We start from the raw sequence: 48,111 nt of genomic DNA, 5'->3' as shown, positions 1-48,111 counted from the left end.
CTGGGAGTCAAACCGCATCCAAACGGACACCCTGCCGCGGCCCCCAGCCTTGTGAAACAACCTTTAGGGCCCGTCTTCAAACCCTCGCCTGCGGGGCGGCGCCGGGGGTTTGAAGACGGGCCCTAGCGGCCCTTGCGGGCGGACAGCGCCGTCGCGGCCGTGGAGGCCGCCGCGACCACGCCGGTGACGGCGAACACGGACGGCCAGGCGCCGATCCTCTTGGCCAGCGGGTGCGAGCCGCCGAAGGCCGCCACGTACAGGCCGGTCAGCGCCGCCGCGGCGCCCGGGCCCGCGCTCCGGCGCCACTGCGCGGCCGCACCGGCGCCGGCCACCGCCAGCACGGCGCCGCCCAGCTCGCGCCGGCCGCTCCAGCGGGCGACGCCGTAGCCGCCGACCAGACCGCTCGCCGCGGTCAGCGCGGCGGGCGCGGCGGCCGCGAGCACGTTCGGGACCTTCGCCATCGTCGACTCCACTCCTCGGGGCTGTGTCGGCTTCCGACCATAACCCGACCGGTCCGGCGGGCCGCCGCGGCCTCCGCCCGCTGCCGGAGACCTGGTGCCGGACGACCGCTGCCGGACGACGGCTGCCGGAGGCCCGGGGCCGGAGGCCCGGGGCCGGACGCCTCCCGCCGGGCCCGCTACCGGAAGGCCTCCGCCGGGGACTGCCCCGGGACGGTCAGGGCCAGCCGCCGCGCCGCCTCCGCAGGGTCGAGCACCCGCTCCAGCCGCAGGTCGCCCGGGACCTCCTGGATGAACCGCCCGGCCGACCAGGAGCGCTCGTACGGCAGCGGCTCCAGCACCAGGGTGCGCACGCCGTCCAGCACCGGGACGTCGCTCGGGGTGCCCTCGTTCCAGAGCCAGGAGCCGTCCGGGGCGACCAGGTTGAAGGCGCCGGTCGCGATCACCCGGCGGCCGTCCAGGAACGCCGTACGGGCCAGCGCCACCACCTCCGGGTCCTGCCGGGGGCCGGGCAGGTGGCCGCCGCCGATCAGCACGTCGGCGAGCAGGGTGTGCAGCTGGAAGGTGTCGCTCAGGCCGCTCATCCGCAGCAGGTAGCCGGTGCCGGTGGGGCGGTCGAGCACCAGCAGCGGCTCGTCGTCGAGCATCAGCGCGAGGTGGGCGAGGCCCCGCAGGTCGTGCCGCTCGCCGCGGTACCGGCCGATCAGTTCCACCAGCGCCTCGGTGACGCCCGAGGCGCGGGCCTCGGTCCGGACCGGGGCGTGCGCGTACACCGCCCACGCCGCCTGCTGCCACAGGTGCAGCGTCCACCAGCCGATCACGGCCAGGTGGGCGTGCCACTCGTCCAGCAGCGCCGGATCGGCGATCCGCTCGTGCGCCTCGGCCGGATCGTCCTCCTCCGGGTCCGGCAGCGGGCCGCCGCCGGTCTCCTCCCAGCGCCGCACCAGCAGCTCCGCGCCGGTCAGCGCCCCGCGCAGGCCGGCCAGCACCGGACCGGCGCAGGCGACCGGGTCGGCGCCGTGCTCCACGCAGGCGCCCACCACCATGGCCAGGTGGGAGCGGGGGAACGGCGGGGCGTCCGGCAGCAGCGCGGCCAGCCGGGGGCCGGCCGCCACCCGCTGGTCCGGGTCGGCCGAGCCGAACAGGCCGCCGACCAGCCCGAGAGCGGGGCCGAAGCGCTCGTCGTCCCCGGTGGCGATCACCGCCTCCAGTTCGGCCACGGCTTCCAGGAGGGTGGGCTGCTGACGGTGCGACGGCATCTGCTCGGTGGACATTCGCCGCAGCATAGGCGGCCGAGCCGGTCCGGTCGAAACGCCCCCGCGCCCCGGCCGGGTGACGGATACTCGCGCGGTGACCGCGTCCCGTGTTTCCCCTGTTGCTCCCGGGGCCGCCGAGGCCCCGGCGGACCTCGAACCGGCGCTGAAGGTGGCGCCGCTCGAGCTCTTCCTCGACCTCGTCTTCGTCTTCGCCATCACCCAGCTCACCGGCAGCCTGGCCCACCACCTCGGCCCCGGCGGCTTCGCCCAGGTCCTGGTGATGCTGGCCCTGATCTGGTGGATGTACGACGCCTTCATCTGGCTCACCAACGCCATGCCGCCGCGCACCCACCGCCGACGGGCCCCGCTGATGCTGGCGATGGGCGCCTTCCTGGTGATCTCGCTGTCCGTCCCGCACGCCTTCGAGGGCGGTGGCACCGCCTTCGGCTGGGCGTACCTGGTGACGGTCGTCCTGCACACCGGGATGTTCGTGGCCGCCGGCGTCACGCCCGCCGCGGTGCTGCGGATGGGCGCCAGCAACGTGGTCGTCGGCACCGTGGTGGTGACCGGCGGCTACCTCGGCGGCACCGTCCAGCTCGGCCTGTGGACGGCCGCCTTCGCGATGCAGTTCGTCACCCCCTGGGTCGCCGGGCTGCCCGAGTTCCGGCTGCGCGCCGACCACTTCGTGGAGCGGCACGGGCTGATCGTGATCATCGCCTTCGGCGAATCGGTGATCGCGATAGGCGTCGGCGCCGGCACCGCCGAACTCGGGCCCGCGCTGATCGCCGTGGCGCTGCTCAGCCTGGCCGTCTGCGTCGGGCTCTGGTGGGCGTACTTCGGGCACGACGACGACGCCCGCGCCGAGCACCGGATGGCCGCGCTGCCCTCCGCCGAGCGCAACCGCGCGGCCGTCGCCGTCTACTACCTCGGCCACCTCGGGCTGCTGCTCGGCGTGGTGCTGTTCGCCGCCGGGGTCAAGTCCGCGGTCGGCCACCCCGACGCGGCGATCGGCGGGCCGCAGGCCGGGGCGCTGGCCGGCGGGATCACCCTCTACCTGCTGGTCAACACCGCGCTGCGCGGCTTCTTCGGCCTGCGCCCGCACCTGCCCCGACTGCTCGGCGCCGCCCTGGTCGCCGCCACCGTGCCGCTGGGCACCCGGGTGTCGGCGCTCGCCCAGGTCGGCGCGGTGGCGGTGGTGCTGGTCGCGGTCTTCGGGTACGAGGCCTGTCGGTACCCGGTGGCAGACTCCGACCGTGACTGACAGCGCGACCGACCCCGCGATCACCGACGGCAGCTACCTCGTCCGCAACGTCGGCAGCGGCCTGCTGCTGCAGGTCGCCGACGCCTCCCGGCGCAGCGGCGCCCGGATCGTCCTGGGCGCCGACGACGGCAGCGACGCCCAGCTCTGGCACCTCGCCGCCGTCCACCCCGGCGGCGCGCTCTTCCACCTGGAGAACGCCGGCAGCGGCAAGCGCCTCGACGTCACCGGCGCCTCCCCGGACGACGGCGTCCCCGTCCAGCAGTGGGGCGCCAACGCCTTCGGCGCCCAGGAGTGGCTGCTGGAGGCCCACGTCGACGCCCCGGGCACCTACACCGTCACCAGCTTCATCAGCGGCAAGCCCCTCACGGCCCCGGAGGACCCGGCCGCCCCGGACGCCGTGGTGCGGCAGTGGGAGGACGTCGACCGGCCCACCCAGTGGTGGCGCTTCGAGCGCCGCGGGTGACCGCCCGGGTGCCGGGGGTGGGGTGGTCAGGTGGAGAGGTTGGTGCGGGCGGCGGTGAGTTCGGCTTCGGTGACGCCGTGGTGGCGGAGGTAGGCGGGGACGGTGTCGTGGTGGGTGTGGATCCAGGCGAGGGCGGAGGCGAGGTGTTCGGCGCCGACCGGGCGGGAGACGCGTTCGGTGCCGGTCTCGTCGAGGTACGGAACGGGACCCCTGTCCAGGCCGAGGCCGCGGTTGGAGAGCAGGAAGTCGGCGGTGATGTCGGCCTCGGAGGCGCCCAGCAGGGACTGCAGGACGGCGATGGTGAGGCCGGTGCGGTCCTTGCCGACGGCGCAGTGGACGACGACGGCCAGCGACTCCGGTGCGGCGAGGCGGCGTAGCACGGCGGCGAGCGAGGGGCCGGCCGTCTCGGCCATGAAGGGGTAGAGCGAGGCCTGGTCCTCCGGCCAGGGCCGGTCGACGTCGCCGCGGTCGGCGGGCAGGGTCGGCAGGTGGAGGGCCTCGTGGTCGAGGCCGTGCCGCTGGTCCGGCCAGACGTCCAGCTCGAAGGGGCTGCGCAGGTCGATCACCGTGCGCAGGCCGAGGGCCTTGAGCCGCCGGGCGCCCTCCTCGGTGAGCGTGTGGAAGGACCCGGAGCGGTAGAGCACGCCCCGGCGGAGGGCGCCGATCCCGCCCGCGTCACGGAAGTTGCGCACACCGGGGATGTCGATGAAGGCGTCGTCGGTCATGGCCCCACGGTACGGGCGGGGGCGGGCTCGGGGAAGGAAACCGGAGGGGGCCGTTCGGTGGCGGGGCGACGCTGTCCGAAACCGGCCCCCGAAGCGGTGCGGGTCGGCCGTCAGCGTCCGCCGGAGACCTCCAGGAACGCCCCGGTGGTGTACGAGGCGGCCGGGGAGAGCAGGAAGAGGATCGCCTCGGCGACCTCCTCCGGCTGCCCGCCGCGGCGCATCGGCAGGCCGGGGGCGACCCGGTCGACCCGCCCGGGCTCGCCGCCGAGCGCGTGGATGTCGGTGTGGATCAGCCCGGGCCGCACCGCGTTGACCCGGATCCCCTCCGCCGCGACCTCCAGTGCGAGGCCGCGGGTCATCGAGTCCAGCGCGCCCTTGGCGGCCGCGTAGTCGACGTACTCGTTGGGCGAGCCGATCCGGGAAGCGGCCGAGGAGACGTTGACGATGGCGCCTCCGCGCCCGCCGTACCGGGTGGACATCCGGCGGACGGCCTGGGCCGCGCACAGGAACGGGCCGGTGATGTTGGCGGCCCAGATCCTGGTCAGCCGGTCCTCGTCGATCTCCTCCAGGCGGCACTGCTTCTCCAGCGTGCCGGCGTTGTTCACCAGGCCGGTGAGCGGGCCGAGTTCGGCGTCCACGGTGGCGAACAGCCGCTCCACCCCGGCCGTGCGGCTGACGTCGGCGCGCACGGCGAGGGCGGTGCCGCCCTCGGCCCGGATCGCGTCCACGACGGCGGCCGCCGATGCCTCGTCCGTACGGTAGTTGACGCAGACCCGGTGGCCGCGGCGGGCCGCCAGCAGGGCGGTGGCGGCACCGATGCCGCGGCCGGCGCCGGTGACGATCAGGACCTCGTCGGTGGGGGTGGTCGACATGGGCCGTACGCTACCCGGGGATCGGGGCGCTCACGCCGGGGCGCCCGATCCGGCCGGCACCCCCGCCGCCCGCCCGCTGCCCGCCCACCGTGCCGTCGCCCACGGTGCCGCCGCCTATCGTGCCGTCGCCTACGGTGCCGCCGCCTATCGTGCCGCCGCCGCCCGCAGTGCGGCGATCTTCGGGGCCCGGCTCTTCGGTGAGTCGAGGCTGAAGCCGCGGGCGTCGCCGAGGTCCTCGCGGACGAACGCCTCGGTGCGGGCCACCGCCGCCCGCAGCGCGTCGTCGAGCGGGACGAAGGGCAGCAGGACGATCTCGGCCCGCTCGGTGTCGTACTCCCAGAGTCCGACGATCCGGCCGCGGTCGAGCACCACGTGGGTCTGCGGGTCGGCCTCGGTGCCGAAGGCGCGCCCGGCCCGGCCGGCGGGCAGCGGGCGGGCGGCGTCGGCGGGGTCGAGCAGCCGGGGCAGGTCGCGGTGCAGCAGGTGGATGCCGTCGATGCCGGCCAGCAGGGTGTAGTGCGGCTCCCTGGGTACCTCGAACTCGGTGAAATCCTCGACGAGTTCGGGCGGGAGCAGGAACTCGGAGCCGGGCGCGAGCGGCACCGGGCCGGCCTCGGCGACGGCCCGGCGGGCGGTGGCGGCGGTGAAGCCGGAGAACCAGCGGAAGTGCTTGAGGGTGGCCGGGCCGGCCCAGGAGAAGTAGCGGCGGGCGAGGTCGACGGCGTTCCCCGCGGCGGGCTGGTCCCAGCCGACGTAGCCGTAACGCTGCTGGTCCAGACGGCCGTTGACGGGCACCCGGCGGATCCGGCCGCGCGACTGCATCAGCCCGAGGGCGAGCGGCAGGGTGGTGGCGAGGCCGCGCTTCTTGCCCGCCTCGCCGAGCGGGCGGACCGCGTCGCCGACCGACTCCCGGATCGTGGTCGGGTCCAGCGGTTCGTCCTCGGACAGCACCCGCTCGATGGCCAGGCAGAGCTTCTCCACCTCGTCCCGGCCGACCCCCAGGTGCTTCTCCGCGGCGACCAGTTCGCCCAACGGCGCGGCCGCGCCGACCGCCAGCCCGAGCGCGAAGTCGGCGGCCGGCAGCACGTAGGTGCAGCCCCGCGCGGACGGCAGCTCGTGCACCTCCAGCCGGGCCGCCGCCGCGTCCACCGCCGCCCGGCCGAGCCCGGCCCTTGCGAACAGGCCCAGGTACGGCGCCGCCCCGCCCACCGAGCGGGCCCAGCCGGTGGCGGCGAGCACCTCGGCGGCGGACGCCCCGGTGTGCGGGCGGTCCAGCCACTGCCGGTGCGACCACCAGGCCCGCAGTCTCTCGACACCGACGGCTGCCACCGCTTCCACGTGGGGATCGTGCTCCATGGGCCCAGTATCGGCGGCCGGGTGGGCCCGGCACCGGAATTCGCTCGCCCGGCGCGGCCCGTTCCGGAGAGGATGCGGGCTCACGCCCCGACGCCTCCGGGAGGAGACCGCCCGTGCCCGCCCCCGCCCCGGTCCTCGGCACCGCCCCCGGCACCGTCCTGCTCTCCGGCATCGTCGGCTCCACCGCGTACGGCTTCGCCCACGCCGGCTCCGACCTCGACCGGCTGGGCCTGTTCGCCACCCCCACCGAGGAGTTGCACGGCCTGCGGCGCCCGGCCGAGTCGCACGTCAGCACCGAGCCGGACCTCACCCTGCACGAGGCCGCCAAGTGGTGCCGGCTCGCGCTGACCTGCAACCCGACCGCCTCCGAACTGGTGTGGCTGCCGGACGACCTGTACGAGACCCGCACCCCGCTCGGCGAGGAACTGATCGGCATCCGCGCCGCCTTCCTCAGTGCGCCGGCCGTGCGGAAGGCCTATCTCGGGTACGCCGACCAGCAGTTCCGCAAGCTGCTGACCCGCGACACCAGCGACCCGGCCACCCGCCGCCGGGCCGCCAAGCACGCCCGGCACCTGGTCCGGCTGGTCGAGCAGGCCGTCCGGCTGCACGAGACCGGCCGCAACCTGATCCGGCTGCCCGACCCCGAACGGATCCGCGAACTCGGCGAACGCATCGCCGATCGGCCCGCCGTCGCCGAATCCCTGCTCGCCGGGGCCGCCGACCGCCTGGCCGGCCCCGGAGTCCTGCCCGCGGCCCCCGACCCGCGCCCCGCCGAGGCCTGGCTGCGTCGCGTCCGCGCCGCCCACTACACCCCGCCTCAAGGAGCGCTCCACGGACCCGGCGCGCCCGCGCAATCCACTGGCGGAGCCCTGGGCCCCACCGGGTAGGATCGCCGTGGCCCTTCCCGCCAGGCACCACTCGGGACCCGGGGCCGCGGGGCACTAGCTCAATTGGCAGAGCTGCGGACTTTTAATCCGTAGGTTCAGGGTTCGAGCCCCTGGTGCCCCACCGGTCGAGGCCGGATCAGCCGCAGGCTGGTCCGGCCTCCGCCGTTCGCGCCTCCGGTACGCGGGTGCGCCTGGTGCGGGGTTCCCGGTCAGGGCTTGGCGGCGAACCGGTGCAGCGCCGCCTTCAGGGCCGTCACGAAGGCCTCGCGGTCCTCTGCGGCGAGGAGGTCCAGCGACAGGTACGGGTTGAGGTCCTCCAACTCGACCAGCAGCAAACGGCCGTCCCGGGTGCGGCAGGCGTCGACGCGCTGGACGCCGTGCTCGATCGCGTTCCAGTCCACGAAGCGCTGCGCGAAGGCCAGGTCGTCCCCGGTGGGCCGGTACGGCTCCAGCTCCCACCGCCGCTCCGGGTCGGGCGCGTGGAGGGCGTACTGGAAGGCGTCGTCGACGAAGTAGAAGGAGACCTCGTAGCGGAAGTCGACGCGCGGCTGGACGAGGACGTCGCCGTAGTCGAGGTCGGCCAGGCGGTCCCGGGTGGTGAAGCGCAGGCCGAGCGAGTCAGCCCCGGCCTTGGGCTTGACCACGTACGCCTCCGCCTCCGGCAGCCGGTCCGCCCCGGCGCGGTCGTCGGCGGTCGGGATCACCGGGTAGCCCGCGGCGCTGAGGTCGACGAGGTACTGCTTGCCCGCCATGTCGGCCTTGCCGGTGAGCTGGTTGTAGACGCGCACGCCCTTCCGCACGGCCAGGGCGCGGAACTCCTCGTACGCGGCGGGGTAGTTCAGCACCGGGCCGCTGTTCCGGACGACGACCAGGTCGAAGGAGTCCATCAGCGCGGCCGCGTCCAGCGGGTGGCAGAGCGCGATGTCGAAGTCCTCGCGGAGCCTGGAGGTGAGGAAGACGTCCTCGTCGCCGTACCGACGGCCGCGGGCCTCGTAGGCCAGGTCGGTGACGAACAGGACGCGGGGCTGGACGGACGACATCGCTCTCCCGGGGTTCGACTGCCGCCCAACCTACCCGCCGCACCGGACCCCGCGTGCCGGGCCGGGGCGGCCGCCGGCCCGGACGGTCACGCGGCGGAGGCCGCCGGGACCTGCCGGTCGCGCGCTCCCGCGAGGTGGTGGAAGGCGCAGGCGGCCGAGGCGAGGGTCGTGTGGTGGTGCCAGCCGGGGTAGGACCGGCCCTCGAAGTCCCCGAGCCCGAAGTCGTCCGCGGGCGCGCCCGGGGTGGACGCGGGGTCGTGCCGGGAGGAGAGGGACAGCAGGCGCTGCACGCGCTCCTGGGCCAGGTTGGTGATCCAGACGCCGGTGATCCGGCGGCTCGCGGCGTCGTACGGGGCGAACAGCCGGTGGACCGCCCGCGCGGTGGGCAAGCCCGGCAGCCGCACCAGGCAGGTCAGCACGCGGACGCCCCGCTCCGGGCCCTCCCCGGCCGGCCGCAGCGTGAGGACGGTGCTGCCGGACCGCTCCAGCAGCGCGCCCGCCCCGAGCGGGTCGCCGGGCCGGTACGGCGCCAGCGGCAGCGCGGCGGGAACGGCGACGACGTAGTCGTGCCCGCGGCGGGCCAGTTCCCGCAGCAGGCGTCCCGCGTCCCGCTCGTGGCTCACGTCGGTGACCACGGGCAGCGGGGCCGTGCGGCTCGCCTCCGCAAGGGAGTCGACCAAGTCGAGGACCTGCGCGGTGAGCGGGCGGTCACGGTGGTGGGCCGGGATGCGGGTGCGGGTCCGGAGGTCCTCGTCCTCGCTCCACCGGCCGGGCAGCAGCAGCCGCCAGTCGACCGGCACCCGGGTGTCCGGGCCGGACAGGAACGCGCCCACGCCCGCCTGGCAGTTGATCGTGCGGCCCAGGGCGGGGACGAAGCGGCGGTGCACGCCGGCCGAGTGCTCACCGCGCTTGGGCACGGCGGTGAGCGCGACGGTCCACGCGTCGGCCTCGGCCCGCCGCTCCGCCCAGGTCAGCAGTGCGGTGCGCACCGGTCGCCAGTCCCAGGGGCTCGCGTTCACGAACTGCTGCAGGGACAGCGCCGCCGCGGGGCTGCCGGTGGCGGCGGCCAGGTGGCGGATGGACTTCTTGCCCGGTGCGGACAGCAGCCCTTCCAGGTAGACCCGCGCCCAGCGGCGCTGATCGGCCCGGGGCAGCGCGGCGAACAGCTCCTGGGCGAAGGACGCGAGGGCGTCGTCGCCCCGGCGGCCGGGCAGCGGTGTCACGACGTGCGTGGCCATGGTGGTGCTCCTCCCGGTGACGGCAAGAAAAATACATAACGCTCTCTTTTTTTTCCAGCCCAGGGGAGGAGGAGAGAGGTCGGGGGTGCCGGGGAGGGAGGTGCGGCGGGGCGCCGGGGGAGGAGGAGGGAGAGGTCGGGGGTGCCGGGGAGGGAGGTGGGGCGGGGTGCCGGGGGAGGAGGCGGGAGAGGTGGGGCTGGGGTGCCGGGGAGGGAGGTGCGGCGGGGCGCCCTTGGTGAGCGCCGGGGGAGGGAGGTGGGGCGGGTCGGTGTCGGGTCGCGACGGAAACGGAATGCGTTTGTGGCAAGTGCCCCTTCAACAGCGGGCGATCGGATGCCAAGCTGGCCGGTGATCCGCCGGTGGCCCGGCCGTCGCGAGAAGGGGAGCATGACCAAACAGGACAGAGCGCAGCGCACCCGTGCGGCGCTCATCGAGACGGCCGCGGGCGAGTTCGCGCGCGAAGGGTACGCCGGTGCGGCGCTGAGCCGGATCAGCAAGGCCGCCGGGACCTCGGTCGGCGCCGTGACGTTCCACTTCGATTCCAAGGCCGACCTGGCGTCCGCCGTGGTGGACCGGGCGGTCGAGGCCGGCCGCGCGGTGGTCGACCGGGCGGCCGCCACCGAGGGGCCGCCCCTGCGGCGGCTCACCGCCGTCGTCCTGGGGCTGGCGCGGGCGGCCGACGCCGACGTGGCCGTACGGTGCGCGGCGCGGCTGGAGCGGGACGACGCCGTCGGGGACGCCGGACGCTGGCGGGAGACCTGGTGGCCCGTCGTGCGACGGCTGGCGCAGGAGGCGCACCAGGGCGGTGACCTGCCCGGCGCGGTGTCGCCGGGCGGCACCGCGGATCTCGCCGCGCTGTTCATCCGGAGCATAGGGATGCACGTCGAGGGCTCGGACGACCCGGGCCGCGCCGACGGGGGGTCCGGGGCCGCCCACCTGGCGCGGCTGTGGCAGATCACGCAGCCGGGCATGGCCGACCGGGGACCCGGGGAGGACTGAGTCCGCCCCGGGTCTCAGTCCGCCAGGAGCGGTCGTGTGAGGGGCCCGGGCCCCGGGTCGACGCCGGCCCCGGCCCACACCGCGTCGCTGCGGTACCAGTGGTCCTCGGCGAACAGCCGGAACTGGCGCTCCGTCACCCGCCCCGCGGTGCCGCGCAGGGCTGCCAGGCACTCCGGCAGGGTCCAGGACCGTTCCGGCAGGTCCAGCAGGCCGCTCCGGGCGAGCGCGGTGATCAGGTCCCGGAGGGTGACGGGGGCGGGGTGCCCCACGTCGTACACGCCGCTCAGGTGGGCGTCCGGGCCGGGGGTCGTGGCGATCCCGGCGGTCAGCCGGGCGAGGTCCGCGACGTGGACGAGGGAGAGCAGGGCCCGCCCGGAGTCCCAGTGGGCCGGGACGCGCCGGACGGCGTCCTGGAGCGCGGGGACCACCCAGCGGTCGCCGGGGCCGAGGATCAGCCCGGGTCTGAGCACCGTGCCGCCGACGGCCAGCACCGGCTCCTCGGCGGCCAGTCGGCTGCGGCTGACCGCCGAGACCGGGTCGGGCGCCGACTCCCCGGCCGCGAGTCCGCGGTGGGGGCCGGCGCCGTAGACGGCGGCCGTCGACAGGAGCACGATCCGGGGCGTTCCGGCGCGCCGTGCCTCGGCGACCGCGGCGTGGGTGCCGCGGACGTTGACGGCGTGGCAGCGCTCCTCGTCCGGCCCGATGTAGGAGGCGAACTGCAGGAGCACCTCGCTGTCGTCGCACAGGCCGTGCAGGGATCCGGGGTCGGCGAGGTCGGCCCGGACCCATTCCACCGGGCCGTCGGCGGTCCGCGCCGGCACCTGGCGGGCCACCGCCCGGACCCGGGCGCCCGATCCGGTCAGTTCGCGCAGGACGGCGGAGCCGACGAAGCCGGTGGCGCCGAGCAGGGTGATCCTCACCGCTCGTGCGTCCCGCCCGCCCCGGTCCGCGGCTCGACGCGCAGCGACCCGCGGACCTCGTCGACGGCGATCCCGGGCAGCAGGTAGTGCCACAGCAGGACGATCCGCTGCGGCAGGTCGGCGCGGTCCGTCGAGATCTGGGAGAAGAGCTGGGTGCCCGAGAAGCAGCTCACGAGCAGCCAGGACAGATCGCCCACGTCGACGGCAGGCCGCAGCTCGCCGCGCTCCCGCGCGGCGGTGAACTGTTCCCGGAAGACCTCGACCCACTGCTGGTAGGCCTGGTCGTCCCGGAGCCCGAACTCGCCCTGCTCCACGGCGAGTCGCACGCCCCCGCGGAGCACGGGGTTGGTCTGCAGCTGCTCGGCCAGGTACAGCGTGATGTCGATCAGCCGCTGGAGGCCGTCGGTGCCCCCGGGCAGTTCCAGGTCGTCGCCCTGGCCGATCATCACCGCCCGGGCGAGCCCCTCCTTCGAGCCGAAGTGGAAGTAGACGGCTCCCTGGGTGACCTTCGCCCGTCGGGTGATCTTCGTGACGGAGGCGCCGCTGAAGCCGTACTCGTCGAACACCTCCGCTGCGGCGCGCAGGATGTTCTCCCTTGTCCGCAATGCCCGTTTCTGCAGCGTTCGTTCGCCCTGGTCCCCCGGTTCGCGCACCATGCCGGCCACCTCTCGACAAAAAAACGATCGTTCTTTATCTTACCGGCAGCGCGACAAACACCGCAGTCCTGACCAGGACCACAGCCGTCCGCCACCACCCGTGGACGGCCCTTTTCCGCGTCGACGCTTCCCGGGGGAGACCAACCCATGCTTGTCCTCACTGCGCAGCACCTGGCCACGGCCACCGCCATCCCGCGCCAGTACGTGCACAAGGCGGCCCAGAGCGAAGTCCTGCTCACCGGCTGGAACGCCCTCGGCGACGACTCCTTCCGGATCGCCGCGCAGTGGCCGCGCGCCCACAGCTACTACGGGGTCTCGGACGGCCGGCACGACCCGATGCTCCTGGTCGAGACCGTCCGTCAGGCCGTGCCGCTGGTCAGCCACCTGGGCTACGACGTCCCGTTCGGGCACCGCCAGATCTGGGAGCACCTCAGCTGGACGGTCGACGCCGACGCCCTGTCCTGCGCCATGGTCCCGGCCGAGATCGAGCTGCGGGTGCGGTGCGGCGAGGTGACGCGGCGCGCGGGACGGCTCGCCGCGCTGCGGATGGACATCGAGCTCACCCGTGACGGCGCGCCCCTGGGCACCGCGAGCACCCGCTTCACCAACCAGGCGCCGAAGCTCTACGCCCGCCTGCGCGGCAGGTACGCGGACCTGGAGCGGGCGATCGCCGGGTGCGTCCCGCTGGCGCCGCCGGCCTCCGCGCGGCGGGTGGGCCGGACCGGCTTCGCGGACGTGGTCCTCTCGCCCAGCGACCGGGCCCACCGGTTCCAGCTGCGCGTCGACCTCGGGCACCCGGTGCTCTTCGACCACCCGGTCGACCACGCGCCGGGCATGCTCCTGCTGGAGGCGGCCCGCCAGGCCGCCCACGAGGCGCTGCACCCGCACCCGGTGCGCGTCACGGGCATGGAGAGCGCCTTCCACCGGTACGTCGAGCTCGACGCGCCGTGCTGGGTCGAGTCCGAGGTGCTGGGCGTCCGACCGGAGGGCACCGCCGTCCGGGTCACCGCCTCGCAGCACGGCCACGAGGTGTTCACCGCGACCGTCACCGCGACCGTCACCGCGGCCGGCTCCGCGGCCGGCTCCGCGGCCGGCTCCGTGACCGGCACCGCGGCCGGCACCGCGGCAGCCACCCCCACGGGCGGCGAGGCGTAGGGCGGCAGGGGGCGGTCCGACCCGACCGCCCCCCTGCGCCTTCCGGCGGGTCAGCTCCAGTAGGTCAGGGGCTGCTCGGTGCCGCGCACTCCGATGAAGAAGCTCACCGCGGCGCGGTCGCGCCCCTTGGACGGACGCACCGCGTGGATGCGGGACGCGTGGGAGAGGATCAGCATGCCGGCGGACGGCTTGAGCGCCACGGTGGGCTCGGGGATCAGCTCGCGGTTGAGGCCGTAGCTGTCGGCGGTGATGCGCAGCGCGTCGTACTCGGCGTGCTCGTAGCCGCGGGACCACAGCTCCAGCTCGCCGCCCTCCTCCGCGGTCTGGAGGTAGAGGTTGGCGGTCATCTGGGTCAGCAGCTCGGGCTTGCCGTCGACCCGGGCGGCGCGGCGCAGGTCCTCCAGCTCCCAGGACAGGAAGTCCTGGTGCGGGATGGCGCCGTTGCCCTCCTGGAAGACCCGGGCCTGGCCGACGAAGAGCGGGTTGCCGTCCAGGTGCTCCATGTTGGCGCCGCCCGGCCACCCCTCCTGGAGCTCCAGGCGCAGGCGGTCGATCGGGGAGAGGTAGGGGGACCAGGCGGAGCGCAGCGACTGCACGGCGTCGACCGCCTCGGAGAAGTAGCGCTTCTCGCGCTCCTCGCTCGACAGGCCCTCGTAGGTGTTCAGGCCCCACTTGTGGACGCCGGGGACGTTCGCGTACTCGCCGTAGAGGCGGTCGTGCATCAGCTGCTCGGTGGCCCGCTCGCAGAGGTCCTGCGGGCAGTAGTCCCGGACGACGATGGCGATGGCCTCGCCGTGGGCCAGGTCGAGGAGGTCCGCCCGGTTGATCCGGTCGGCCTCGATGACGCGGGGGTTCGCCAGCTCGCCGAAGGGCGAAATGACGGGGTCGGCGGCAGTGAGCATGTGCGGGTCCTTTTCCGTGGGATTCCGGCGGGTCCTCGGCCGGGGAAAACCGGTGGAGAACGGTCGGCCGGTGATCGGTCGACGAGATCGTAGGACAGGTCGGAATGCCGCCGCACGGCCCGGAAATCCGCGTGCATACCGGGCTTCCGCGGCGCTTTGGCGGTCCTTTGGATTCGCCCCCGCGCACCCGCCGCCGAACCGCCGCCGAACCGCCGCCGGACCGTCGGCGGGCCGGTGTCCGGTGGTCCGCCGGGGCGGGGGGAGGGGAGTTGCCAAAGTCGCGGCGGGGTCCCGGTCCCGGTCGGCCGGATTTCCCTTGCGGCGCCTCGGCCGGGCGTCCGGCGGGCCGCCGGAGCCGGTGGATCCGGACCCCGTGACGAGGTACGTTCACGGTGTTGGGAACCGTCCGGGGAGGACGACGTTTTCCGAGCTCGACGAGGGGTCCGATGTCATCCGAACAGCACCGCCCGGAAATGCCGGACGCGTCGTATCTGGAATTCCGGGTACTCGGCCATTTCGAGGTCGTGGCCCGCGGCGGGACCGCCTGCACGCCGCGGCCGCTGAAGCAGCGGGCGCTGCTCGCGCTGCTGGTGTCCAAGCACGGCCAGTGCCTCTCGGTCAGCGAGCTGGTGCACCTGCTCTGGGACGGCAGGGCCCCGGCCACCGCCCGCGCCGCGCTCCAGGTGTACGTCTCCAAGCTGCGCAAGCACCTGGGGGAGACCGGGTGCGACGGGGGAAGCCTCTCCACCAGCCTGCCCGGCTACGTCCTGCACCTCGGCGAGAACGCCCTCGACCTGCGCGAATTCCGTCGGCTCACCCGGGACCAGGGCGCCGCCCACCCGGAGGACCGGGCCGCCCTGGAGCAGGAGTCCCGGCACCTGCGGCAGGCGCTCGCGCTGTGGCGCGGGCCGGCCCTGGCCGACCTGCGGGACGTCACCGCGCTGGGCGAGCTGGGCGTGGTGCTCGACGAGGCCCGGATGGCGGCCGGCGAACGGAAGCTGGAGATCGACCTCCTGCTCGGCCGGGAACTCTCGGCGCTCAGCGAATTGCGCGCGCTCGCGCTCCGGTACCCCGAGCGGGAAAAGATCCAGGGCCTCCTGATGGCCGCGCTCTACCGGAACGGCCGGGCGGCCGAGGCGCTCGCCGCCTACAACGGTCTGCGCCGGGCCCTGGTCGACCGGCTCGGTATGGATCCGGGCCACCGGCTCAACCGGTTGCACCGCGCGATCCTCAATCGCGAGAAATGGCTCGAAGAGCGCAAGGACGGCCTCTTCGCCCCTGCGGTCTGAACGCCCGGTAAAAGCATGAGAGGTGATTGGCAGCAAGGCCCGTCGGATTTCCGGCGGGCCTTGTTCGGCATTCCCGGGAAGAATTCCCCGGAAACCCGCTAAAGCGCCGCCAAAGCGGCTCCGTCGATCCGCTGAAAAACCGCCCCGGAAAGGCCGTCCAGGCTAGGCGTGCCGCCGGACCGGCCAGTACGGTGTCCCGGAACTCCTTTACTGAGCCGGATCTCCTTGCGCCGGTTCTCCGCAATGGGACGGATTGCCGTGCGAATAAAAACAGTCGAGCAGACCCTCGAGGATCTGCGGAGTACCGAGGGTGGCGGACGGCTGCGCCGGGACCTGGGCTGGTTCGACCTCGTGGTGACCGGCGTCGGCATGGTGCTGGGCACCGGGATCTTCGTCTTCACCGGACAGGTGGCCAAGCAGATGGCCGGCCCCGCGGTGGCCGTCTCCTTCGTGCTGGCGGCGGTCATCTGCGGCTGCGCCGCGCTCTGTTACGCGGAGCTGGCCTCGTCGCTCCCGGTGGCGGGCTCGGCCTACACCTTCGCCTACACCACCCTGGGCGAGACCGCGGCCTGGATCATCGGCTGGGCCATGATGCTCGAACTCACGCTCTCCGCCTGCGTGGTGGCCGTGGGCTGGTCCGGGTACCTGCAGTCGATGCTGGACAGCGTCGGCGTCCACCTGCCGGCCGCGGTCAGCGGTGGTGAGGGGTCCGTGGTCAACCTGCCGGCCGCGCTGCTGATCGTCGTCCTGGTCGGCGTGCTGGTGGTGGGCGGTTCGGTCTCCAAGAGCGCCACCCGGGCCCTGGTCGCCGTCAAGCTCGTCGTCGTGCTGGTGGTCGTCGGTGTGGGCGTCTTCTTCGTCAGCACCTCCAACTACACTCCGTTCGTCCCGAGTTCGGAACCGAGCGAGGCGGCGTCGGGGATGAGCGAGCCGCTCCTGCAGTGGCTCGGCGGCGGAGTCCCGTCCGCCTTCGGCATCAGCGGTGTGGTGACCGCCGCCGCCATGGTTTTCGTGTCGTACATCGGGTTCGACGTCGTCGCGACCTCCGCCGAGGAGACCCGCAAGCCGCAGCGGGACCTGCCGATCGGACTGCTCGGGTCCCTCGTGGTGGTGACCGTGCTGTACGTGGCGGTCAGCCTGGTCATCACCGGCATGCAGTCCTACCGGGACCTCTCGGTGGAGGCGCCGGTGGCCGACGCCTTCAAGGCCGTCGGACAGCCGGCCGTCGCGGGCCTGATCAGCGTCGGCGTGGTGGTCGGCCTGGTGACCGTCTGCATGGTGAGCATCCGGGGGCAGAGCCGGGTGCTGCTGGCGATGAGCCGGGACCGGCTGCTGCCGCCCGCCTTCGCCGCCGTCCACCCCCGGTTCGCCACCCCGCACCGCAGCCTGCTGGTGCTGGGCGCCGTCATGGCCGTGCTCTCGGGCTTCGTCGACATCGGTGTGCTGGCGGACCTGGTGAACATCGGCACCCTCTTCGCCTTCATGCTGGTCTCGGTGGGCGTCGTGGTGCTGCGCCGCACCCGCCCCGACCTGCCCCGGCCCTTCCGGGTGCCGCTGGTCCCGCTGCTGCCGGGCGTCTCCTTCGTCGCCTGCCTGTACCTGATGCTCAACCTCCAACTGCTGACCTGGGTGACCTTCCTGGTCTGGCTCGCCGTCGGCCTGGTGCTGTACGCGGCGTACGGCCGACGCCACAGCCGCCTCGCCCCGTCCGCCGGGCCGGCCGAGCCCGCGGCGGTATCCGGTCCGGAGCCCGCCGCGGTATCCGGTCCGGACTCCGCCCCGGTCTCCGGTCCGGTCTCCCGGTCGGACTCCGCTCCGGCGGACGCCACCCGGGACGAGCTGGTCCCGGACGCCCCCGCGGCGGTGTAGCCGCGCCCGGGTGCCCCGGCGCCGGGCCACGGCTCCGGCGCCGGGACCCGAGGCGGACCGACCGAACGAGATCCCCACCGGGAACCGACCAATGAACAGGCTGTGAATCGATGCGCCTCCCGAAAGCGTTCTGGCTGCTGTGGCTCGGACAAGCGTGCAACCGGATCGGCACGCTGGCCCCCGCCTTCCTGGTCCTCTACCTGGAGCAGGGCGAGCTGGTGAACTCCCGGACGACGCCCGTCATCGTCGGGCTCTTCGGAGCGGGCGTCGTCGCCTCCGGGCTGGTGGGCGGTGCCGTCGCGGACGCCATCGGCCCCCGGCGCACCATCATCGCGGCCCAACCGCTCGCGGCCGCCACGGCCCTGGCGTTCCTCGCGACCAGCAACGAGCTGCTGCTCTGCCTGCTCTCCCTGCTCACCGGCTTCCTGTCCGCCGTGGACCGCCCGGCCGGCGCCGGGCTGATCGCCAAGATCGTGCCGCAGGAGGACTTCGCCCGGGCCTACAGCCTCTACATGGTGGGGTTCAACGTCGGCATGTCCCTGGGGCCGGTGCTCTCCGGTGTCCTGCTGGCGGCCTGCCCGTCGGCGCTGTTCGTCGTCTGGGCGGCGTGCAGCGGCCTCTACGCCCTGCTGGTCTGCGCGCTCCCCGCCGACGACGCCCGGCGGCCGGCCGGCCAGGACGACACCTCGGTGCTGCGCAGCGCCGTCCGGGGCGTCGCCGAGCCCTTCCGCTCCCGGGTCATGCTGGTCTTCCTGTCGCTCACCTTCCTGATGGCCTGCGTCTACCTCCAGGTGAACTCGACGCTCCCGCTGGGGATGCGCGCCGAGGGGCTCGGCCCGGGTCAGATCGGCCTGGTGCTCGCCGTCAACGCGGTGCTCTCCGTGGTCCTGCTGCCGCTGGTGCCCCGGGTCATCGCGGGCATGCCCGAGGTGGTGCCGATCATGCTGGCCAGCGGCCTGGTCGCGGTGGGCTTCGGACTCAACGTGCTGGCACACGGCGTCCCGGTGTTCGTCGTCACCACCGTGATCTGGACGCTCGGCGAGGTGCTGTGGACGACGGTCTCGGCGACCTTCGTCGCGAAGCGGGCCCCGGCGGGCCGGGTCAGCACCTACCAGGGGTCGTTCTTCTTCGCCTGGAACGCGGCGTTCGTGGCCGGCGGGCCCGTCGGCATCGCCGTGGCGACCTCGTACGGGTACGCCACCCTCTGGCTCGCCGCCCTCGCCCTCGGACTCGCCGTCACGCTGGGCTTCCGGGCCCTGGTCACGATCCCCGGCTTCCACCCGGCACCCGGCACCTCCCCCGCCGCTCCCGGCACCTCCCCCGCTGCCGCTGCCGCGCCCGCCGCCTCCCCCGCCGACGCGCACACCCACTGACTCCCCACCCGGGGAACCGAGTTGACAGGATGACCATGAACTCCGCAGACCGCAGGCCCGTCGCCGTCGTCGTCGACGGATACTCCGCCGGGAACTTCTACCCCGCCGCCTTCGCCCGGATCGGCGCCGACCTCGTCCACGTGCAGAGCACGCCCGAGCTCATCACCTCGATGGCCCCGCCCAACTTCGCGGACTACCTGGCCAACGTGGTCGGCTCCGACGAGCGGGACCTCGTCGAGCGGCTCCGCGCGTACTCCCCGGTCTGCGTCGTGGCGGGCCAGGACGGCGCCGTGCCGATGGCGGACCGGCTGGGCGAGCTGCTGGGCGTGCCGTCCAACGGCTCCGCGCTCTCCCGGGCCCGGCGCGACAAGTACGAGATGATCGAGACGCTCCGCCGGGCCGGGGTGCGCTGCGCCCGGCAGTTCAAGAGCACGGACCCCGCGGCCGTGGCCGCGTGGGCGCAGGAGCACGACGGCTACCCGGTCGTCGTCAAGCCGCTGAGCTCGGCCGGATCGGACGGCGTGCGGATCTGCCGCGACGTCGAGGAGGTCGTCGCGGCCGCCGAGGCCGTCCTCGCCTCGCAGAACATCTTCGGCGCCTCCAACACCGAGATCCTGGTGCAGTCCTACCTCCGGGGCACCGAGTACATCGTGGACACCGTCAGCTGCGACGGGCAGCGGTACACCTGCGGCGTCTGGGAGTACGAGAAGACGCTGCTGTCCTCCGGCCGGAACATCTACAACCGTGACCTCCTGGTCGACCCGGACGGCGAGCTGGTCCCGGCGCTCACCTCGTACATCGACGAGGTGCTGGCGGCGCTGGACGTGCGCTGGGGCCCCGCCCACGCCGAGGTCATCGTGACGGAGGACGGCCCGGTGCTGGTGGAGATCGGCACCCGGCTCAACGGGAACCTCCACGCGGACTTCCACGACCTCTGCCTGGGCCACAACCAGGCGGGCCTCACCGCGGAGGCGTACGTCCGACCGGAGCGCTTCACGGAGCGGTACGGCGACGGGACGTACCGCAAGCTCCGGCCCGCCGCGGTCTACAACGCCCCCACCGCCTTCGAGGGCGTGGTGGCCTCCGTCGACCAGTCGGTGGTCGACGAGATCGCCGGCCTGGAGAGCGTCTTCAGCCTGGCCGTGAAGCTCCGGCCCGGGGCGCGGATCACCCCGACCGTCGACCTGCTGACCAGCCCGCTGCGCGCGCACCTCACCGCGGAGCGCGAGGAGCAGCTCACGGCCGACTACGAGCGGCTCGCCAAGCTGAAGGACCACGTCTACCGGCTCGCGTGACGGGCCTCCCGGCCGTGCGCACGGGGCCCCGGCCGGATCTCCGGCCGGGGCCACGTCGGCTTTCCGGAGAACCCCGCCGGGAGGGCCGGAAGGGCTCCGCTGCGCATGCGTATGCGGGTGCCCGGGGCGTGCGTAAAAGGGGATTGCAGTATGTACCGGGCCTCGGCGGGCGTGGTCGAATGACCGGGTAGTCGCTGGTGCCGGGGGCGGGCGGCCGGCCCTGGGCGGGGTGCGGGAAATCCCCCCGCGAACGGGTCGGAATTACCTCCTCTGGGCAGACCGAGGAAAAAGAGGTAACCGTGGCCGAGCATTTCCTTTCCGCCTATCTCACGCCGCCGGGGCCGGGTGCGGTCTTCTCGGTGCGGCACGACCAGAACGTCGCGCTGTGGCGCCGGGACGGCTCGGACGTCGAACTGGTGCGGGTGTGGGAGCTGGAGCGGGTCAGCGGCCAGAAGCACCACTTCTGGCCGCTGTACACCGAGGGCCGGGCCGAGGCCTTCCTGTCGGCGCTGCTGGCGGAGGAGGGGCTGACCCTCGACGACGTGACGGCGACCTGGGGCACGCCGGGGCTGCCGAAGGCGCGGCCGGTGCCGAAGCCGGCCGGGTCGGAGGAGTTCCCGCTGCACAGCCTGGCGCACCTGTTCAGCGGGGTGCTGCGGGACGTCCCGCTGTTCCGCGAGGGCCAGATCATCGGGATGGCGATCGACGCGCTGCCCGACTACGCGCAGGAGAGCCGCCCTAACACCTACTGGTACGCCGGCTGCGTGGTGAAGCAGGGGCGGATCACCTTCGAGCCGGTGGAGTCCCCCGGTCCGCTGTACACCGCCGCCGAGACGGTGTTCGGCCTGGAGCCCGGCTCGCTGATGGCGCTGGCCTCGGCCTCCACCGCGGAGATCGAGTTCGACGCCGAGGCCGCGATCGCGGACGTCACCTTCTTCGGCGGCTCCGCGACCCAGCCCTGGAAGGCCGCGCACGACCTGGTCCGCGCGGTGGTGGCCGCCGCCGACGAGCAGCTCGCCGACGCCGAGCTGGACGAGTCGCTCAGCCGCGAGGACCACCTGCGCAGCGCGGTCATGAAGGTCATCCAGCGCTGCTGCGAGGGCGTCGCGATCCGCAACGTGGAGCGGCTGCTGGAGGTCGGCGGCATCCGGGCCGAGGACACCCACCTGTCCACCAGCGGCGGCTACGCGCTGAACTGCCCCACCAACACGCTGCTGATGGACCGCTTCGGCTTCAAGGGCCTGGTCACCCCGCCGTGCGCCAACGACTCCGGCCAGGGCATCGGCCTCGGCCTGCTCGGCCTGTACGGGGCCGGCGCGCTGGAGGAGTCCGGGCTGCGGATCGTCTCGCCGTACTACGGCCGGGACGTGCTGGACGTCGAGGAGGCGCTGGCCGAGTTCGCGCCGTGGATCGCCTCGGTGACGGACTTCGAGGCGGAGCGGTTCGTCGCCGACGTCTCGGACGGCGTGATCGCCTGGGTGGACGGCCGGGCCGAGCTCGGGCCGCGCGCGCTGGGCCACCGCAGCCTGATCGGCGACCCGCGCTCGCTCAAGGTCAAGGACCTGCTGAACGAGTACAAGCGGCGCCAGTGGTGGCGCCCGGTCGCGCCGATGGTGATGGCCGAGCACACCGGCGAGTGGTTCGCCTCGGACCGCGAGTCGCCGTACATGCTGGAGGCGGTCCAGGTCCGCCCGGAGGTAAGGGAGTTGGTGCCCGCGATCGTCCACCTGGACGGCTCGGCCCGGCACCAGACGGTGACCGCCGAGTCCAACCCGCGGCTGCACCGGGCGCTGGACGCGTTCCGGGCCGCGACCGGGGTGCCGATCCTGTGCAACACCTCGCTCAACGACAAGGCGGAGGCGGTCGTCGACCAGGCCGCGCAGGCGCTCAACTTCTGCGTCCGCAAGGGCGTTCCGGTGCTCTACCTGTGCGGGCGGCGGGTCGAGCTGCGCGCCGAGCCGGTGCCGGCCACGCCCGCGCCGACCGAGCCGCGCGGACGCGCGCTGGAGTGCTTCGCGGGGCAGGAGGCGGACCGCGACGCGCTGTGGCAGGGCTGGCTGGACGCCGGGTACACCGTCGAGGGCATGTACCACCTGTCGCGCAGCCACCAGCTGCGCGCCGAGCAGGAGCTGTCCACGCCGGAGCGGGTCAACCTGCTGGCCGCGTACCGGATGACGGTGGACCCGTCGTTCCGCGGGCTGGTCGACAACTTCCGCCGCACGCACGGGCCGGGCGGCTCCTTCGTCGACCCGTCCACGCTGACCGGGGCGTTCGGGGTGATCAACCCGCTGCGCCGCTCGCGCTAGGCGGTACCGCTCGGCGGTTCGCCCGAAGGGAACGCGTCCGCCCGAAGGGAACGGGTTCGCACGGACGGACGGGTCGCACGGACGGAACGGGTCGGGGGGGGGGGGGGGGGGGGGGGGGGGCCCCCCCCCCCCGGGGGGGGGGGGGGGGCGCCCCGGGGGGGGCCCCCCCCCCCCGGCGGGGGGGCGGGGGGGGGCGGGGGGGCCCCCCCCGGGCCCCCCCCCCCCCCCGCGGCCGGGGGGCCCCCCGGGCGGGGGGGCCCGCGCCGCGGCGGGGGGGGGGGGGCCCCCCCCCCCCCCCCCCCCCCCCCGACCCTTCGGTGTTCCTGCTAAGCCGCCCGGTGTGGACACCACCGTCAGTAGCGCGGCTTCCGGGTCAGCGCGAGGCCGCCCAGCAGGAAGGCGACGCCGAGCACGCCGGCGACGACCGCGTCGGTGGTCTGGGCGGGCTTGTGGCTGGCGTCCATCACGGCGGTGATGAGCCCGGCCACGGCGCTGATGTAGCAGAAGATGGTGATGAAGATCTTGACCTTCGGGTGCATGACGGTTCCTTTCGGTGCTGCGCTCAGGTGGTTTCCTGCGGTCCGCGGCCCGCGGGTGCGGTCGCGGCGGCGGTGAGGCCGAGCAGCATCACCCAGGCGTCGGGGTCCGACCGGAAGCGGTTCCAGCGGTCCGCGGCGAGGGCGAGTTCGGCCAGCGAGAGGACGCCCCTGGCCACCAGCGGCTCCAGGCGCTGGGGGCCGAGCTGGGGGGCGAAGGCGTCGGTGGGGTGGTCGTCGTTGGTGGTGGCGAAGGGGCGCAGCACGACCTCGTCGAAGCCGGCCGCGCGCAGCAGCCGGGGCAGCCGTCGGCCGATCGACCGGTCGCCGCCGTCCGCGCGCTGGGCGGCGGCCATCTTGGCGTGCACGCCCGCGAGTTCGGGGTACGAGGGCTCGGCCGCGCCCCACAGTGCGGAGTCGACCTCGGTGCAGGCGACCCGCCCGCCGGGCTTCAGCACCCGGCGGACCTCGGTGAGCACGGCGGCCGGGTCGGGGACGTGCTGGAGGACGTAGCGGAGCAGGACGAAGTCCACGCTCGCGTCCGGCAGCGGCAGATCGGCTCCGTCGGCGACCAGCAGGGTGACGCCGGGGCCGGCCGCGTGGGCGAGCAGCTCGCCGTCGATGTCGGCGGCGATCAGGGCGGTGCCGGCGGGCAGCGCGGCGCGCAGCCGCCGGGTCACCGCGCCCGGCCCGGCGCCGAGTTCGAGGACGGTGCCGCCCTCCATGCCGAGCTCGCGCAGGATGCGCAGCTCCTCGGGGAAGGAGAGCGCGGCCTGCGCCTCCAGCCGGTCGAGTTCGGCGGTCAGGCCGCCGCCGGTGGTGCGGGCCGGGTCGTAGGACCCGCCGAGGGGACGGACGGCCGTGCTCATCGGGGCCTCGCGATCATCGTCATGCCGTGCTTGGGGCGGAGGGTGACCAGGGCCTCGGGCTCCACGGGGAAGCCCTCGACCAGTTCCAGCCGGACGGACTGCAGCAGCGTGGCGAGCACCAGGACGGCCTCCAGCATCGCGAAGTGCTGTCCGACGCAGATCCGGTCGCCGCCGCCGAACGGCAGGTAGAGGTGGCTGGGCAGGGCGGCGCCGTCGAAACGGTCCGGGCGGTAGGCGTCCGGGGCGTCCCAGTGGTCGGGGTGGCGGTGCAGCACCCACTGGCTGACGCACACCAGGGTGCCGGGCTCGACGTCGTACCCGCCGATGACGTCGTGCCCGACGGCCCGGCGGGAGATCAGCCAGACCGGCGGGTAGAGCCGCATCGCCTCCTGGATCGCCCGGCGGCAGGCCGGGAGGTCCTGGAGGTCGGCGGCGGTCGGCGGGCGGCCGCCGAGGACGCGGTCCACCTCCTCGCGGACCTTGGCCAGCTCCTCGGGGTGGCGGTCGAGCAGGTAGAGCGTCCAGGTCAGCGACTTGGCGGTGGTCTCGTGGCCGGCCATCACGATGGTCAGCACCTGGTCGCGCAGGTCCTCGTCGGAGACCAGGTGGTCGGTGGACATCATGGTGTCCAGCAGGTCGCCGCCCGCGGTGCTGCTGCCGCCCGCGCGGCGGGCGGCGATCAGGGTGCGGGTGACGGTGTTGAGGAAGACCCGGGCGCGGCCGAAGTCGGCGAACCGGCGGGCGGTGTCGGCCGGGTCGGGGTCGGGGTTCGGTACGTAGTGGCCGATGCAGCGGTTGACGGCGTCCACCGCGCGGCCGAAGCCCTCGCCGATGCCGTCGATGTCGGCGCCGAGGATGGCGTGGGTGAGGATGCCGAGGGTGAGCGCGGTGAGGTGCTGGTCCACCTCCAGCGGGGCGCCGGACTCCACGGACGGGCGCCAGCGCTCCAGCATGCCGGCGGTGGCCTCGGTGACGATCCCGTCGAAGGTGCGGACGGCGCTGGGGCGGAAGGCCGGGGCGGTCAGGTGCCGCTGGCGGGCCCAGTCGGCGCCGTTGCTGGTCAGCAGCCCGTTGCCGAGCAGCGGGCGCAGCATGGCGTCGTCCGGGGTGCCCTCCTTGGTGTAGTTGGCACCGTTGTCCTTGAGCACGTGCTTGGCGTACTCGGGACGGTTCAGCAGGTAGACGGTGTCGCCGTCCGCGCGGTGGCGGGTGACGTCGCCGTAGCGGCGGGCCAGGTCGGTGATGAAGTCGAGCGGCGACTCCCTCATCAGCGCCATGTCGACGTCGTCGGCAGGACCTGGCGGGACGGTGTGCGTAGGCACGGTGCGGACCACCCCCGTGATTCCTCTCGATGCTTACCCGGGACCCCGGAATGCGTACTCGGCTCCTGAATGCGTACCCGGCATTTCTCGGTACGTATCCGGATGCGTATTCCGATGCGTATTCTGATACGTATTCAGGGGCCTGTGACGGCTGAAATCTACCGCACCTGCCGCACGTGCTCAATACTTAGTCCGGGCACCGGAAATGAGGTCTTGGCGGTCGATTGCGGCCGTGTCATTCTTCATTTGTCGGCGGCACCGGGAAGCACCGGGCAACAGGCTCCGGGACCGTCGGCGAAACCGGAAACCCAGAGAAAAGGAAAAGTCACATGGCTTTGGACCAGAGGAAGCGGGCCGAGTTCGTCAACGGCTACACCCGCGCCCTGATCAGCGCCTGGTCGAGCGAGGAGTACGCGGCCCGCCTGCGCACCGACGCCCGCGCCGCCCTCGCCGAGGCCGGCCTGGAGCTCCCGGCCGACGCCGAGATCGTCATCGTCTCGACTGCCGCCGAGGGCGAGCAGGAGGGCAACCTCGAGGTGCAGGTCGAGCTCTTCGAGATCGGTCTCGCGACCGGTCGCTACGAGTTCCACATCCCGGAGACCCCGCAGATCGACACCGCCGAGCTGAGCGAGGGCGACCTGTCGGACATCGCGGCCGGCGGCAACTCCTGCTGCTGCCCGTGCTGCTGCTGCACCTGATCCAGCCGGGAAACCCGCCCGCCGGGCAGAGCGCCCGGCCGGTCGACCTGAGGACCAGGTCGGCCTGAACACCCCACAGAGGAGCGATCCACAGTGGCGACTGCCGTCGGGGAACACCCCGTCTCAGTCCGCGGCCTGCGCAAGAGTTACGGCGACTGGCACGCGGTCCAGGGTCTGGATCTGGACATCCACCAGGGAGAGGTCTTCGCCCTGCTCGGGCCGAACGGCGCGGGCAAGACGACGACCGTCGAAATCCTGGAGGGCGTCCGCCAGCGAACCGGCGGTGACGTGCGGGTCCTCGGCTGTGACCCAGCCGAGGACCGGCGCGAGTGGCGCGCCAGGATCGGGGTGGTCCCGCAGACCACCGGCGCCTACTCGGACCTGACCGTGCGCGAGGTGGTCGAGCACTTCGCCGCGTTCTACCCGAACCCGCTGCCGGTCGGCCAGGTCATCGACATGGTCGGACTGGGCAAGCACGAGAAGAAGCAGAGCACGGACCTCTCCGGAGGCCAGGCCCGCCGGCTCGACGTCGCGGTGGGCATCGTCGGCGACCCGGACCTGATCTTCCTCGACGAACCCACCACCGGGTTGGACCCGGTGGCTCGCCGGGAGGCCTGGGACCTGGTCCGCTACTTCTCCGAGCGCGGACGCACCACCGTGCTCACCACGCACTACCTGGACGAGGCCGAGGCGCTGGCCCAGCGCGCCGCGGTGATCGTCGCCGGCCGAGTGGTCCAGTACGGGCCGCTGGCCGAGTTCGGCGGCCGCTCGCAGACTCCGACCACGGTCTCCTTCCGGATTCCGCCGGAGCTCGCCGGCCGCACGCTGCCGCCGCTGCCACCCGGGGCCGAACCGGCCCCGGTGGGCGTGGACGGCCTGCTCAGGATCGCCACGCACGCCCCGACCGCGCTGCTCGCGGCGCTGGTCCCGTGGGCGCACCAGGCGGGGGTCGGCGAACTGCCCGAGCTGCGGGTGCACCGGCCGACGCTGGAGGACATCTACCTGGAGCTCATCCGCGAGAACGTCGACGGGACCGACCGCGGCGCCGACAACAGCCAGAGCATCACCCACGAGGCGGGCCCCCGATGACCCTCACCCAACCCACCGCGACGACCGCCCGGGTGGGCGGGAGCACCGAGGCGCCCCGCCGGGCCGGCCGGATGCCCGGCATCTGGCGGGCCGGCGCGGCCCGCTCCAAGGTGGAGCTGCGGGCGTTCTTCCGGAACAAGCAGTCGCTGGTCTTCACCCTGATGTTCCCGGTGATCCTGCTGGTCGTCTTCGGCTCGATCTTCTCGGGCAAGGTGGCCGGCACCGACACCGACGTCAAGCTGGTGTTCATGGCCGGCATCATCGCCGCCGGCGTGATGAGCACCGCCTTCTCCGGCCTCGCGATCAACATCGCGATCGAGCGCGACACCGGTACGGTCCGCCGGCTCGCGATGACCCCGATGCCCAAGTCCGCCTACTTCGTGGGCAAGCTGGTGCGGGTCATCGTCACCACCGCGCTGGAGACCGTGCTGCTGATCGGCATCGCGCTGGCCCTGTTCGGCCTGCCGCTGCCCAGCACCCCGGAGCGCTGGTTCACCCTCGGCTGGGACCTCGCGCTCGGCACCGTCGCCTGCGCGATGGCCGGCGCCGCGTACTCGGCGCTGATCCCCAACAGCCGTTCGGCGGCGGCGATCGTCACCCCGGTCTTCATGGTGCTGCAGTTCATCTCCGGCGTCTTCTTCCCGTTCGGCCAACTGCCCGCCTGGATGCAGACGGTGGCCGCGTTCTTCCCGGTCAAGTGGATGGCCCAGGGCTTCCGCTCGGTCTTCCTGCCGGACTCCTTCACGGTCGTGGAACCGGCCGGGAACTGGGAGCTGGGGCACATCGCGCTGGTCCTGACGGCCTGGTCGCTGGCCGGCCTGCTGCTGACCGCCTTCTCCTTCCGCTGGCGCGGCCCCCGGGTCCGCTAGACCTACCGGCTAGACCTCTTGGGGGGCTGGATCCATGACGACGGCGTCGGTGCGCCTGCCGGAGCACCTCATCCACCCGTTCGCCCCGGCGGGGCGGGCCGACCCGCACCCGGCGTACCGGTGGCTCAGGGCCAACGACCCGGTGCACTTCGACGCCGCGTCCCGGCTCTGGCTGGTCACCTCGCACGCCGACTGCGCGACCGTGCTGCGCGACCCGCGCTTCTCGGCCGCGCAGGGCCAGCGGGAGCGCGCCCGGGACGACGAGCTGCCGCCGTCCATGCTCACCACCGACCCGCCGGACCACCACCGGCTCCGGGCCCCGGGGGCGCTGCTCCTGGGGCCGGCGGCCGTCCGCCCGCTCGGCGCGGGCCTGGCCGCCGACGTGGACGCGCTGCTCGACGCCCTCCCCGTCGACCGCCCGGTGGACGCCGTCGCCGACCTCGGCCGGCGCCTCGCCACCGCCGTCTACGCCCGTCTCTTCGGGCTCCCCGCCGCCGAGTTCACCCGCTTCGAGGCACTCGCCCGGGCCGCCTCGGTCAACCTCGACCCGATGGTGCCGCCCGCCCGCGCCGCCCTCGGCCGCAGCGCGGCCGGCGCGCTCACCCACTACCTCGACCGGCACACCACCCGGCTGCTCGCCGACGGCGTCGCGGTGCCGCTGACCGCGCTGGCCGCCGACGACCGGCTGAGCCGCGCCGAGATGCTCGGCATCCTCAACCTGGCCGTGATCGGCGGCTGGCAGCCGCTCGCCGAGTTCATCGGCAACGCCCTGCACCTGCTGCTGCCCGACCGCGCGGCCGTCGCCCGGCTCGCCGCGGCCGACGAGGACGCCGCCCGCCTCGCGGTGGACGAACTGCTGCGGCTGGAGGCGCCGATCCCGTTCACCGCCCGGGTCACCACCGACCGGGTCGAACTGAACGGCGGCGTCCTGCCGGCCGGCGCCCGGGTCCTCGCCGTGCTCACCGCCGCCAACCGGGACCCGGAGGTCTTCGCCGACCCGGACGACCTGCGCCTGGACCGCAGCCCCAACCCGCACCTCGGCTTCGGCGGAGGCCCGCACTTCTGCCTCGCCGCCCCGCTGGTCCGGCAGACCGCGGCCCTGCTGCTGCCGCGCCTGGTCCGCCGCTTCCCGGCCCTGCGCGGCCCGGCCGGCGCCCCGGCCTGGGACCAGTGCCTGGTGCCGCGCCGGCTGCGGGCCTTCCCGCTGGAGCTGGGGCCGGCCGCTCCGGACCTCGCCCCCGCTCCGGACCTCGCCCCTGCTCTGCGGTGTCCCCACCCCGGTTTCGAGGAGTCCCGGTGACCGCGTACGACGTCATCGTGGTCGGCGCCGGCCCGTCCGGCCTGAACTGCGCCCGGCTGCTGCGCCGGGAGGGCCTCTCCGTGGTCGTGTACGAGGCCAGGGAGCGACTCGGCGGCCGGATCCACACCTTCCACCCCGCCGACGGCGGCCCGTCGCTGGAGCTCGGCGCCCAGGTGGTGCACGGGGACCGCAACCCGGTGCACGAGCTGGTCGGCCCCGGCCGGACCACCGCCGTCCCGCGCCGGGTCACCGCCCGGATCGTCGAGGGCGGCGCCAACCGGGAGATGGGCGCGTTGAGCTTCGGCCGGCGCGCGCCCTGGCAGCTGGAGGCCATGCTGCAGCGCTCGCCCGGCGTCACCGGCCTGTCCGTCGGCACCTGGCTGCGCGCCTGCGGCAGCACGGGCACGGAAGCCGCGGCCGCCACCGAGTGGTTCCGGCAGAACTGGGCGGCCGACCCGGAGCAGCTGAGCGCCGCCGCCGTCGCCGCCGCCCACCGCGGCGACGCCGTCGGTGAGGGCGCCGTCGGCGAGGGCGAGTTCTCCGTCGAGGGCGGGTTCGGACTGCTGCCGGAGCGGCTGGCCGAGGGGCTGGACGTCCGGCTCGGCGAACCCGTCCGGGAGCTGGTGTACGAGCCGGGCCGCGTCACCGTACGGACGGACGCCGGGACGGCGACCGCCCGCGCGCTCGTGCTCACCGTCCCGCCGGCGGCCGTCGGCGGCATCGCCGGACTGCCCGAGGAGAAGCTGGCCGCCGCCGCGCGCCTCCCCGCCGGGGACGGCTGCTGCGCCGTGGTCACCCTGGACCGGCCCGCGCCCGGGACGGCGATCGTCTTCGACGTGGACGGCCGCACCGGCTTCGTCCGCTGCACCGACGGCCGCCCCGAGGCCCTGGTGGTCGCCAAGGCCGAGGCCGCCTCGTCGCTGCGCGCGGCCGTCGGCGACCGTACGGCGCTGGCGGCGCTGCTGGCGCTCGCCCTGCCCTGGACCTCCGGCGCCGCCGTCCTCGACCTCGCCGTCGCCGACTGGGGCCGGGACCCGTACGCCGGCGGGGCGTTCACCGCACCCCTGGCCGGACTGGAGGGCGCCGCCCGGCAGTGGGCGGACCCGGTGGCCGGCACGCTCTTCTTCGCCGGCGAGGCGACCGTGTCCGGCGAGCGGCTGCCCTGGGTGCAGGGCGCCCTGGCGAGCGGGGAACGGGCCGCCGAACAGGCCCTCAAGGCTCTGGCAACTCGATGAACGTGAGTCCGATGACTGTGCACCACGGCTGGTACCTGCTGGCCTTCCGCTCCGAACTGACCGACGACATCACCCCGTTGGCGGTCGGCCCGCGCCGACTGATCGCCGTCCGGGAGGCGGAGCGGATCCGCGTCCTGGACGCCTCCTGCCCGCACCGCGGCGCCCACCTCGGCTACGGCGGCCGGCGCGAGGGCGACTGCGTCGTCTGCCCGTTCCACGGGAAGCGGATCGGCCTCGGCGACCCGTCCAAGCACTGGTCGGTCGCCGAGCACCGGGTGCTGGAGTGGGGCGACGCGCTGTTCGTCCGGCTCTCCGACGACCCGGACGGCGACCGCGGCTTCGAGCGGGCGCTGAAGGGCTGGGAGGCGGACTTCCCGCTGGTCGCGGCCGTCAGCCTGCCGGTAGCGGTGCCGTCCGAGTACGTGGTCGAGAACGCCTTCGACCCGGACCACTTCAAGGCCGTCCACGGCGTCCCCGGCACCCGCGGGATGACCGCGCGCGACGGCGGGAGCGGCGAACTCGTCATCGAGGGCGAGTTCCTGATGCAGACCTCGCCCTGGCAGGACGCGCGCACGCTGGAGGAGATCCGCTGGGAGGCGGTCCGCACCGGCCGGGTCCGCTGGGACTTCAAACCGCGCTTCCACGCCCAGGCGTTCAGCCCCAACGTGGTGGTCACCGAGTTCGGCCCGGAGGCGGAGCGGCAGGTGATCGTCACCGGCTCGGTGCCGACCGAGGACGGCGGCTGCGTCGCCCGGGTCGCCATCGGCGTCCGGGAGGACCAGCGGGCCGCGCTGCCCGCCCTGCTCGGCGGCAGCGAGAAGGCGCTCGCCGAGGACAAGGTGGTCTGGGAGCACCTGGACCACGCCATGACCCCGCGCTACGACGCCCGCGACGAGCCGGTGCTCGCCTTCCGGGCCTTCTGCGCCGACTTCTCCGGAGGGCGTGATGCCTGAAGCCCTGCACCTGCACCGGGGTGGGGACGGCGACGGCCCCGCCGTGCTGTGGCTCCACGGCTACACCATGGACTCCACCACCTGGCAACCGCTGTGGGACCGCCTCCCCGGCTGGACCCACATCGGCGTCGACCTGCCCGGCCACGGCGGCTCGGCCCCGCTCCCCCCGGGGCTGACGCTCACGGCCCTGGCCGGGCAGCTGGCCGAGATCGCCGAGGAGACCGGCGCCCGACGGCTGGTCGGGCTCTCCTTCGGATCCCTGTCGGCCATCCAACTCGCCGTGCAGGAACCCGCGTTGCTGGACCGGCTGGTACTCGCCGCACCCACCCTGGCCGGCACCCCCAACGAGGACTCGGCCCGCGTCCGCTACCGGCAGCTGTCCATGCTCTACCGCTTCGCCGGCCCCGGCGAGCAGCTCGCCGACCTCTGGATGCAGTCCCCGCCCGACATCTTCACCGGCACCGAGCGCCACCCCGCCCTGCGCGCCGCGCTGCGGTCGGTGGTCGCCCGCCACAGCTGGGCCGAACTGGGCAACCGGGCCATGGACACCCTCACCGCCCACCGGCACACCGCGGACGACCTGCGCGGCATCACCGCCCGCACCCTGGTCCTCCTCGGCGACGAGGACATGCCCGCCTTCACCCGCAACGCCGAACTGCTCCGCGACACCGTCCCGGACTGCCGGCTGTCGCTGCTGGAGGAGACCGGCCACCTGCCCCTGCTCGAACGGCCGGAGGAGTGCGCCCCGCTGATCGCCGCCCACCTGGCCTGAGCCCGGCCTGAGCCCGTACGCCCGACGGCCCGCCCCCCTGTGCGCAGGGGAGCGGGCCGTCGGGAGTGGGGGCGGGTCTACTGGTGCAGGTAGGTGTCGGTGAAGCTGGTGCCGCCGCCACCGAGCGCGCTGGTCCGGGCCTCGTAGGTGCCGTTCGCGCTGGGGTCGAGCGCGACCGGGCCGTAGGAGCCGAGCGGCTTGCCGTTGACGGTGGCCGACGTGAAGCTCAGCGTGCCGAAGTCGGGGTACGAGCCGGTCGGCGACTCGATGATCACCTCGGCGCTGGTCCGCTGCGCGGAGAGGGTCTTGCTGGTGCTGTACGTCCAGCCGCGCGAGGAGTTCGTCAGCTTGAGGGTGTACTTGTTGCTCCCCGCGTAGGTCACCGAGGCGCTGATGACGTCGCCCGCCGAGACCGGGTACGAACCGGTGCTCAGGTACACCGGGTTCGCCGGGTACATCTCGTACCAGGCCTGGTTCACCGGACTGCCGCTGGAGCAGTCCGTGGCCACCCCGGTCTGCTCCACGGTGGAGGAGCCGTACCCGTCGATGCCGACCCACGGCGCGTACAGGTCGTCGGTGGAGTTGCAGGTCGCGCGCGGCTCGGTCCAGGTCGCGGACACCGAGGTGAAACCACTGCCCGTGGCGGCGTAACCGCCCCAGTTGTAGCCGTTGGTGTTGTACTGCAGCGGGCGGAACGACAGTGCCTGGGCGGCCGCCGCCGTGCTCGGCACGGCGGGCGCCGCGGCGGCGGTGACCGCGGCGGCGAGGGCGGCGACGCGTATCAGGACCTTGCGCATGCTGGCTCCTTCGTGGGGGGAGGGGCAGGCAGCTCACACGCCAATTCGGGCCGTGGGGGCGGCCGTTGGTGGGGGGTGTCAGCCAGGATCGCGGACTGTCATGAGCCGGGCAAGGGGCCGGGGGCGAAGGTTGATGAAGGAATTGCCATGCCCATCCCAGCACTTGACGTTTTCTGATCTCTGTTACCCCCGCCCCCCGCCTCGCCCTACCACAACCCGCATGTGAACGGCCCGCTCCCTCACGCAGGGAGCGGGCCGTTTCGGTGTACCGGGTCATAGAACGGTGGGTAGCGGCCTACCGGTGCTCAGCGGTGAACCGTTCCAGCGTGGGGAAGGCGCCGGTGTCGATCGTGTCGGACGACTCATAACTGATCAAGCCCCGTCATGAAGAGGGCTCGGCGGTACTGCCACTTGATGCGCTTGTCGTGCCGCGCGGGATCGGTGGGCCGCATGAGGGCGAGGAAGAAGAAGCACTTGATGAGCAGGAAGTCGCCGAGGTGCTCACTCACCCGCTGCCCGATCAGGGACGCCGTGGTCTCGTCGAGGGCGGCGGTGTAGGCGGCGCGCTGTTCCGGGGTGATGGTGTAGCCCTTGCCGTCGCCCTTGGACGCCACGATGTCGAGCGCGGGGTAGACGTCGTAGCCGAGCGGGACCGGTCCGTGGTGCTGCCAGTCGATGACGCCGGCCCGGAGGGCGTTGGGCAGGCCGTAGTCCAGGCGCCCGTGCACCATCGGGAGTCGGGCCAGCCGGTCGAGGGCGTGTTTGAACGCCGCGCGGACGCGCGGCACATCGAAGTCCGGGTTGTCCGGGTGGTGCTTGGCTTGGATCTCAGGCAGTCCGAGACGGGTGAAGCCCGGGACGACAGTCCTGCGGACCGCCTCGACCTCATCAACAGTGCGGGATAGCGAAAGGAGTGGGAAGTCGGCCGGGCCGACTTCCCACTCCTCTCCGACGCACCCGCTCAGGTCACCCGGACCGGGCGGACCTCCACCAGGTCGCCCGGGGCGGCGGGCATGCGGCGGGCCCAGGCGACGGCTTCCGCCTCGTCGGCCACGTCGATGACCCAGATGCCGCCGAGGTGTTCGTGTCCCTCGCGGTAGGGGCCGTCGGAGACCGGCGTGCCGGCGGCGCCCCCCGGGACCACCAGGCGGGCACTGCAGCTGCGTTGCAGCCCGCCGCCGTAGCGGACGGCGACCCCCGCCTCGTACATCTCGCGGCCGAATCTCGCGTGGGCGGCGTCGAGGGCGGCCTCCTCCGCCTCGCTCAGCCCGTTCCAGACCCGCTCGTCGCCGTGAATGAGCAGGGTGTATTCCATGAGCCTCAGTTCTCCGTTCCCACCGGCCGGTTGGTCCGTGGGGGCCCGTCGCAGCGACGCACCTCCACCCGGCCCGATTCGCTGTGCGGCAGTTTCGCCGCCCAGCCGAGCGCCTCCTGTTCGGAGGGCACGTCGATCACCCAGAGGCCGCCGACCTCCAGGACGCCTTCCGCGGCCCGGGCCTCGCCCTCGGCGGCGGCCGGCCGGGCCAGCCGCGCGCCGTAGACGATCCGCACGCCGGCTTCGGCGAGTTCCCGCCCGAAGGCGCGGTTGGCGGTGAACCGCGCCTCGCGTTCCTCCGGTGTCATCCGGTCCCAGTCGGTCTCCTGGCCGTACACCAGCAGTGCGTACTCCATGTCCCCTCCCCGAGACCCAAGAACCCAAGAACCCAAGAACCCAAGAACCCCATGAACCCAAGAGCTGAGAACTACATCTGGCGGCTGGCCAGCCGGGCGAACAGCCCGTCCCGGTCGGCCAGGAGCTCCTCGTAGCGGCCCTGCTGCACGACCCGGCCCTGGTCCATGACGATGATCCGGTCGGCCTCGGCGACGGTCGACAGCCGGTGGGCGATGACGACCCGGGTCGCGTTGAGGCGGCGGGTGGACTCGGTGACCAGGCGCTGGGTCGGGTTGTCCAGCGCGCTGGTGGCCTCGTCGAAGAAGACGATGCGGGGCCGGGAGACCAGCGCACGGGCGATCATCAGGCGCTGCCGCTGGCCGCCGCTGAGCGTGCTGGTGCCTTCCGAGAGCACGGTGTTCATGCCCATCGGGAGGGCGGCGATGTCCTTGTCGATGCCGGCCATCTCGGCGGCGGCCCAGGCGTCGTCCAGCGTGTGGTTGGTGGAGCCGACGATGTTGGCCTTGATGTCGCCGGCCAGCAGCGCGCCGTGCTGGAGCACCACGCCGCACTGGCGGCGCACCGCGGAGACCTCCAGTTCGCCGAGGTCCTGGCCGTCGTAGAGGACGGTGCCGCTCTCCGGCCGTTCGAAGCCGAGCAGCAGCCGCAGCACGGTGGACTTGCCGCTGCCGGACGGGCCGACGACGGCGACGAACTCGCCGGGCTCGATGGTCAGGGTGACGTCCTGCAGGGCGGGCGGGCCGTCCTGGCCGTAGCGGAAGGTGACGTGGCTGAGACCGAGGCGGCCGGAGAGGTCGCCCGGGTCGGCCTTGCTGTCGTCGACCTCGGGCTTCTCCTCCAGGATCGGCCGCAGCCGCTCCAGCATCGGGACGACGCCCATCGCGGTGACGGCGGCGGAGGTGAACTGCAGGCTGGAGGCGATCAGCAGGTTGAAGGCGGTGAAGAAGGAGAGGAAGACCGGGATCGGCACGCTGCCGTCCAGCGGGCCGGCGATCACGCCGAAGACGATGACCGAACAGACCAGCGGGAAACCGGCGTTGAAGGTGGTGACGGCGTTCTGCACCCGGCGCGAGGAGGCGGCGAGGCCGCGGCCCTTGCCGAACTCGGCGGCCCACACCCCGAACACCCGGTCCTCGGCCGCGGTGACCCGCAACTTGGGTATGGCGGTGAGCAGTTGGAAGACCCGGGCGGACATGGTCTGCTCATGCGCGTACAGCCGGCGCTGCCAGCGGACCTCGATCCGGCCGGCGACCAGTGCGAAGCCGCCGCCGATCAGGACCAGGACGGTGGCCAGCGCGGCCAGTCGCAGGTCGTAGAAGAACACCAGCACCAGGTTGGCGAGTCCGGTCAGCAGCCCGAGGGTCGCCGTGGTCATCATCCCGGAGAGGGTCTCCTGGGCGGCGCTGACGCCGAGCACGGTGGTGCCGAGTTCGCCGGTGGAGTAGTTGGCGAAGAAGGGCGCGGGCAACGACAGCAGCCTGGTCCAGACGCCGACCTGCATCGCCGCCGTCGACCGGCTCTCGATCCGCAGCACCGCGATGTTCTGCACGATGGACAGCGCGGCCACCGCCATCGCGGAGCCGATCACCACCAGCGCGCCCTCGGTGATCAGGTTGCGGTCCGCGTGCGCGACGAAGGTGCCGAGCACCTGGCCGGTCATCACCGGGACGAGCAGGCCGATCACCGCGACCAGGGCGGCCATGCCGGTGAACATCCACAGGTCGCGCCGGTTGTTGCGCAGGCCGAACTTCAGCAGTCCGCTGACGGTCCGTACGGTCGCGGGCAGCGGCCGGTACAGCACGGTGGCCTTGTTCTGCAGTTCGGCGGCGACCTTCGGGGTGAGCGGGGTGACCTTGCCGCCCTCGGCGAGGACGTAGCCGCCGCCGGAGCCGTCGCCGATCGGCAGCAGGGCGACCGGGGCGCCGGCCTTGCGGTAGCCGATCATCGGGCCGAGGTCGTGGCGCCACCAGCGGCCGTCCAGCCGGACGGAGCGGGTGCGCACGCCGGAGGCGAGGGCGATCGCCTGCAGCCGGTCGAGCCGGCGGTCGTGCCCGTTGCCGGCCACCGGGGCGGTGATGGTGAAGCCCTCGTGCCCGGCGACGAGCCGGGCGGCGGCCAGGGTGGGTTCGTCGCCGGTGGCGTCGCCGATCCGCAGCCGGGAGGCGGTGTCGCGCAGGATGGTCTCGAAGCCGCGCGCGGAGTCGGCGAGGGTGCCGGCGTCGCGTTCCCGGCGGGCGGCGATCAGGGCGGTCTCGCCGTCGCGGCGGCTCTGGATGCGCCGGTCGACGGCGTCCAGCAGCCGGCCGCAGTGGGCGGTGAGGCGCTCCCAGAGCCCGCCCTCGTCGAGCAGGTCGCGCGGGGAGCGGGCCCGGACGGTGGCCGCGCCGGTGGCGACCAGCCAGTCCCTCTCGGTGAGGCAGAGTTCGGCGCCCTCGGCGAGTTCGCCGGTCACGCCGCCGGGCGCCTCGACGGTGCCCTCCTCGATCCGCACCCACTGCAGGCCGTCGACCGAGCGCAGCGCCTGGCCGCGCTTGAGGGCGGTCGGCCCGGCCGGGTCGAGCGGGGTGAACTCGCGCGGCGGCAGGGTGTCGCGCAGCGCGCCGGCCAGCGCGGTCAGGCCGCGGGCCAGTCCGGCCAGGAACTGGTCGGCGGCGAGCTGCTGTTCGCCCTCGGGCAGGGCCCGGACGGCGGCGCCGGCCGCGGTGCCGCACTCCCGGCCGCGGGCGGAGAGGCCCTCGACCCAGGAGGTGGCGAGGAAGGAGAGTTCGGCGCCGAGCACCGGGCGGGCGACGATGCCGCGGCGGGTTCCGGCGGCCGCGCCGGGCACCAGGGTGCCCGCCTCGATCCGGCAGAGGAAGTGCCAACGGCCCTGCGGCGTGCCGGAGTCGAGGCTGACGGCGAACAGGTCGACGGCGCCGGAGCGGACCAGCAGCATCCGCTCGGGGTCGTCCAGCACCAGGTAGCGGTCGGTCAGCGGCTCGACCGGTTCGGCCGCGTCGGTGAAGAACGGCGAGAAGACTTCCAGAGCCACGGTCACAGTTCGTCCTCCTCCTCGCGGCGCGCCGACTCGATGAGCGCGGTGTAGTGCCCGCCGAGCGCCAACAGCTCGTCGTGGGTGCCGCGTTCGACGATCTCGCCCTCCTGGAGCACGATGATCTCGTCGGCGTCGCGGACGGTGGAGAGCCGGTGCGCGATGATCAGGCAGGCGCAGCCGCGGCGCCGCAGGTTGTCCATGATCACCCGCTCGGTCTCCGGGTCGAGCGCGCTGGTGGCCTCGTCCAGCACCAGCAGGGTCGGCTCGGTGGCCAGGGCGCGGGCCAGTTCGAGGCGTTGGCGCTGGCCGCCGCTGAAGTTGCGCCCGCCCTCCAGGACGGCGCTGTGGATGCCGCCGGGCCTGGTCATCACGGTGTCGAAGACGGCGGCGTCGTGCAGCGCGGCGGTCACGGCCTCGTCGGGGACGTCGTCGTTCCACAGCGTGAGGTTGTCCCGCACGGTGCCCTCGAACAGGGAGATGTCCTGGTCGACGTAGGCCAGCGAGGAGGCCAGGACGGTCCGGGAGATCTCCTCGCGGGGCCGCCCGTCCAGCAGGATCCGGCCCGACCAGGGGGTGTAGAGGCCGGTCAGCAGCCGGCCGAGGGTGGACTTGCCGCTGCCGGAGCCGCCGACGACGGCGATCCGGCGGCCGGGGACCACGGTCAGGCTGAGGTCCTTGATGATCGGCTCGCTGAGCGGGCTGTAGCCGAAGCGGACGTTCTCGAACTCCAGGGTGCCGTCCAGCTTGGGCCCGGCCGGCGGCTCGGGCTTGGCGAAGGCGGCGGCGACCGGGTAGCGCTCGACGTCGTACAGCCGCTTGATGTCGGCGGTGACGTCCTGCAGCCGGCCGCCCAGGTTGGTGAGCTGGGTGACGGGGCGGCTGAGCGAGGCCAGCAGGGTCTGGAAGGAGACCAGGATGCCCACGCTCATCGCGCCGTCCACCACCCGCTGCCCGCCGACCAGCAGGATTAGCCCGCTGTTGAGCGCGGCGAGCATCGGCGGCACCACGGTGAGCACGGCGCTGGGGATCCCCAGCTTCTGCTTGGCGGTGACCACCTTGGCGAGGAAGCCGGCCCAGCGGCTGAACGCGTCCGGCTCGGCGCCGGTGGCCTTGACCGTCTCGATCAGCGAGAGCGTGGTGAAGGTGGTCGCGGTGAGGTTGCCGCGGTCGGTGCGCAGCGCGGCGACGGCGTCGGTGCGGGAGCGGGCGACGGCCTGCAGCACGACGATGTTGAGCAGCGCCATGCCGACGCCGACGACGCCGAGCAGGATGTCGTAGCGGATCAGGATGGCCGCGTAGAACAGCACCAGGCCGAGGTTGATGACGGTCAGCGCGAGGTCGCGGGAGAGGATCTCGGCGACCACGTCGTTGCCGGACACCCGCTTGGCGACCTCGGCGGGGCGGCGCTGCAGGAAGAAGTCGACCGGCAGCCGCAGCAGGTGCCGGAAGAACCGGGCGGAGCTGACCAGCCCCATCCGGATCTCGATCCGCAGCAGGTAGTGCCGTTGGACGCTGGTCAGCACGAAGACGACCACGGCGGTGGCGGTCATGGCGGCCAGCAGCGGCAGCAGGTAGCCGCTCCCGCTGCCGGCCAGCACCCGGTCGATGAACACCCGGGTGTACGCGGGGATCGCGATGCCGGGCAGCACCAGCAGCAGGCTGGCGAGCAGCACCAGCGGCATGGCGCGGCCGGTGGGCAGCCGGCGTTCCAGCAGGGCGCGGGTGATGCCGCCCTTGTCGCCGCCGGGCTGGAAGTCGGGGCCCTTCTCGAAGGAGAGGACGATGCCGGTGAAGCCGGAGTCGAACTCGTCCCACTCCATCAGGCGCGGGCCGCTGGCCGGGTCGTTGACGGCGACGACGGTGCGCCCGTACCGGGTGCGGATGCCCTCGACGACCATGAAGTGCTGGAAGGCCCAGAAGATGATGACCGGGCCGTCGAGGTCGCGGAGCTTCTCGGCCTCGGTCTGGTAGCCGCGGGCCTTGAGCCCGTACGTCCGGGCGGCGTTGAGCAGGGTGGAGGCGCGGGCGCCGTCGCGGGAGACGCCGCAGACGCCGCGCAGGTCCTCCAGCGGCACCCAGCGGCCGTGGTAGGCGAGGATCATGGCCAGGCTGGCGGCCCCGCACTCGACCGACTCCATCTGCAGGACGGTCGGTACGGCGTGCCGCCAGCGCCGCGGCGCGGCCGCCCGGGTGGGGCGGCCGCGGCGCTTCTTCTTCCCCGGCTCGGGGGCCGGGCCGGCGGTGGTCCGGGTGGCTTCCGGGATCGTGGCTGTCATCGGAGCCCCCTCAGCGGCCGAGGATCAGGTTGAACGGGGTCTGCCGGCCCACGTTGATCGTCGCGGTGACGGCGACCTGGGTGCCCAGCGGGTTCGGCGGGCCGCTCTGCGAGGTCCAGGAGTAGCCGCTCGGGGTGTTGGGGTCGGGCTTCAGCTCGACCACCACCAGCCGGGGCGCGTCCTTGCCGAGGTAGCGCTGGGCGGCGAGGTCCCCGCCGACGAGGCCGGAGACGGCCTCCTTGGTGAGCGCGTACGGGCTGACCGAGCTGACGGTGCCGCGCAGCAGGCCGAAGGCGCCGGCCGGGGTGGTGGAGACGTTGAGGTCCACCTGGTCGCCCGGCTCCAGGCCGACGGTGTGGGCGGCCGGTACGAAGACCATGGCGACCATGCCCTCCTGCGGGTCCTCGATCCGCTCGACCGAGACCACCGGGGAGCCGGGGGCGACGACCTGGCCGTCGGTGACGGACAGGCCGACCACCCGGCCGCCGAACGGGCTGGTGATCTCCCGGCTGTGGCCCTCGGCGTCCTCGACCCGGGCCACCGACTGGCCCTGCTTGACCTGGTCGGAGGGCTTGGCGAGGACGGTGCGGACCATCCCGCCGAACGGGCTCTGGATCATCGCGGTGCCGTGCGGGCGGGTCAGCAGGCCGGGGGCGTCGACGGTGATCGGGATGTTCCCGGCGAAGGTCCACAGCAGCGCGGCGGCCATGGTGATCATCACGACGAACAGGGCGATCCAGCCCCGCGGTGCGGCGAGCAGGGTGGGCGAGTCCAGCTCGTCCGGCTCGCGCATCCGCTGCAGCGCCTTGAAACGGAACTTCATCTTCTGGCTTCTCTCCGTGGGACGCCGACGTCCTGGCGCAGCGTGGGGGGCCGGCTGCCGATCACGAGCTCACCGACGGTGCCCTCGGTGAAGAAGTCGAGGCCGCTGGCCGCGGCGAAGTCGGCGGCGTCGCCGCCACCGAGGCCGCAGACCGCGAGGTCCATCGCGGTGCCGACCAGGTAGAGGGTCTGGTAGAGCGCGCCGACGTGCTTGAGGATCAGCGGGTAGGCGACGGTCTCGTACTTCCACATCACCCGGCCGAAGCGCGCGGTGACCAGCAGCACGACCTGCGGGTCGGCCTTCATCAGGCTGGACTCGCGGGCGCTGGCCACCAGTTGGGCGGTCGCCGGACTCGGCTCGCTGACCAGCTCCAGCTCGTGCCGGTCGGTCGCGTAGTGCCACAGGCCCGGCTCCAGGCCGGCGCAGGAGGTGACCAGCGGGTACAGCTCCAGCTCGTGCACCGCGCCGCCGCTCGGGTACGGCCGGTCGGCCAGCTCCTGGCCGTCGCCGCCGGTGAAGGTCTGCCGCCGGCGGGCACTGCGGTAGAGCAGCTCGCCGAGCTGCTCCAGGGTGATCGGCGCCTGCTCGTCGTGGTCGCGCACCGAGCGGCGCTGTTCCAGCACCTCGGTGAACGGCCGGTCGGCGCGGGCGAGTTCGTCCAGGTCGGGGACGGGCAGGGCGACCTTCGGGCCGGGGAACGGCGAGGGCGAGGCCGGCTCCGGTGCGAACCGGTCGCCGAAGCGGTAGGTGCCCCCGTACCCGGCGACCGTGGTGGGCCGGCGGGTACGGGAGTGGAAGGCGAGGTCGGCCGCCTGCCACTGGGCGAAGCGCTGCTCCTCGGCCTCCGGCTCGGCGCCGGGGGAGCCGTACGCCAGCAGGCCGGCCGCGGCGAACAGCCGCAGGGTCTGCCGGACGGCGTCCAGCGGCAGGCCGCCGGGCAGCTGGGCGAGGGCGGCGGGGCTGGTCCAGCCGGCCAGCGCGGCCAGCAGTCCGGCGGCCCGGGCGGTCAGCTGGACGGCCAGCGGGCTGCCGGGGGCGCGGACCAGCAGGGCGCCGTCCTCGGCCGAGGCGGAGGCGAAGCGGGACAGCTTCACCTGCCCGGTCGGGTCCGGGGTCGGCCCCGGTTCGGCGGCGCCCCGGCCGACCGGCCGCAGCCGGGCCAGCGGCTCGTCGGCGGTGTCGGTGACCAGGTGGACGGAGTGCTCCAGCAGCCCGGTGGTGCCGAGCCGGCGGCGGGTCAGCTGCCAGCGCAGCAGCCCGGCGTCGCCGTCCCGGGCCGCCACCAGGGCGGCCAGTTCCTCTTCGGTGTGCTCCCCCGCGGCCAGCGCGGCGACGGCCTCCAGGGCGCCGGCCGCCAGGTCGTTCAGGTTCAGCGCGCCGACGGGCGCGGTCAGCCGGACGGCGCGCGGGCCGAGCGGCGCGAACGCGCCGTCCGGGCGCAGCCGCAGCCGGCGGACCGTGCGGGCGGTCGCGGGCAGGTGGATCCCGTCGGGGGCGGCGGCCGGGTCGGTGGTCGCCGCGACGGTCGGATCGGTGGTCAGAGCGGTGGTCATGGTGTCAGCACCCGGCCGTTCCTAGAAGAAGACGTTCTTCGGGTTGAGCTGCTCCTCGGTGTGCGGCGCGGCGAGCCGGCCCTGGCGGACCGGGACGTCGTACAGCCGGCCGGGAGCGAGGCGGCGCCAGAAGTGGCGCATGCCGGGGGCGATCACCTTGACCACGCTGAGGTCGAGGTCGGGGCGGCTCTGGTCGAGCACGATCACCTCGACGCCGGCCTTGGCGGCGCGCTCGACGCAGTCCCGGACGTGGCCGGCCAGGTCGTCGCCGACGAGCGGGGCGAAGTCGGCGAGGGTGCTGGCGGCCTGCTCGCGGTCCGGCAGCAGCCAGGGCTCGCTCGCCACGGTCGCGGTCTTGCACCACTCCAGGGTCTCCAGGTCGTCGGTGCGGTAGAGGGTGTTGCCGTCCTCGTCCCGGCGGTCGACGAACGGGAGGAACTGGTTGACCTCGGTGAGCGCGCGGATCGCGGCGATCCGCGGGTCCGGGTGGGCGCCGAAGCCGACCATGATGTCCTCGACCGCGTGCTTGCGCCGGGAGACGGCGGCGAACACCGGCACGCCGAGGTCGGAGGTGATGTCCAGGACCCACAGCTCGCGGTCCACCGAGGCGTAGAAGGCGCGCATGGTGTCCACGTACGGGTCGTTGAGCGAGTCGAGGTCGAACTCGGGCTGGGCGAGCCGGTTGTACCACCACAGGGCGACGGCGTCGCGCTCGACGACCTCGCAGAAGCCCTGCAGGATCGCCTCCTCCAGGGTGTTGCCGCTGGCGCAGCCGTTGGAGTCGCCGACGCAGTAGAAGTGCTGCTGCAGGTCGGGGTGGCCGTACCAGGCGTAGCCGGAGGGGATGAGCCGCTCGGCGTCGTGGGTGAGCGACCAGGCGCGGGTCCAGTCCAGTTCGACGTCGGTCGGGAACGGGTCGGGCACCAGGTGCAGCCGGTGGTTGGGGTCGGCGTTCCAGGCGGCGCGGCCCTCGAACTGGGCCTCGGAGAACTGCAGCAGGGCGTCCATGTGGACGGCGACCGCCGGGTCGAGGTCGCGGTAGGCGGCGCGCACCACCGGCTCCTCGCCGCGCCAGACCGCCGAGTAGCGCTCGATGGCCTCGCAGATCGCGCTGACCTTGGCCTGGATCTCGGACCGGCCCTTGCCGCCGCTCTGGCCGCGCATGTTGCGCCGCAGCAGGTCCATGTTGTCGTTGACCATGGCGAAGTTGTGGCCGGCGGTGAAGCTGTAGGTGATCCCGTTGCCGGTGTCCTCGTGCGCGCCGAGGCGGGTGATCGCGCCCAGGTGCGGGCTGATGTGGTGCTTCAGCCGGTCGTAGGTGAACTGCGGGGCCTGCACCCGGTAGCCGCCGTCGGTGGTGTGCCGGGCGGGGCTGGGCTGCAGGACGACCTTGGGGCTGCGCTCGGTGAGCAGCGCCGGGTCCCCGCAGCTCGGGCACTGCGGCTGGCGGACCAGCGTGTGCTCGGTGGTCTGCAGGGTGTTGAGGTCGAGGCTGACCATGGTGCCGGCCAGCGCGGAGCAGCAGGCGTCGGCCAGGGTGCGGGCGGTCTCGGCGGCCAGCAGCTGGGCGGCCGTCGCCGGGCCGGCCGGGATCGCGGCGCGCAGCGGGTGGAACGGCACGCTCTCGCCGCGCTTGCCGGCCAGGTAGCGCTCGACCTGGCGGTTGCCGCTGACGCGCTGGGCCAGGCAGGTCCAGCAGCCGGTCTCGCCGGGGCGCAGCAGCGGGCCGAGCCACGGGGCGGTGCCGGTGGGCTTGGCGAGCATCCAGGCGCGGCCGTCGGCGAGGCGGGCGGTGTTGAGCCGCTCCAGCACCGGGTGCAGGTAGTCGTCGGTGAGCGCGATGACCATGGTGTCGGGGCCGGCGCCGGCGGCCTCGTCCTCGGTCACCGGGCGGGCCCGCAGGCCGGTCGCGGTGAGCGCGTCGACCAGGGTCGCGGCGGTGGTGTCGCCGAGGGCGAGCACCAGCAGTTCGGTGGCCCGGGCGGACTCCAGCGCCACGGCCGGGTCGACGCCCTGGGCGTCCCAGTAGGCGAGCACGTGGTCCGGGAGGTCGGGCCGGCCCTCGGCGAGGTGCCCGGCCGCCTCGTAGCGGCGCAGGGCGGTGAGCGCCTGGCCGAGCGGCACCGTGCCGCCCAGTTCCTGGAGGATCTCGGCGACGGTGCGCCGTCCGTCCAGGTAGGGCAGGAGGCGCACCGCGGCGGCCCCCGGGACGAGGTAGTCCTGTCCCTCTCCGAGCAGGAAGACCTTGTCGTCCACCGTCTCGGTGAGGAAATGGGCCTTGAGCCGCGGTCGCTCCATAAGTCATCCCCCTGTGTTCACAAGTCCGTTGCTGATATTGAACACGCCGTCAAAACAGCTGTACATACTGCATATTCGAGCGGCCGATCGATATACGCATCGCCGGGAATTACGTATTCCGCGGCGCCGGTACGTAGCGCCGTACGTATTCGTCCGGCGCGTTGACAGCCGGGTGGGGGAGGCGATACTGGTGGGTCCGCACGAGGGTACCGACGGGGGTTGCGTTGCCTACTGGAGTTTTGCTGCACCGTGAGCAGGAGCTGGCCGAGCTGGCCCGCGCGGTGGCCGGGGCCGGTGCCGGCCGACCGGCGGTGGTGCTGGTCAGGGGCGTGCGGGGGGTCGGCAAGAGTGCGCTGCTGCGGGCCGCGCTGGCCCGCATGCCGGGCGAGGCGGTGGTGCTGCGGGCCCGATGTCACGACAACGAGCGGGACTTTCCGTACGGGGTGGTGCGCCAGCTCTTCGACCCCATCATGCGCATGTCAAGCAATCCGGCGCAAGTCGCGGAATTCCCCGGCGGGGAATTTCTCGCCGAGGCGATCCCGGAGCGTTCGGAAAGCTCCGGGAACGGCCGCGAGCGGGTCCTCAACAGCCTTTTCCACGCCGCCCGTTCACTGACCTCCCGGACGCCCGTCGTGATGGCCGTGGACGATCTCCACCTGGCCGACGAGGAGTCCCGGCACTGGTTCTCCTACCTCGCCCGCCGGCTCGACGGCCTGCCGGTCGCGCTGCTCGCCACCACCGCCGACGAGGCCGAGGACCCGCTGGCCGCCGAACTCGGCGCGCTCGGCCACGCCCGTACCGTCACCCCCGGACCGCTCTGCGACAGCTGCGTCGCCGAGCGGGTCGCCGAGGAGTTCGACGCCCCGGTCGACCCGGAACTGGCCGCCGTCTGCCACAACCTCTCCCGCGGCAACCCGCTGGTGCTGGAGGAGCTCACCGCCCGCCTGGTCGCCGCCCGGATATCCCCCGGCTCGCCGGACCTCGACACCGTCCGCCGGATCGGCGCCGGCACCCTCGCCGACACCACCCTCAGCTGGCTGCGGCAGAGCCACCCCCGGGCCGCCGAACTGCTCACCGGCCTCGCCGTCCTCGGCGCCGACGCCGACCTCGCCACCGCCGCCCTGCTGGCCGGCCAGGGCGAACTGCTCGCCGACGAGGCCCGCGAGGCGCTGCGCCGCACCGACCTGATCGAACCCGGCCCGCCGGAGACCTTCCGCCACGAGCTGGTCCGCACCGCCGTCCTGGCCCGCACCGACCCGCGGATCCTGGTCGCCCTGCACGAGCGGGCCGCCGCCCTGCTGGCCCGGCTCGGCGCCCCGGCCGGGCGCACCGCCGAACACCTGATGTCCTCCGGCACCACCGGCCTCGACTGGGCCGTCCCGGTGCTCCGCACCGCCGCCCGGGAGGCCGCCGCCGACGGCCACTGGGACGACGCCGCCCGCTACCTGCAGCGCGCCCTCGCCGACACCACCGACCCGGAGACGGTCCGCTCGCTCACCGGGCAGCTCGGCGCCGTCGAACTCCACCGGGACGTCTCCGCCGCCGCCCGCTGCGCCGCCGGCCTGGCCACCGTCGCCGACCCGGTCGAACGGGCCCGGCTGCTGCGGCCGTTCACCGGCCCGGTGCTGGCCCTCAGCTCCTCCGGCACGGCGACCGTCCCCTTCACCGAGGCCGCCCACGCCCTCGCCGCCACCGCCGCGGCGCCCGGCGAGCTCCTGCTGCCGCTCGCTGCCCAGGCGCTGCTGACCGGCCGGCGCACCGCGCTGCGACCGGCCGTCGCCGCCCTGCGCGCCGACCCCGCCGCCGCCTCCGCCCCCGCCCTGCTCGGCGCCCTGGCCGCGACCGCCGCCGCCGGCGGACTGCCCCGTACGGCCGTCCGACTGGCGGCCCGCAGCGTGCGCGGGGTCTCGCCCGCCGAGGCCGGCGTCGAGGTGCTCGGCGCGGCGATGGCCTATGCCTGGACCGGACGGCTGGACGAGGCGGCCGCCTGGGCCGGCCGCGCGGTCCGCTCCGCCCAGCGCTGGAACCACCGCGGCGAACTGGCCCTCGCCCTGCTCGCCCGCTCCGACATCGCCCACCGCCAGGGCCGGCTGGACGCCTCCCTGGCCGACGCCGAACACGCCGCCGAGCTGGCCTGCCGGGTCCGGGCCGAGGAACTCGCCGGCGCGGCCCGGGCCCTGGTCGTCCGCGCCCGGCTGCGCCGCGGCCTGCCGGTGGACGGCACCGGCCTCGCCGAGGTGGACCTGCCCGCCGAGGCCCACCCGCTGCTGCGCGCCGTGGTCCTGGAGGCCCGCGGCCTGCTCGCCGCCCACCGCGGCGACCACCAGCAGGCACTGCGCCTCTTCCTGGAGTGCGGCCACCAGCTCGCCGCCCGCGGCATCGCCAACCCGGCCTGCGTGCCCTGGCGTTCGCACGCCGCCCAGACGTACCAGGTGCTCGGCGAACCCGCCGCCGCCCGGACCATCGCGGCCGACCCGCTGCCCGGCGGCGACGCCCGCCCCCGACCCGCCGAGGACCGCGGCCCCGCCATCGGCACCCGGGACGCCGGCCCGGTCCGGCTCACCCCGAGCGAACGCCGGGTCACCGAACTGGTCCTGCAGGGGCTGAGCAACCTGGAGGTCGCCGAGCGGCTCTGCCTCAGCAAGCGCACGGTCGACACCCACCTGGGCCGGATCTACCGCAAGCTGGCGATCAAGGGCCGGCCCGAACTGGCCTCGGCCGTCAAGGCGCTGTGACCGCGTGAGGACGGCGGCGTGAGGACAGCCGCGTGGGGCCGACCGCGTGGGGCCGACCGCGTGGGCCCGACCGCGTGAGGACGACCACGTGAGGACGACGGAAGGACCCGGTCCCCTCGGCCGGGCCCTTCCGTCAGGCTCCGCCGCCCGCCGGCGCCGCGACGACGCCGAACTCGGCGCCCCACGGGTCGCGCAGCACCGGCGGCTCCTCGCGGCCCGGCCGCACCAGCCGCGCGCCCAGCTCCACCGCCCGGCGCACGGTCTCCGCCGGGTCGAGCGCGCCGAGGTGGGGAAGCCACTGCGGGCGGCCCTGGTCGCTCTCGACCACCCGGGCCTGCCCGACCCCGTCCAGCTCGAACTCCCCGTCGGGGGTGAGCCGGTAGCCGAAGACCGCACCGTAGAAGGACTCGGCGGTGGCGGCGAGCGGCACCCGCAGCTCGTGGCCGCTGATCGTGCCGGCCTCGTCGGCGAGCACCACGCCCTCGGCGCGGCTGCCCTCCCAGAAGCCGACCGCGGCGCCCGAGGGGTCGACGGCGAGGAACAGCCGCCCGTTCGCCCCGACCGGCACCGGCGGCATCACCACCCGGCCGCCGCTGCGCCCGACCTGCGCGCAGCTGTGGTCCGCGTCCTTGGTCGCCAGGTAGATGTTCCACACCGCGCCGGGCGGCATCCCGGCCGGCGCGGCGCCGAAGCCGCCGATGATCTCCCCGCCCAGCACCGCCAGTTGGTAGTCCGGCGACTCGGCGACGAACTCCCAGCCGAACAGCGCCGCGTAGAACTCCCGGCTGCCGTTCAGATCGGGAGTGATGCAGTCAGCCCAGCACGGTGCGCCGATGGCATAGCGGGTACGTCGAGGCACGACTCGTCCTTCTCCTTGGTCATTGCGTGATCGATCAGGCCCGCCGCCTCCTCCGCCCCGCCCGCACCGGGTAGGTGCAGGCAGTGGGTCGGCGCCCCGGC

The 48,111-nt window shown here is 74.0% G+C and carries 42 protein-coding genes and 1 tRNA gene (1 of these 43 cut by a window edge); 19 read left to right on the top strand and 24 right to left on the bottom strand.

Features of this window, described 5'->3' with window-relative positions; genetic code table 11:
• Positions 1-122: 122 nt before the first annotated feature.
• Positions 123-461, bottom strand: coding sequence for a hypothetical protein (locus ACIRD3_RS33290; protein WP_402224007.1), 339 nt, complete (start codon positions 459-461; stop codon positions 123-125).
• A 176-nt stretch (positions 462-637) separates the two neighbouring features.
• Positions 638-1,732: a hypothetical protein gene (locus ACIRD3_RS33285; protein ID WP_402224006.1), complete on the bottom strand. Its 1,095-nt coding sequence runs from the start codon at positions 1,730-1,732 to the stop codon at positions 638-640.
• A gap of 76 nt (positions 1,733-1,808) precedes the next feature.
• On the opposite strand from ACIRD3_RS33285, the gene ACIRD3_RS33280 reads away from it, so the two are divergent.
• Positions 1,809-2,975 (top strand): low temperature requirement protein A, encoded by a 1,167-nt coding sequence (locus ACIRD3_RS33280; RefSeq protein ID WP_402224004.1) that lies wholly within the window; start codon positions 1,809-1,811, stop codon positions 2,973-2,975.
• Positions 2,968-3,438, top strand: a complete 471-nt coding sequence (locus ACIRD3_RS33275; RefSeq protein WP_402224003.1) for an RICIN domain-containing protein — start codon at positions 2,968-2,970, stop codon at positions 3,436-3,438. The genes ACIRD3_RS33280 and ACIRD3_RS33275 overlap by 8 nt, the downstream gene beginning before the upstream one ends.
• Positions 3,439-3,464: 26 nt before the next feature.
• Here the strand turns inward: ACIRD3_RS33275 and ACIRD3_RS33270 are convergent, their stop codons facing one another.
• The 3 genes from ACIRD3_RS33270 to ACIRD3_RS33260 form a co-directional block, all read right to left on the bottom strand.
• Positions 3,465-4,163, bottom strand: coding sequence for a tyrosine-protein phosphatase (locus ACIRD3_RS33270; protein ID WP_402224001.1), 699 nt, complete (start codon positions 4,161-4,163; stop codon positions 3,465-3,467).
• A gap of 110 nt (positions 4,164-4,273) precedes the next feature.
• Positions 4,274-5,035, bottom strand: coding sequence for an SDR family oxidoreductase (locus tag ACIRD3_RS33265; RefSeq protein WP_402223999.1), 762 nt, complete (start codon positions 5,033-5,035; stop codon positions 4,274-4,276).
• 144 nt (positions 5,036-5,179) lie between these two features.
• The gene (locus ACIRD3_RS33260) at positions 5,180-6,391 is read right to left on the bottom strand and encodes a DNA glycosylase AlkZ-like family protein (protein ID WP_402223997.1); all 1,212 of its coding nucleotides are present in this window, start codon (positions 6,389-6,391) and stop codon (positions 5,180-5,182) included.
• A 113-nt stretch (positions 6,392-6,504) separates the two neighbouring features.
• On the opposite strand from ACIRD3_RS33260, the gene ACIRD3_RS33255 reads away from it, so the two are divergent.
• Together ACIRD3_RS33255 and ACIRD3_RS33250 are read left to right on the top strand one after the other, a co-directional pair.
• Positions 6,505-7,278 carry a DNA polymerase beta superfamily protein gene (locus tag ACIRD3_RS33255; RefSeq protein WP_402223995.1) on the top strand — a complete coding sequence of 258 codons (774 nt, stop codon included), beginning with the start codon at positions 6,505-6,507 and terminating at the stop codon, positions 7,276-7,278.
• A 48-nt stretch (positions 7,279-7,326) separates the two neighbouring features.
• Positions 7,327-7,399: transfer RNA gene (locus ACIRD3_RS33250), tRNA-Lys, on the top strand.
• An 88-nt stretch (positions 7,400-7,487) separates the two neighbouring features.
• Here ACIRD3_RS33250 and ACIRD3_RS33245 read toward each other — a convergent pair.
• Positions 7,488-8,318 carry a hypothetical protein gene (locus ACIRD3_RS33245; RefSeq protein WP_402223993.1) on the bottom strand — a complete coding sequence of 277 codons (831 nt, stop codon included), beginning with the start codon at positions 8,316-8,318 and terminating at the stop codon, positions 7,488-7,490.
• A gap of 86 nt (positions 8,319-8,404) precedes the next feature.
• The gene (locus ACIRD3_RS33240; RefSeq protein ID WP_402223991.1) at positions 8,405-9,556 is read right to left on the bottom strand and encodes an IS701 family transposase; all 1,152 of its coding nucleotides are present in this window, start codon (positions 9,554-9,556) and stop codon (positions 8,405-8,407) included.
• A gap of 387 nt (positions 9,557-9,943) precedes the next feature.
• Here ACIRD3_RS33240 and ACIRD3_RS33235 point away from each other — a divergent pair, with 387 nt between their 5' ends.
• Positions 9,944-10,555, top strand: a complete 612-nt coding sequence (locus ACIRD3_RS33235; RefSeq protein ID WP_402223989.1) for a TetR family transcriptional regulator — start codon at positions 9,944-9,946, stop codon at positions 10,553-10,555.
• 14 nt (positions 10,556-10,569) lie between these two features.
• Here the strand turns inward: ACIRD3_RS33235 and ACIRD3_RS33230 are convergent, their stop codons facing one another.
• The gene (locus tag ACIRD3_RS33230) at positions 10,570-11,475 is read right to left on the bottom strand and encodes an NAD-dependent epimerase/dehydratase family protein (RefSeq protein ID WP_402223987.1); all 906 of its coding nucleotides are present in this window, start codon (positions 11,473-11,475) and stop codon (positions 10,570-10,572) included.
• Positions 11,472-12,131: a ScbR family autoregulator-binding transcription factor gene (locus tag ACIRD3_RS33225; protein ID WP_402223985.1), complete on the bottom strand. Its 660-nt coding sequence runs from the start codon at positions 12,129-12,131 to the stop codon at positions 11,472-11,474. Before ACIRD3_RS33225 ends, ACIRD3_RS33230 begins: the two co-directional genes overlap by 4 nt.
• Positions 12,132-12,278: 147 nt before the next feature.
• Between ACIRD3_RS33225 and ACIRD3_RS33220 the strand changes: the two genes are divergently transcribed.
• Complete coding sequence (locus ACIRD3_RS33220) at positions 12,279-13,286, top strand: ScbA/BarX family gamma-butyrolactone biosynthesis protein (protein ID WP_402223983.1); 1,008 nt, start codon at positions 12,279-12,281, stop codon at positions 13,284-13,286.
• A gap of 50 nt (positions 13,287-13,336) precedes the next feature.
• Here ACIRD3_RS33220 and ACIRD3_RS33215 read toward each other — a convergent pair whose 3' ends face one another.
• Positions 13,337-14,188 (bottom strand): 2OG-Fe(II) oxygenase, encoded by an 852-nt coding sequence (locus ACIRD3_RS33215; protein WP_402223981.1) that lies wholly within the window; start codon positions 14,186-14,188, stop codon positions 13,337-13,339.
• Positions 14,189-14,634: 446 nt separating this feature from the next.
• On the opposite strand from ACIRD3_RS33215, the gene ACIRD3_RS33210 reads away from it, so the two are divergent.
• From ACIRD3_RS33210 to ACIRD3_RS33190, 5 genes are all read left to right on the top strand, one after another.
• Positions 14,635-15,477, top strand: a complete 843-nt coding sequence (locus ACIRD3_RS33210; RefSeq protein ID WP_402223979.1) for a BTAD domain-containing putative transcriptional regulator — start codon at positions 14,635-14,637, stop codon at positions 15,475-15,477.
• 243 nt (positions 15,478-15,720) lie between these two features.
• Positions 15,721-17,346 carry an amino acid permease gene (locus tag ACIRD3_RS33205; RefSeq protein ID WP_402223977.1) on the top strand — a complete coding sequence of 542 codons (1,626 nt, stop codon included), beginning with the start codon at positions 15,721-15,723 and terminating at the stop codon, positions 17,344-17,346.
• A gap of 110 nt (positions 17,347-17,456) precedes the next feature.
• Complete coding sequence (locus ACIRD3_RS33200) at positions 17,457-18,719, top strand: MFS transporter (RefSeq protein WP_402223975.1); 1,263 nt, start codon at positions 17,457-17,459, stop codon at positions 18,717-18,719.
• 35 nt (positions 18,720-18,754) lie between these two features.
• On the top strand, positions 18,755-20,014 hold the full coding sequence (locus ACIRD3_RS33195; protein WP_402223973.1) for an ATP-grasp domain-containing protein: 1,260 nt from the start codon (positions 18,755-18,757) through the stop codon (positions 20,012-20,014).
• Positions 20,015-20,313: 299 nt separating this feature from the next.
• Positions 20,314-22,320: a carbamoyltransferase C-terminal domain-containing protein gene (locus tag ACIRD3_RS33190; protein ID WP_402223971.1), complete on the top strand. Its 2,007-nt coding sequence runs from the start codon at positions 20,314-20,316 to the stop codon at positions 22,318-22,320.
• Positions 22,321-22,673: 353 nt separating this feature from the next.
• On the opposite strand, the gene ACIRD3_RS33185 is transcribed toward ACIRD3_RS33190, so the two are convergent.
• From ACIRD3_RS33185 to ACIRD3_RS33175, 3 genes are read right to left on the bottom strand one after another with little or no spacing between them, the layout of a single operon-like run.
• Complete coding sequence (locus tag ACIRD3_RS33185; RefSeq protein ID WP_030245889.1) at positions 22,674-22,859, bottom strand: hypothetical protein; 186 nt, start codon at positions 22,857-22,859, stop codon at positions 22,674-22,676.
• Positions 22,860-22,882: 23 nt separating this feature from the next.
• On the bottom strand, positions 22,883-23,725 hold the full coding sequence (locus ACIRD3_RS33180; protein WP_402223969.1) for a class I SAM-dependent methyltransferase: 843 nt from the start codon (positions 23,723-23,725) through the stop codon (positions 22,883-22,885).
• Positions 23,722-25,002 (bottom strand): cytochrome P450, encoded by a 1,281-nt coding sequence (locus ACIRD3_RS33175; RefSeq protein ID WP_402223967.1) that lies wholly within the window; start codon positions 25,000-25,002, stop codon positions 23,722-23,724. Before ACIRD3_RS33175 ends, ACIRD3_RS33180 begins: the two co-directional genes overlap by 4 nt.
• A 374-nt stretch (positions 25,003-25,376) precedes the next feature.
• On the opposite strand from ACIRD3_RS33175, the gene ACIRD3_RS33170 reads away from it, so the two are divergent.
• From ACIRD3_RS33170 to ACIRD3_RS33140, 7 genes are all read left to right on the top strand, one after another.
• Positions 25,377-25,745, top strand: coding sequence for a hypothetical protein (locus ACIRD3_RS33170; protein ID WP_350526397.1), 369 nt, complete (start codon positions 25,377-25,379; stop codon positions 25,743-25,745).
• A gap of 93 nt (positions 25,746-25,838) precedes the next feature.
• On the top strand, positions 25,839-26,834 hold the full coding sequence (locus ACIRD3_RS33165) for an ABC transporter ATP-binding protein (protein WP_402223965.1): 996 nt from the start codon (positions 25,839-25,841) through the stop codon (positions 26,832-26,834).
• Entirely contained in the window at positions 26,831-27,703 is an 873-nt protein-coding gene (locus tag ACIRD3_RS33160) for an ABC transporter permease (protein WP_402223963.1), read from the top strand. Before ACIRD3_RS33165 ends, ACIRD3_RS33160 begins: the two co-directional genes overlap by 4 nt.
• Positions 27,704-27,737: 34 nt before the next feature.
• Positions 27,738-29,003 (top strand): cytochrome P450, encoded by a 1,266-nt coding sequence (locus tag ACIRD3_RS33155; protein WP_402223962.1) that lies wholly within the window; start codon positions 27,738-27,740, stop codon positions 29,001-29,003.
• On the top strand, positions 29,000-30,238 hold the full coding sequence (locus tag ACIRD3_RS33150; RefSeq protein WP_402223961.1) for a flavin monoamine oxidase family protein: 1,239 nt from the start codon (positions 29,000-29,002) through the stop codon (positions 30,236-30,238). The genes ACIRD3_RS33155 and ACIRD3_RS33150 overlap by 4 nt, the downstream gene beginning before the upstream one ends.
• A gap of 11 nt (positions 30,239-30,249) precedes the next feature.
• A complete protein-coding gene (locus tag ACIRD3_RS33145; RefSeq protein WP_402223960.1) occupies positions 30,250-31,191 on the top strand; it encodes a Rieske 2Fe-2S domain-containing protein in 942 nt (313 codons plus the stop codon).
• Complete coding sequence (locus ACIRD3_RS33140; RefSeq protein WP_402223958.1) at positions 31,184-31,963, top strand: alpha/beta fold hydrolase; 780 nt, start codon at positions 31,184-31,186, stop codon at positions 31,961-31,963. Before ACIRD3_RS33145 ends, ACIRD3_RS33140 begins: the two co-directional genes overlap by 8 nt.
• Before the next feature lie 77 nt (positions 31,964-32,040).
• Here the strand turns inward: ACIRD3_RS33140 and ACIRD3_RS33135 are convergent, their stop codons facing one another.
• The 9 genes from ACIRD3_RS33135 to ACIRD3_RS33095 form a co-directional block, all read right to left on the bottom strand.
• The gene (locus ACIRD3_RS33135) at positions 32,041-32,760 is read right to left on the bottom strand and encodes a G1 family glutamic endopeptidase (protein ID WP_402223956.1); all 720 of its coding nucleotides are present in this window, start codon (positions 32,758-32,760) and stop codon (positions 32,041-32,043) included.
• Between the two features lie 362 nt (positions 32,761-33,122).
• The gene (locus ACIRD3_RS33130) at positions 33,123-33,548 is read right to left on the bottom strand and encodes a hypothetical protein (protein ID WP_402223955.1); all 426 of its coding nucleotides are present in this window, start codon (positions 33,546-33,548) and stop codon (positions 33,123-33,125) included.
• 173 nt (positions 33,549-33,721) lie between these two features.
• Complete coding sequence (locus ACIRD3_RS33125; protein ID WP_402223954.1) at positions 33,722-34,075, bottom strand: YciI family protein; 354 nt, start codon at positions 34,073-34,075, stop codon at positions 33,722-33,724.
• Positions 34,076-34,080: 5 nt separating this feature from the next.
• The gene (locus ACIRD3_RS33120; protein ID WP_402223952.1) at positions 34,081-34,431 is read right to left on the bottom strand and encodes a YciI family protein; all 351 of its coding nucleotides are present in this window, start codon (positions 34,429-34,431) and stop codon (positions 34,081-34,083) included.
• A 71-nt stretch (positions 34,432-34,502) separates the two neighbouring features.
• Complete coding sequence (locus tag ACIRD3_RS33115; RefSeq protein WP_402223951.1) at positions 34,503-37,469, bottom strand: NHLP bacteriocin export ABC transporter permease/ATPase subunit; 2,967 nt, start codon at positions 37,467-37,469, stop codon at positions 34,503-34,505.
• Positions 37,466-39,742, bottom strand: a complete 2,277-nt coding sequence (locus ACIRD3_RS33110) for an NHLP family bacteriocin export ABC transporter peptidase/permease/ATPase subunit (protein ID WP_402223949.1) — start codon at positions 39,740-39,742, stop codon at positions 37,466-37,468. The genes ACIRD3_RS33115 and ACIRD3_RS33110 overlap by 4 nt, the downstream gene beginning before the upstream one ends.
• 10 nt (positions 39,743-39,752) lie before the next feature.
• Positions 39,753-40,565: an HlyD family efflux transporter periplasmic adaptor subunit gene (locus ACIRD3_RS33105; RefSeq protein ID WP_402223947.1), complete on the bottom strand. Its 813-nt coding sequence runs from the start codon at positions 40,563-40,565 to the stop codon at positions 39,753-39,755.
• The gene (locus ACIRD3_RS33100; protein WP_402223945.1) at positions 40,562-42,118 is read right to left on the bottom strand and encodes a SagB family peptide dehydrogenase; all 1,557 of its coding nucleotides are present in this window, start codon (positions 42,116-42,118) and stop codon (positions 40,562-40,564) included. The genes ACIRD3_RS33105 and ACIRD3_RS33100 overlap by 4 nt, the downstream gene beginning before the upstream one ends.
• 21 nt (positions 42,119-42,139) lie before the next feature.
• On the bottom strand, positions 42,140-44,416 hold the full coding sequence (locus ACIRD3_RS33095) for a TOMM precursor leader peptide-binding protein (RefSeq protein WP_402223943.1): 2,277 nt from the start codon (positions 44,414-44,416) through the stop codon (positions 42,140-42,142).
• A gap of 239 nt (positions 44,417-44,655) precedes the next feature.
• Here ACIRD3_RS33095 and ACIRD3_RS33090 point away from each other — a divergent pair, with 239 nt between their 5' ends.
• On the top strand, positions 44,656-47,151 hold the full coding sequence (locus ACIRD3_RS33090; protein ID WP_402223942.1) for an AAA family ATPase: 2,496 nt from the start codon (positions 44,656-44,658) through the stop codon (positions 47,149-47,151).
• A 133-nt stretch (positions 47,152-47,284) separates the two neighbouring features.
• On the opposite strand, the gene ACIRD3_RS33085 is transcribed toward ACIRD3_RS33090, so the two are convergent.
• Together ACIRD3_RS33085 and ACIRD3_RS33080 are read right to left on the bottom strand one after the other, a co-directional pair.
• On the bottom strand, positions 47,285-48,010 hold the full coding sequence (locus tag ACIRD3_RS33085) for a VOC family protein (protein ID WP_402223940.1): 726 nt from the start codon (positions 48,008-48,010) through the stop codon (positions 47,285-47,287).
• Positions 47,944-48,111: the 3' portion of a hypothetical protein gene (locus ACIRD3_RS33080; protein WP_402223938.1), read on the bottom strand. The gene runs 702 nt beyond the window's last position; the window shows 168 of its 870 coding nt (coding positions 703-870); its start codon lies off the right edge, out of view; the stop codon is at positions 47,944-47,946. The genes ACIRD3_RS33085 and ACIRD3_RS33080 overlap by 67 nt, the downstream gene beginning before the upstream one ends.

Origin of the sequence: Kitasatospora sp. NPDC093550 (genome assembly GCF_044764985.1) — a bacterium.
Classification (GTDB): domain Bacteria; phylum Actinomycetota; class Actinomycetes; order Streptomycetales; family Streptomycetaceae; genus Kitasatospora.
The sequence above is the reverse complement of the archived record's forward strand: the minus strand, read 5'-3'. Positions and strand labels throughout refer to the sequence as shown.

Bases quoted from the DNA above. Each gene is read 5' to 3' on its own strand.
- ACIRD3_RS33290 (WP_402224007.1), bottom strand. From the start codon at position 461: ATGGCGAAGGTCCCGAACGTGCTCGCGGCCGCCGCGCCCGCCGCGCTG.
- ACIRD3_RS33285 (WP_402224006.1), bottom strand. From the start codon at position 1,732: ATGTCCACCGAGCAGATGCCGTCGCACCGTCAGCAGCCCACCCTCCTG.
- ACIRD3_RS33270 (WP_402224001.1), bottom strand. From the start codon at position 4,163: ATGACCGACGACGCCTTCATCGACATCCCCGGTGTGCGCAACTTCCGT.
- ACIRD3_RS33265 (WP_402223999.1), bottom strand. From the start codon at position 5,035: ATGTCGACCACCCCCACCGACGAGGTCCTGATCGTCACCGGCGCCGGC.
- ACIRD3_RS33260 (WP_402223997.1), bottom strand. From the start codon at position 6,391: ATGGAGCACGATCCCCACGTGGAAGCGGTGGCAGCCGTCGGTGTCGAG.
- ACIRD3_RS33245 (WP_402223993.1), bottom strand. From the start codon at position 8,318: ATGTCGTCCGTCCAGCCCCGCGTCCTGTTCGTCACCGACCTGGCCTAC.
- ACIRD3_RS33240 (WP_402223991.1), bottom strand. From the start codon at position 9,556: ATGGCCACGCACGTCGTGACACCGCTGCCCGGCCGCCGGGGCGACGAC.
- ACIRD3_RS33235 (WP_402223989.1), top strand. From the start codon at position 9,944: ATGACCAAACAGGACAGAGCGCAGCGCACCCGTGCGGCGCTCATCGAG.
- ACIRD3_RS33225 (WP_402223985.1), bottom strand. From the start codon at position 12,131: ATGGTGCGCGAACCGGGGGACCAGGGCGAACGAACGCTGCAGAAACGG.
- ACIRD3_RS33220 (WP_402223983.1), top strand. From the start codon at position 12,279: ATGCTTGTCCTCACTGCGCAGCACCTGGCCACGGCCACCGCCATCCCG.
- ACIRD3_RS33215 (WP_402223981.1), bottom strand. From the start codon at position 14,188: ATGCTCACTGCCGCCGACCCCGTCATTTCGCCCTTCGGCGAGCTGGCG.
- ACIRD3_RS33210 (WP_402223979.1), top strand. From the start codon at position 14,635: ATGTCATCCGAACAGCACCGCCCGGAAATGCCGGACGCGTCGTATCTG.
- ACIRD3_RS33205 (WP_402223977.1), top strand. From the start codon at position 15,721: ATGGGACGGATTGCCGTGCGAATAAAAACAGTCGAGCAGACCCTCGAG.
- ACIRD3_RS33200 (WP_402223975.1), top strand. From the start codon at position 17,457: ATGCGCCTCCCGAAAGCGTTCTGGCTGCTGTGGCTCGGACAAGCGTGC.
- ACIRD3_RS33195 (WP_402223973.1), top strand. From the start codon at position 18,755: ATGAACTCCGCAGACCGCAGGCCCGTCGCCGTCGTCGTCGACGGATAC.
- ACIRD3_RS33185 (WP_030245889.1), bottom strand. From the start codon at position 22,859: ATGCACCCGAAGGTCAAGATCTTCATCACCATCTTCTGCTACATCAGC.
- ACIRD3_RS33180 (WP_402223969.1), bottom strand. From the start codon at position 23,725: ATGAGCACGGCCGTCCGTCCCCTCGGCGGGTCCTACGACCCGGCCCGC.
- ACIRD3_RS33175 (WP_402223967.1), bottom strand. From the start codon at position 25,002: ATGGCGCTGATGAGGGAGTCGCCGCTCGACTTCATCACCGACCTGGCC.
- ACIRD3_RS33170 (WP_350526397.1), top strand. From the start codon at position 25,377: ATGGCTTTGGACCAGAGGAAGCGGGCCGAGTTCGTCAACGGCTACACC.
- ACIRD3_RS33160 (WP_402223963.1), top strand. From the start codon at position 26,831: ATGACCCTCACCCAACCCACCGCGACGACCGCCCGGGTGGGCGGGAGC.
- ACIRD3_RS33155 (WP_402223962.1), top strand. From the start codon at position 27,738: ATGACGACGGCGTCGGTGCGCCTGCCGGAGCACCTCATCCACCCGTTC.
- ACIRD3_RS33145 (WP_402223960.1), top strand. From the start codon at position 30,250: ATGACTGTGCACCACGGCTGGTACCTGCTGGCCTTCCGCTCCGAACTG.
- ACIRD3_RS33140 (WP_402223958.1), top strand. From the start codon at position 31,184: ATGCCTGAAGCCCTGCACCTGCACCGGGGTGGGGACGGCGACGGCCCC.
- ACIRD3_RS33135 (WP_402223956.1), bottom strand. From the start codon at position 32,760: ATGCGCAAGGTCCTGATACGCGTCGCCGCCCTCGCCGCCGCGGTCACC.
- ACIRD3_RS33125 (WP_402223954.1), bottom strand. From the start codon at position 34,075: ATGGAATACACCCTGCTCATTCACGGCGACGAGCGGGTCTGGAACGGG.
- ACIRD3_RS33120 (WP_402223952.1), bottom strand. From the start codon at position 34,431: ATGGAGTACGCACTGCTGGTGTACGGCCAGGAGACCGACTGGGACCGG.
- ACIRD3_RS33110 (WP_402223949.1), bottom strand. From the start codon at position 39,742: ATGACAGCCACGATCCCGGAAGCCACCCGGACCACCGCCGGCCCGGCC.
- ACIRD3_RS33105 (WP_402223947.1), bottom strand. From the start codon at position 40,565: ATGAAGTTCCGTTTCAAGGCGCTGCAGCGGATGCGCGAGCCGGACGAG.
- ACIRD3_RS33100 (WP_402223945.1), bottom strand. From the start codon at position 42,118: ATGACCACCGCTCTGACCACCGATCCGACCGTCGCGGCGACCACCGAC.
- ACIRD3_RS33095 (WP_402223943.1), bottom strand. From the start codon at position 44,416: ATGGAGCGACCGCGGCTCAAGGCCCATTTCCTCACCGAGACGGTGGAC.